This window comes from Schaalia suimastitidis DSM 15538 (genome assembly GCF_000429105.1).
Classification (GTDB): Bacteria; Actinomycetota; Actinomycetes; order Actinomycetales; family Actinomycetaceae; genus Pauljensenia; species Pauljensenia suimastitidis.
The window spans coordinates 173,014-230,684 of sequence record NZ_AUBF01000006.1; the positions used below are offsets into that span (position 1 = coordinate 173,014).

At 56.7% G+C, this 57,671-nt stretch carries 43 protein-coding genes and 6 tRNA genes (2 of these 49 only partly in view); 27 read left to right on the forward strand and 22 right to left on the reverse strand.

Going from position 1 to position 57,671, the window contains the following annotated elements:
- Window positions 1–854: the 5' portion of an alpha-L-fucosidase gene (locus G438_RS10130; protein WP_051259161.1), read on the reverse strand. Its footprint begins 481 nt before the window's first position; only the first 854 of its 1,335 coding nucleotides appear in the window; the start codon lies at window positions 852–854; its stop codon lies beyond the left edge, outside the window.
- A gap of 139 nt (window positions 855–993) precedes the next feature.
- On the opposite strand from G438_RS10130, the gene G438_RS10135 reads away from it, so the two are divergent.
- The 7 genes from G438_RS10135 to G438_RS0100880 all read left to right on the forward strand — a co-directional run bounded on the left by G438_RS10135 (window position 994) and on the right by G438_RS0100880 (window position 9,951).
- Window positions 994–1,692, forward strand: a complete 699-nt coding sequence (locus G438_RS10135) for a FadR/GntR family transcriptional regulator (RefSeq protein ID WP_051259162.1) — start codon at window positions 994–996, stop codon at window positions 1,690–1,692.
- A 68-nt stretch (window positions 1,693–1,760) separates the two neighbouring features.
- Window positions 1,761–1,849, forward strand: a tRNA-Ser gene (locus tag G438_RS0100855).
- 141 nt (window positions 1,850–1,990) lie between these two features.
- Window positions 1,991–3,139: an L-glyceraldehyde 3-phosphate reductase gene (mgrA, locus tag G438_RS0100860; protein ID WP_276200694.1), complete on the forward strand. Its 1,149-nt coding sequence runs from the start codon at window positions 1,991–1,993 to the stop codon at window positions 3,137–3,139.
- A 278-nt stretch (window positions 3,140–3,417) separates the two neighbouring features.
- A complete protein-coding gene (locus G438_RS0100865; protein ID WP_026459757.1) occupies window positions 3,418–6,405 on the forward strand; it encodes a DUF5979 domain-containing protein in 2,988 nt (995 codons plus the stop codon).
- A 264-nt stretch (window positions 6,406–6,669) separates the two neighbouring features.
- Window positions 6,670–6,742: transfer RNA gene (locus tag G438_RS0100870), tRNA-Arg, on the forward strand.
- A gap of 284 nt (window positions 6,743–7,026) precedes the next feature.
- Window positions 7,027–7,518 (forward strand): hypothetical protein, encoded by a 492-nt coding sequence (locus tag G438_RS0100875; protein ID WP_026459758.1) that lies wholly within the window; start codon window positions 7,027–7,029, stop codon window positions 7,516–7,518.
- Window positions 7,519–7,521: 3 nt separating this feature from the next.
- Window positions 7,522–9,951: a GDSL-type esterase/lipase family protein gene (locus tag G438_RS0100880; protein ID WP_026459759.1), complete on the forward strand. Its 2,430-nt coding sequence runs from the start codon at window positions 7,522–7,524 to the stop codon at window positions 9,949–9,951.
- Between the two features lie 153 nt (window positions 9,952–10,104).
- Here the strand turns inward: G438_RS0100880 and G438_RS0100885 are convergent, their stop codons facing one another.
- The 3 genes from G438_RS0100885 to G438_RS0100895 are packed head-to-tail and all read right to left on the reverse strand — an operon-like array spanning window position 10,105 to window position 11,756.
- Window positions 10,105–10,473 (reverse strand): hypothetical protein, encoded by a 369-nt coding sequence (locus G438_RS0100885; RefSeq protein WP_026459760.1) that lies wholly within the window; start codon window positions 10,471–10,473, stop codon window positions 10,105–10,107.
- Between the two features lie 12 nt (window positions 10,474–10,485).
- Window positions 10,486–11,448, reverse strand: coding sequence for a tRNA glutamyl-Q(34) synthetase GluQRS (gluQRS, locus tag G438_RS10140; RefSeq protein WP_051259163.1), 963 nt, complete (start codon window positions 11,446–11,448; stop codon window positions 10,486–10,488).
- A complete protein-coding gene (locus tag G438_RS0100895) occupies window positions 11,445–11,756 on the reverse strand; it encodes a thiamine-binding protein (protein ID WP_026459761.1) in 312 nt (103 codons plus the stop codon). The genes gluQRS and G438_RS0100895 overlap by 4 nt, the downstream gene beginning before the upstream one ends.
- 50 nt (window positions 11,757–11,806) lie before the next feature.
- On the opposite strand from G438_RS0100895, the gene G438_RS11800 reads away from it, so the two are divergent.
- From G438_RS11800 to G438_RS0100925, 6 genes are all read left to right on the forward strand, one after another.
- Window positions 11,807–12,340, forward strand: coding sequence for a fluoride efflux transporter FluC (locus tag G438_RS11800; protein ID WP_051259164.1), 534 nt, complete (start codon window positions 11,807–11,809; stop codon window positions 12,338–12,340).
- Window positions 12,337–12,729, forward strand: a complete 393-nt coding sequence (locus G438_RS10150) for a fluoride efflux transporter FluC (RefSeq protein WP_051259165.1) — start codon at window positions 12,337–12,339, stop codon at window positions 12,727–12,729. Before G438_RS11800 ends, G438_RS10150 begins: the two co-directional genes overlap by 4 nt.
- Before the next feature lie 126 nt (window positions 12,730–12,855).
- Window positions 12,856–13,848 (forward strand): methionine ABC transporter ATP-binding protein, encoded by a 993-nt coding sequence (locus G438_RS0100910; protein ID WP_026459762.1) that lies wholly within the window; start codon window positions 12,856–12,858, stop codon window positions 13,846–13,848.
- Window positions 13,845–14,627, forward strand: coding sequence for a methionine ABC transporter permease (locus G438_RS0100915; RefSeq protein WP_084402913.1), 783 nt, complete (start codon window positions 13,845–13,847; stop codon window positions 14,625–14,627). The genes G438_RS0100910 and G438_RS0100915 overlap by 4 nt, the downstream gene beginning before the upstream one ends.
- 248 nt (window positions 14,628–14,875) lie before the next feature.
- Entirely contained in the window at window positions 14,876–15,733 is an 858-nt protein-coding gene (locus G438_RS0100920) for a MetQ/NlpA family ABC transporter substrate-binding protein (RefSeq protein ID WP_026459764.1), read from the forward strand.
- Window positions 15,734–15,905: 172 nt separating this feature from the next.
- Window positions 15,906–16,967: a DUF4261 domain-containing protein gene (locus tag G438_RS0100925; RefSeq protein ID WP_026459765.1), complete on the forward strand. Its 1,062-nt coding sequence runs from the start codon at window positions 15,906–15,908 to the stop codon at window positions 16,965–16,967.
- Window positions 16,968–17,058: 91 nt separating this feature from the next.
- Here the strand turns inward: G438_RS0100925 and upp are convergent, their stop codons facing one another.
- Complete coding sequence (gene upp, locus G438_RS0100930; RefSeq protein WP_026459766.1) at window positions 17,059–17,697, reverse strand: uracil phosphoribosyltransferase; 639 nt, start codon at window positions 17,695–17,697, stop codon at window positions 17,059–17,061.
- Window positions 17,698–17,819: 122 nt separating this feature from the next.
- On the opposite strand from upp, the gene tadA reads away from it, so the two are divergent.
- Window positions 17,820–18,638, forward strand: coding sequence for a tRNA adenosine(34) deaminase TadA (gene tadA / locus G438_RS12145; RefSeq protein WP_084402914.1), 819 nt, complete (start codon window positions 17,820–17,822; stop codon window positions 18,636–18,638).
- Window positions 18,639–18,934: 296 nt separating this feature from the next.
- Here the strand turns inward: tadA and G438_RS0100940 are convergent, their stop codons facing one another.
- From G438_RS0100940 to G438_RS11805, 6 genes are all read right to left on the reverse strand, one after another.
- Window positions 18,935–19,540, reverse strand: a complete 606-nt coding sequence (locus G438_RS0100940; protein WP_026459767.1) for a biotin transporter BioY — start codon at window positions 19,538–19,540, stop codon at window positions 18,935–18,937.
- A 32-nt stretch (window positions 19,541–19,572) separates the two neighbouring features.
- Complete coding sequence (locus G438_RS0100945) at window positions 19,573–20,013, reverse strand: holo-ACP synthase (protein ID WP_034284553.1); 441 nt, start codon at window positions 20,011–20,013, stop codon at window positions 19,573–19,575.
- Window positions 20,014–20,117: 104 nt separating this feature from the next.
- On the reverse strand, window positions 20,118–29,267 hold the full coding sequence (locus tag G438_RS0100950; RefSeq protein ID WP_026459769.1) for a type I polyketide synthase: 9,150 nt from the start codon (window positions 29,265–29,267) through the stop codon (window positions 20,118–20,120).
- A 67-nt stretch (window positions 29,268–29,334) separates the two neighbouring features.
- Window positions 29,335–30,954, reverse strand: a complete 1,620-nt coding sequence (locus tag G438_RS0100955; RefSeq protein ID WP_084402915.1) for an acyl-CoA carboxylase subunit beta — start codon at window positions 30,952–30,954, stop codon at window positions 29,335–29,337.
- Window positions 30,955–30,968: 14 nt separating this feature from the next.
- A complete protein-coding gene (locus G438_RS0100960) occupies window positions 30,969–32,900 on the reverse strand; it encodes an ATP-binding protein (RefSeq protein WP_051259166.1) in 1,932 nt (643 codons plus the stop codon).
- The gene (locus G438_RS11805; protein ID WP_051259167.1) at window positions 32,897–33,700 is read right to left on the reverse strand and encodes a biotin--[acetyl-CoA-carboxylase] ligase; all 804 of its coding nucleotides are present in this window, start codon (window positions 33,698–33,700) and stop codon (window positions 32,897–32,899) included. The genes G438_RS0100960 and G438_RS11805 overlap by 4 nt, the downstream gene beginning before the upstream one ends.
- 346 nt (window positions 33,701–34,046) lie before the next feature.
- Here G438_RS11805 and G438_RS10165 point away from each other — a divergent pair, with 346 nt between their 5' ends.
- Complete coding sequence (locus G438_RS10165; protein WP_051259168.1) at window positions 34,047–35,669, forward strand: alpha/beta hydrolase; 1,623 nt, start codon at window positions 34,047–34,049, stop codon at window positions 35,667–35,669.
- A gap of 94 nt (window positions 35,670–35,763) precedes the next feature.
- Here G438_RS10165 and G438_RS10170 read toward each other — a convergent pair whose 3' ends face one another.
- The 5 genes from G438_RS10170 to G438_RS0101000 all read right to left on the reverse strand — a co-directional run bounded on the left by G438_RS10170 (window position 35,764) and on the right by G438_RS0101000 (window position 38,051).
- Window positions 35,764–36,522, reverse strand: a complete 759-nt coding sequence (locus tag G438_RS10170) for a TetR/AcrR family transcriptional regulator (protein WP_051259169.1) — start codon at window positions 36,520–36,522, stop codon at window positions 35,764–35,766.
- Window positions 36,523–36,757: 235 nt separating this feature from the next.
- Window positions 36,758–37,420 carry an Abi family protein gene (locus G438_RS10175; RefSeq protein ID WP_084402916.1) on the reverse strand — a complete coding sequence of 221 codons (663 nt, stop codon included), beginning with the start codon at window positions 37,418–37,420 and terminating at the stop codon, window positions 36,758–36,760.
- Between the two features lie 329 nt (window positions 37,421–37,749).
- Window positions 37,750–37,825 (reverse strand) — tRNA-Phe (locus tag G438_RS0100990).
- A 23-nt stretch (window positions 37,826–37,848) separates the two neighbouring features.
- Window positions 37,849–37,925 (reverse strand) — tRNA-Asp (locus tag G438_RS0100995).
- A 53-nt stretch (window positions 37,926–37,978) separates the two neighbouring features.
- Window positions 37,979–38,051, reverse strand: a tRNA-Glu gene (locus G438_RS0101000).
- A 153-nt stretch (window positions 38,052–38,204) separates the two neighbouring features.
- Between G438_RS0101000 and G438_RS10180 the strand changes: the two genes are divergently transcribed.
- The 3 genes from G438_RS10180 (at window position 38,205) to G438_RS0101015 (ending at window position 41,432) form a co-directional block, all read left to right on the forward strand.
- Entirely contained in the window at window positions 38,205–40,007 is a 1,803-nt protein-coding gene (locus tag G438_RS10180; protein ID WP_051259171.1) for a mechanosensitive ion channel family protein, read from the forward strand.
- A 109-nt stretch (window positions 40,008–40,116) separates the two neighbouring features.
- The gene (gene msrB, locus G438_RS0101010) at window positions 40,117–40,560 is read left to right on the forward strand and encodes a peptide-methionine (R)-S-oxide reductase MsrB (RefSeq protein WP_051259172.1); all 444 of its coding nucleotides are present in this window, start codon (window positions 40,117–40,119) and stop codon (window positions 40,558–40,560) included.
- The gene (locus tag G438_RS0101015; RefSeq protein ID WP_034284555.1) at window positions 40,557–41,432 is read left to right on the forward strand and encodes an EamA family transporter; all 876 of its coding nucleotides are present in this window, start codon (window positions 40,557–40,559) and stop codon (window positions 41,430–41,432) included. The genes msrB and G438_RS0101015 overlap by 4 nt, the downstream gene beginning before the upstream one ends.
- 82 nt (window positions 41,433–41,514) lie before the next feature.
- Here the strand turns inward: G438_RS0101015 and G438_RS0101020 are convergent, their stop codons facing one another.
- The 3 genes from G438_RS0101020 to G438_RS0101030 form a co-directional block, all read right to left on the reverse strand.
- Window positions 41,515–42,009: a hypothetical protein gene (locus tag G438_RS0101020; RefSeq protein WP_026459774.1), complete on the reverse strand. Its 495-nt coding sequence runs from the start codon at window positions 42,007–42,009 to the stop codon at window positions 41,515–41,517.
- 119 nt (window positions 42,010–42,128) lie between these two features.
- Window positions 42,129–43,379, reverse strand: coding sequence for a multidrug effflux MFS transporter (locus G438_RS0101025; RefSeq protein WP_026459775.1), 1,251 nt, complete (start codon window positions 43,377–43,379; stop codon window positions 42,129–42,131).
- A gap of 136 nt (window positions 43,380–43,515) precedes the next feature.
- Window positions 43,516–43,587, reverse strand: a tRNA-Lys gene (locus G438_RS0101030).
- A gap of 42 nt (window positions 43,588–43,629) precedes the next feature.
- Between G438_RS0101030 and G438_RS0101035 the strand changes: the two genes are divergently transcribed.
- The 7 genes from G438_RS0101035 (at window position 43,630) to pstB (ending at window position 52,272) form a co-directional block, all read left to right on the forward strand.
- A complete protein-coding gene (locus G438_RS0101035) occupies window positions 43,630–44,274 on the forward strand; it encodes a hypothetical protein (RefSeq protein ID WP_026459776.1) in 645 nt (214 codons plus the stop codon).
- 102 nt (window positions 44,275–44,376) lie between these two features.
- Window positions 44,377–46,695: an RNA degradosome polyphosphate kinase gene (locus G438_RS0101040; RefSeq protein WP_026459777.1), complete on the forward strand. Its 2,319-nt coding sequence runs from the start codon at window positions 44,377–44,379 to the stop codon at window positions 46,693–46,695.
- Window positions 46,696–46,822: 127 nt separating this feature from the next.
- A complete protein-coding gene (locus tag G438_RS0101045) occupies window positions 46,823–47,908 on the forward strand; it encodes an NUDIX hydrolase (protein WP_051259173.1) in 1,086 nt (361 codons plus the stop codon).
- Window positions 47,909–48,334: 426 nt separating this feature from the next.
- Window positions 48,335–49,438, forward strand: coding sequence for a phosphate ABC transporter substrate-binding protein PstS (gene pstS, locus G438_RS0101050; protein WP_026459779.1), 1,104 nt, complete (start codon window positions 48,335–48,337; stop codon window positions 49,436–49,438).
- Window positions 49,439–49,474: 36 nt separating this feature from the next.
- Entirely contained in the window at window positions 49,475–50,410 is a 936-nt protein-coding gene (gene pstC, locus G438_RS0101055; protein ID WP_026459780.1) for a phosphate ABC transporter permease subunit PstC, read from the forward strand.
- Window positions 50,410–51,387, forward strand: a complete 978-nt coding sequence (gene pstA, locus G438_RS0101060) for a phosphate ABC transporter permease PstA (RefSeq protein ID WP_026459781.1) — start codon at window positions 50,410–50,412, stop codon at window positions 51,385–51,387. Before pstC ends, pstA begins: the two co-directional genes overlap by 1 nt.
- Window positions 51,388–51,492: 105 nt before the next feature.
- The gene (gene pstB, locus G438_RS0101065; protein WP_026459782.1) at window positions 51,493–52,272 is read left to right on the forward strand and encodes a phosphate ABC transporter ATP-binding protein PstB; all 780 of its coding nucleotides are present in this window, start codon (window positions 51,493–51,495) and stop codon (window positions 52,270–52,272) included.
- A gap of 231 nt (window positions 52,273–52,503) precedes the next feature.
- Here pstB and G438_RS10185 read toward each other — a convergent pair whose 3' ends face one another.
- Genes G438_RS10185 through G438_RS0101080 form a run of 3 tightly spaced genes read right to left on the reverse strand, consistent with a single transcriptional unit; the run spans window position 52,504 to window position 54,661 of the window.
- Window positions 52,504–52,956: a septum formation family protein gene (locus tag G438_RS10185; RefSeq protein ID WP_051259174.1), complete on the reverse strand. Its 453-nt coding sequence runs from the start codon at window positions 52,954–52,956 to the stop codon at window positions 52,504–52,506.
- Window positions 52,957–52,965: 9 nt separating this feature from the next.
- The gene (locus G438_RS0101075; RefSeq protein ID WP_026459783.1) at window positions 52,966–54,027 is read right to left on the reverse strand and encodes an inorganic phosphate transporter; all 1,062 of its coding nucleotides are present in this window, start codon (window positions 54,025–54,027) and stop codon (window positions 52,966–52,968) included.
- A gap of 4 nt (window positions 54,028–54,031) precedes the next feature.
- Window positions 54,032–54,661 carry a DUF47 domain-containing protein gene (locus tag G438_RS0101080; protein WP_026459784.1) on the reverse strand — a complete coding sequence of 210 codons (630 nt, stop codon included), beginning with the start codon at window positions 54,659–54,661 and terminating at the stop codon, window positions 54,032–54,034.
- Window positions 54,662–54,898: 237 nt separating this feature from the next.
- Here G438_RS0101080 and G438_RS0101085 point away from each other — a divergent pair, with 237 nt between their 5' ends.
- Together G438_RS0101085 and G438_RS0101090 are read left to right on the forward strand one after the other, a co-directional pair.
- Window positions 54,899–56,734 carry a phosphoenolpyruvate carboxykinase (GTP) gene (locus G438_RS0101085; RefSeq protein WP_026459785.1) on the forward strand — a complete coding sequence of 612 codons (1,836 nt, stop codon included), beginning with the start codon at window positions 54,899–54,901 and terminating at the stop codon, window positions 56,732–56,734.
- Between the two features lie 325 nt (window positions 56,735–57,059).
- On the forward strand, window positions 57,060–57,671 hold the 5' portion of the coding sequence (locus G438_RS0101090; protein ID WP_084402917.1) for a COG1361 family protein. The gene runs 330 nt beyond the window's last position; the window shows 612 of its 942 coding nt (coding positions 1–612); its start codon is at window positions 57,060–57,062; its stop codon lies beyond the right edge, outside the window.

Sequence of the window (57,671 nt, forward strand, 5' to 3'; positions counted from 1 at the left end):
TCCTCCCATGGGTGGGTGGTGCCGTACCCTGCGACATCGGCATATTCAGTGGAGTAATAGTCGCCATGCGTGCCGGGCATACCTACGTGCATACGATCATTGACGACAACATCGGCGTGGTTAGGGGCGTGCGTGTAGAGCCACGTCAGCAGTTCACGGGTGCGGACGTAGTTTTCGTCAAGATCCCATTCACCGCCGTCGGTATAGATCACACTGGGTTGGTAGCGATTGTTGAGTTCACGCCACTGGGGGTGGAGGACTTCATTGACATAGCGATCGGGGGTGACTCCAAATTGGTGTGCATCATCTTCAGGGATGAAATAACCGCCATCGCATCGGTGACTGACATGGGTTTCCCACTCGGGGATCGAGTAATAAATCCCCATTTTCAGACCTGCGGCGCGCACGGCCGTAGTGAGTTCTCCCAGTAGGTCGCGATGGGCACCGATGTCGCCACTGTTCCATGCGGTTTTATGAGGGTTGTCTGTGTTCCACATACAGAAGCCATCGTGATGTTTTGATGTCATTACCACGTACCGCGCGCCGGCGTTTTTGAATAGTTCAGCCCATTGAACTGGGTTGAAGTGTTGCGCAGTCAGTAGCGAGGCGAAATCCCGGTAACGAAAGTCTGATCCCCATATCCGTTGGTGGTAGTCGCCGTCGATATTGCGGTAGTTGCCATACACCGAGGCGTAATACCACTCGGCGTAGCTGCCGAATTGTTCGTGAGAAATTGAACGCCATGCTGGAACCGAGAAGGGACCCCAGTGAATGAAGATCCCAAATTTAGCGTTTTGATACCACGAAGGTATGGGTCGGGAATCGAGTTCTTCCCACGATTGTGCGATAGTCACATAAACTCCTATCTAGTCCGTTGTGGGGAAAGGAATGTGCGGTCCATGAACGTCAGCGCTGACATTTGTTCTACATGTATGTCAAAAATAACACTATATATCGCTAAATGGAATAGGTTTGTTTAACAAAGGGGTTGCTGTGGTAAAAGCTGTTGAGGTCGCGCGGCGCGGTATTTGCCAGATGATTGCCTCAGGTGAACTTAAACCGGGTCAGCGTCTACCGGGAGAGGTTGAACTTTCGGTGCGTCTTGGTGTGTCGAGAGGCTCTTTACGGGAAGCGCAGCGGATGCTTGCCGTTGCTGGAGTACTGGACCCATCGGGACGGCCTCTAGTGTCAGACATGAGTGCCGCAAATCTGATGACGGGTTTGGCTATGGTTGTCCCATTATTGCCCTTGGAACGTCTTCTTGAGCTATTCCCGTTGCGTGAGGTATTAGAGGGACACCTGGCGGCGCAGGCAACTGCTCGAATGTCCGAACAGGATATTGACCTGCTCGAACAAATGGCAGATGAAGTGACTCAATGCGATCCCTCTGATCCGCGCACACTAGAACTGGACCATGCATTTCATTCCTACCTTATTGCTGCAGGTGGTGACACAATGATTGGTGCTCTATTAGAGACCATCCATCGCCGAGGCGGCGACTATTGCGTATTCAACGGTGTTGGTGCGCGCGAGTTTAAAATGGCCAGTGACCAAGGACATCGTCGTCTTGTCGCTGCAATGAGGGCACGGGATCCCGAGGGAGCGAAAGCGATCATGATCGAGCATATTCGCAATACACGCTATCGACTGGAGCAGATGTTCCTGGAGTCGAACTCGTCAGTGTGTCGTTGAATGTGGCAGGTACTACGCGGCGTGTGATTCGCATGATCGGCCAGAAACAGTTAGGCTTGTCATGCTCTGGAGACGTCGCATAGTCCGGTCGAGTGCGCCTCCCTGCTAAGGAGGTAGGGGTGCAAGCCCCTCGCGGGTTCAAATCCCGCCGTCTCCGCAGCTACCCCGGGTATCGTGTAGAGCCCGGGGTTTCCTTTATTACGCAGCAATACGGAATGCAAGATTCAGTACATGACGATGCGTGGCGCATTGATGTTTCGGCGACAATAGAGGTACTGCTGTAATCAAAGGAGATCCTGTGACCGTTCAACCTACGTCAGCAAATGAGCCTGCCCAGACAAAGGATCCCACCAGCCAAGGGAACTCCTCTGAGGAACGCAGTATCGCCTCGGTACATCTGCCTGAACCGATTGCGCCACAGCAATTTGATCCCGTGTGGGCGCCACATACGCGCCGTTACGAGGCGCCCGGAGCCGTTTACCGGCGATGTGGTCGCAGCGGGTTGGACCTGCCGACAATCTCCCTAGGCCTGTGGCATAACTTCGGTGACGACCATTCCATTGCCGACCAACGGAAAATTCTGCGCGCCGCCTTTGATATGGGGATCACTCATTTCGATCTGGCCAATAACTACGGAGTGCCCTACGGCAGTGCGGAAAGCAACTTTGGGCACCATATGGATCATGATTTCCGCCCTTACCGCGACGAACTTGTGATCAGCACGAAAGCAGGCTATGACATGTGGCCAGGTCCGTATGGAGCAGGCGGTTCGGGCCGTAAATACATGTTGGCCTCCTTGGATCAATCTCTGACACGCATGCGTGTGGACTACGTGGACATCTTCTACAGCCACCGCCACGATGCCACAACACCACTTGAAGAAACAATCGGGGCGCTTGAACAGGCTGTCCGTTCAGGAAAAGCCCTATACGCGGGGATCTCCTCATATGATCCGGCACAGACACGCCACGCCGTCGAATTAGCACGTGAAGTCCATTTGCCTCTTGTTGTTCACCAACCCCGTTACTCACTACTGGACCGGAGGATTGAAGCGGGGTTGTCTGCCACCTGTGATGAGCTTGGTCTTGGCATTGCGGTTTTTAGTCCCCTCGCACAAGGCCTGTTGACCTCGAAATATCTTGGTACAGATTCGATTCCGCAAGGCTCGCGTATGCGTGAACAACGCTACTTGACAACTGATGTCCTGACGAAGCCTCGCCTTGACGCACTTCGTAGCTTGTCTCAGCTTGCTGCCCAGCGCGGACAAAGCTTGGCTCAGATGGCACTGGCGTGGATTCTGCGCGATCGACGTATTACAACAGTTCTGGTTGGTGCATCCTCGGTCGCGCAGCTACGCGACAACGTTGCTGCCCTGAATAATCTCCACTTCGACCAGGAGGAACTTGAGGCGATCGACCATGCGACGCAGGCAGCTTTGTTGGTCTAGCCAAAATGGGCTATGCGTTCCAAGTCAGGCATGCGCAGTTGTATCAGATCCGCCGAAATCAGCCAGAACCTGGAAGTGTTCTGTAGTGATATCCGTGAGGGAAGAGACAATCTGTAATGTAACTTTCAAGTGTAAACTGAAGGACATCCAATAACGTCCTGCGACCGATGGTCTTTGCCAGCTCGATTGCGCGAAATATCCCGATCGGACGAAAGGACGTTTCTGCGTAGCACACAGCAGTATCGTCCGCTGCGCAGACTGAGTGAAGTGGAGAAGGCGTGAGGCTTAATAACACAACGCAATCCCGTCGGTTGGGAGTTGCTTCGGCTGTCGTTGGTATTTTTGCTCTGTTATTTGGTGTGCTGATGAGTCCGATTGCCAATGCAGCTCCCAATACGGGGATTGTCGTAACGGTCTCGGACTTTGTGCGTTCGGATGCCAATGGGAATGAGCAACAGGGTAGGCTCACCGTTGGTGACGTTGGCAAATTGAAGTTCTCTTGGGATGGTACACACACCACGCTGACGGATGGCGACACCTTCTCCATCGGTTTTGGTGAGTATTTTCGAGCCCGCGATGTGGGGGGAGCACCCATTGAATTGAAGGTGGCGCCTCAGGGACAAAGTGAGGTGACCATCGGCACGTGTGTGGTGACGACTGGTGCGCTCACCTGCACATTTAATGGCGAAGTGGATCGTCTTAAGCAACAAAACTTCACCGATTTCAAAGGTAACGGAAGTGTGCTGCTGTCTGCGACCAAAGCGACCACTGCGCTCACTGTGGATATGGATCTCAATGGAACCACCACGCCAATTACCTTGCCTGGAGGTGGCGGCATTAAAGAACGCCCCGTAGGTTCGTGGAATCAAGCGACCTTCTCCAAGGTTGCTACGCCGCTAGGTGCAGCCAGTACCGGCGTGGCATGGTCAATCTCCTTTAATATTGCGACCATTAACCAAGCGCGCCAAGCCGCTGGACTGGCTCCCATTCCCACCGATGGCACCATTTCAACAGTGACTATTAATGACGTCATAGGTGCAGGCCAGCAAATCCCTGACTTGTTGACGCTCAATGTTTCCGTGAAGCCAAACACCACGCAACAACTAGCTGATCGAACCAACGGTCCTTCGACGATTGCCAATCACGAAATCACGGTGAATACGGCCGACGATAAACGATCGGCAGCGATCAATGTCACTGCTCCATTTAATGCCGATACCAATTACACGATCGGTATGTACGCTCCCATTGTGGATGCTGAGGGTAATCGCCAGACGTCACCACTGCCAGGATTCCTCTACAAAAACACTGCCACCGTTGATGGAACCTCACTCAGTGCCTCATTTTCGCGGTACTACACGAAAGCTTTTGATGTCACCATCGAAATGAAAGATGGTTTCGGCGGTTTGCGCATTTCGAAATATATTGACGGTGATGGAGGGCTCTTTGTTCCAACGGGGACAGTTTTCCCGGTGACGGTGACCTATACCTTCCCCAACGGTCGGACCGCTTCGTCCTACACCGGATGGACAGCGCCGGGCACCCTTAATAACGCCGGAACAGGCGGCACCTTCACCTACAACGTCAAAGTTGGCGAACCTGCTGCATGGAACGGCACCCTTCCCCAAGGCACGGTTATCACCGTTGCTGAAGACCTGGGGGCTGTGACTAATGCTGATGGGACACCCTTTACCTCCACTCAAGTACAGTGGGGCACCCCGGTGTTCGCAATTGGAAATACCACCACTAGCACGGCCACCATTGGCAACAAGACGACCACCGCATTTAACCTGACAAATAATGCTCAGGCGCGGGCCACATTCACCGTTGCGAAGACAGTGTCGGGAGAAGACGGTCGAGGAGCCACGAAGGCTTATACCTTTACCTATACCTGTACACCACCTGCCTCAGCCACACCGAATAACCCCATTACGGGCACCGTTACGGCAACAGGAAACGGGCAAGCAGTTCCTGCTGGCGCCTCGTTCCCTGTGGGCACCGAATGTGTCATTGCCGAGGTGTCCGACAGTGCCGCTATTGACGGCTACACGCTGACCGCCCCTGGTGCGCAAACCGTTACTTTAGCCTCTGCGCAAACCCCTGCAGCTGCAACCTTCACCAATACCTACACGAAGAATGTCGGTTCGCTAAAGATCAGCAAGGCAGTCGTTGCTGATGCACAATTTACTGGCCCGACACACTACGAAATCAACTACGAATGCAGTATCGGTAATACCGTGGTGAAGGAAGATACTGTTGAGGTACCCGCCAATGGCTCGCTCACGGTCGACGGTCTCGATGCAGGTGCCACCTGTGTCATTGAAGAGGCACCCATCGGTGCTGTTCCTGGCTACGACTTGACCACGGCCTACAGTGCTAATCCTGTGACCATCGGCACCAATACGGTGACAGATGTGGTGGTGACCAATACGTTCACGCCGCGCACCGGTGATTTGACGATCACTAAAAATATTGCTGGCGATGCGAAAGCTGCCCTTGTTGGTAAAGAGGTGACCTTTACCTATAGCTGCCGTCCTGTTGCTGGGGATCCTCAGGAAGATCAATTCACTGTGACCCTGGAAGATGGCACCGCCACCCATACTGTGACAGGTCTACGTGAAGGCCTGTGCACCATCACTGAGGCCGATCCTGCTCAGTCGAATATGGATGTGGCGACAACCTACAGTGTCAACGGTGGCGCTGAAAATGACGGTGCAGAAGCGACCGTTCAAGTGGGGCCAAGCCCTGCAGGAGTACCAACGGTTGCCTTCACCAATACCTACACCTACCACCGTGGCACCCTGAGTATCGCCAAGACAGTTGATCTTGACGACGACAGCGCCGCCGCGGAAGGTAAGACCTTCGATTTCACCTACACCTGCAACGGGCCGCTGCCGGTTGAACCCGGCACTATTCGTGCGGTGCCTGGCGACGGTACAGTCATTCCCGTGGACGGTCTTTCGGTACCAGTGGGAAGCACCTGCACCATTACCGAAGTAGCTGACAGGGCGCAGATAGCCAATTACACGCTACAAACGGTAGCCCCCATCACGGTGTCGGTGACAGCGAAGGACCAGGTGGCGCATGCAGCCTTCACTAACGTCTACGTGAAGAATCCAACGCCTGCGACACCCGTTGAGGTCAAGCCTGCCGCGACCTCCAAACTGGCAAAAACGGGTACCGCCGCTCACACCATGATGATGTTTGGCATCATTGTCCTTGCAGGCGGTGCCACGTTACTTCTGGCACGACGCATGTACGCCTAACGTGACAGCTCGACGTAGGTACGTCACCGTGTTGCTTCTAATGGTTGCAACTCAGTGAATGCCGCCTTGTGGCCCCAACCGGTGTCGGTTGGGGCCACATTTTATGTGCGAAAGATGCCGACAGGTGAGTGAGTGCAGCGCCAGTGCTGCCCTGGGATCTTATCGGTTGGAGCACATCCACCTGTGGTGTGACGTATTGCCTATCTGCGAGTTTGGAGTTCAGCGGCGGGTACGCGTAAACTCTTTCTCAGCCAATACGGCTAAGCGCCCGTAGCTCAATGGATAGAGCATCTGACTACGGATCAGAAGGTTAGGGGTTCGAGTCCCTTCGGGCGCGCTGCGGCCCCCCTCGGTGCGATCCATCGGCGGGGGTTCTGCGTTTTTACGATCCATTGTTGACAACAATTGCTCTTGGGCTGTGTCTCCACCGAGGTGACACCTGGATACGCAAAGCTGCGACCGTCATATAGGGAAGTGTTGTGCTCGTAAGGTGTGCAGAATGGGGCCAGTCGTAGATGAGGCTTCCCAAAGGCATATTTCTCAGTCACACTTGAACGGCAGGGGTTTCGACTGCCTTAGCAACGACCGCCTCGGAAATAGTGAGGTGCCAACGGAGGAGTGATGGTAAGAAAACGCACCATCGGAGTTGTGGCAATTATTGCGACAGCTGCGCTTGTCCTTGGTGGTGGCGCAATTTGGGAGTGGGGACGAATCCGCAATCACTGGGGAACTTCCGACCAGATGGCTGCGCTGATGGCTCTTGAGATCGTGCACCCTCACGAAAATGGCCTTCGCATTGTTTTTCGTGAACGCAGCCCGTATGTGTCATTGCTGGGTAAAAGTATTCCTCAGAGCGTGACTTACGGTGTTGGCGCGCAAGAAGGCTCAGGTATGCCCAATACCTTCGAAGCGGTGTCAGCTGCGTTGCAAGAAGCGGCGCGCTCAGGTGGGTGGACGATTGACGAGGCGTGCAGCCCCGATTTTGCGTGGTGTGCCTCCGTTGTTGGCGAGGATGGCTTGACGATATTGGCCACGGTTCGCCCCACCGACGAAGCAGATGATTCAACTACCGAAAGTAGTTTGCCAGTAACTTTGAAGATGGAGCATGCTTAGACTATGGTTTCCCACCGCACAAAGATATACGCGACACTCCTCGCACTTGCACTCATCATGAGTCTTGGGCTGTCGGTGCCCTCCGCACAGGCAGACGACAATGGCAAATACCTCACCCTATCCCTTATGGGTGATTCCTATACCGCAGGCAACGGCGCCGGTTCCTACTACGGTCCAGCAGATTCCCTGCGATCCACCCGCAACTGGGGACATACCTACGCAAACTGGCTCAACCGCCAAGGTGTACACACCACAATCCATAACTATGCGCACTCGGGTGCCGTGATAAAACAGGTACGCGAATCACAACTACCTGCACTGAACCCCGAATCAGATGTCGTCATGCTCACCGTCGGCGGCAATGACATCAAATTTGAAGAAATCGTGAAAAATTGTTTCACTGCATGGCCAATTGGCAGTGCTAGCGGCTGTCGCAATGCAGTGACCTATGCAAAGACACAGTTCCCCAACACTGTGCAAGATACACGGGCACTCCTTGGAATGATTGAGAACAAAATCAGACCTGGAGCACATATCGTCCTAGTTGGGTACCCGCTGCTTTCCATTGACACCAACTACGTCCTTACTCAGTGGTTTGGGCCAGATTATGCTGCTGCCAAAGAAATCCGCGCTTTTGGACAGATGGCAACACAAACGCAGCAAAACCTCGTCAATGAATGGAACGCGGACCCAAGCCACACAGCGGGCCTCACCTACGTGCCCGTCGAGGTCCTCTTTGCTGGACATGAACCGGATCCCAATACCAATGCTCGTAACCCAATGCGGTGGCTCAACGAGTTCTTTGAAACTGAAGGTGTCCAGGAAGGGGACAAGGCAACGGTATCGAAAAGTACCGGTCTCACTGAAACCTCATACTGGTACCACCCCAATATCACCGGCCACGCAAAAATCGGTGAACTGCTGCAAACACAGGTAGGTATCCCCGCCTCGGTACGCACCACCCGTTCCTACACCCGTGACGTCGATGTGGTCTTCGCTTTGGAAGACTCCGCAGCGACGCGCAACAGTCTTGCCGATCTGAAAAAACATGTGAATCGCATATCAACTGACGTGGCAATTAAAGCCGCCGAGGGCCAAAAGACCGCTCGCTTCAGCCTGCTTACCTACCGCAATGACGCACAAGAAGCGGTGACCACTAACCTGGACTTCGTCAACAATGCGACCGACCTTAAAACTTCGGTAGGTGCCGTGGCATCGAAAGAGAGTACAGGAGGGACACAGGCGGTGTATGCCGCCCTTGACCGCGCACTTTCAAGCCAGTGGAGTGCAGGCGCCCGAAAAGTTGTCATTGTTCTAGGTGAAGGTGAGATCGAGGCCTCGCAAGGACTGGATTGGGACGCCCTGAGCAGGAAAGCCTACGCAGCCGATGTAGCTGAAGTTTTTGTGATTGACCCCAACGAGGTGACCGACGAAGCGCTGAGCACCTTGGCCCTCAACACCGGCGGTCACGTCACACGCACCAGCACCATTAAGCCACTGATCGTAGAAGCCCCAACAGCCAATATTTCTGATATCCCAGTGTCGGCAATCGGCGAAGATGTGCTCTTTGACGCCTCTGGGTCTTTTGGGGCGGAAGGACCCCTGGTGGCCTATGAATGGGACATCGATGGAGACGGTACCTTTGAGGTGGTGAGCCAAAGTGACGGCACTGTGGGAGCTAATCCCCTCCACACTGCCCGATTCGACAGCGCTGTTGACCGCTCTATCACACTGAGGGTGACAGATGAATACGGCAAACAAGCCACAACCCACGCGCAGTTGCAAGTGACGCGTGACGGCGATCTGGTAGCCGACGACATCGACAATTGCCCCGCCGTTCGCAATCCCGATCAAGCCGATACAGATGGTAACGGTCGAGGCGATGCCTGCGACGATGACTACCTGTACGGTCCGATTGACCCGAACCTTTCCCAGCCTCGAACTGTCACCGTTTCGGCAGCCACCACGCACCCAGGTGAACCCATCACCTTCACTGCAACTGGCTTCGCCATTGGACAAACAGTGACATTCACCGTCTACTCAGAGCCTCGTCTTGCGGGCACTGCAGTTGTTGACAGTTCCGGCAAAGCGACGCTCACCTGGAATGTCGACCCGACCCTTCCTCTTGGCACACATACTGTGATCGCCTCGATTGAAAATGGGCAGACGTCTGTTCCGCGCACCTTCGAAGTAGTCGGACGCCCAGTCCCAATTACGCCGACGCCGAACGATGATGCCTCTAACACGTCGGCCCGTGTTGTTCCTGCAGCGAAACCTGCTGCTGGCGACCGCGGTAAAGGGCTTGCCAGGACTGGGATAAATGCTCCAGTATTCGTGGCAGTCACCTGCCTACTGGCAGGTGTCGCTGCCGTGAGTACGCGCCGTCAACTCATGGCGACTAACCGCCGCGTGAGCACCGAAACACGACGGTAGCCAGCTGTCGTTCCCTATTCATATGCCCCATATCCAATTCTGCGGTGAAGCTGAACTACCACCGTTAACATCAGTGAATAATGTGGATTCACCGCAGAATTGGATTGTTTTCACGAGGCATGGAATGGGAACTGTTTCGGTGAGCTTTTGTGGCTAGATATTGAGCCGGAGATGCCAGCCGTCAACATCGCGACGTGCATAACAGCGCACAGCCGCCACTAACTGGCCCGCAGTCTTCAGATGTGCCTGCGCTCGTGCGGCGGTCGCATGGTCAAGAAGAGCAAGGAAACGGCCACCACCGTGCAACTCTACGCGGCTGTTGCCACCACCAGATGAAACGGACTGCATGACAAGAAGATGACACAGGTGCACGTCTTGACCCTCATCCCACTGCTCTTTTCTAGCACGCCGTTCCATCGCTGTGTCCACCGCCGCCGACTTGGGCAGGGATATCCAGTGGTCCGACTCAATGACGACCACACGAGGTTCTTGGCGACCAATCAACTGTGACCATAAGTCCACGCTGGGCTCCTATTAGCTCACGCTGCCGCTGGGGGCGCGCACTACCCAGGGGCTTTGATCCATGGCACGTAAAGCCTCAAGGTCCAAGGCTTCACGCAGGTCAGCAATGCTACGTGCAGACCTCACACCCACAGAAGTGCCAATCCAATGAATGATGTCACCGACGCTCCACCCTAAGGCTGACAAATCTTTAATCGTCACCGCACCATCACGTTTAGCTAAGCGTGCACCATCAGCATTGACCGCCAACGGCACATGCACATAGGTGGGCTGCTTGAGTCCAAGTGCGTATGCCAATGCAGCCTGCGCAGGAGCCTGGCTCAGCAGGTCATCGCCACGCACCACTTGATCGACGCCCTGAAAAGCGTCATCGAGCACTACAGCCAAGTTATACGCTGGAACACCATCGCTACGGCGAACCACGAAATGGTCAACGGTACCGGTAAACGCGCCATGTAACTCATCATGTACCGTCCACGTCGTGGCTGGAGCGCGTAAACGTAGCGCAGGTGAACGTCCCAAGGCTGCTAAGCGCTCGCGGTGAATATGACGCTGCTCCTCCGACAAGTCGCGGCAGGTTCCCGGATAGTGTCCTGGAGGAATATGTGGGGCTGATGCCGCCTCGCGAATATCTTTGCGTGAGCAGTAGCATTCGAAGACGTGTCCATCTGCCATCAGGCGATCCAGCGCAGCCATATGCGCCTCATGACGTGTGGTCTGAATGAGGACCTCCCCGTCCCAATCCAGCCCAATAGTGGCCAAATCGGCAAGTTGCCTATCAGCTGATCCAGAGCGCACCCGGTCAATATCTTCAATACGGACCAGGAAGCGGCGACCGCTTGCGCGCGCCCACAACCATGCCAGGATGGCGGTGCGAAGATTACCGAGGTGAAGGTCTCCTGTGGGGGAAGGAGCGAAACGCCCCGCGCCGACAACTGTGCCGACGGGTGCATCCTGCGCGAGCGTACCGTTCACTTGTCAAGCGACTCGATTGCAGCATTGAGGCGATCTACCTTGGCTGTGAGCTCACCAGTAGCTCCTGGGCGAAGGTCTGCTTTGAGGACAAGCTGAACGCGAGGGGAAATAGCGGCAACCGCGTCACAGGCGGCTTTGATGACGGGCATCACCTGGTCCCAGTCGCCTTCGATGGTGGTAAACATTGCTGTGGTTTCATGGGGCAACCCTGAGGCGCGTACCACCTGCACAGCGCGGGCAACAGCATCGGTGACTGCGCCGTCTACATGTTGTGACGTCATTGGAGCAACAGAGAAAGCAAAAAGCATGTATTAAGCCTAAAACGGGAACAGGCATCGTATGCCATTAGGCTGGGTGTGTGGGCATATTCAAAGGACGAGGCACAGGGGACACCGCGGATGATACTGCCGACCTGGGCACGCCAGTGGCCTCAGAACAGCAACAAATGTCAATTCACCTGTGGTTTTACGTCTTTGTTGGCGGCGCGCTGGGTACAGTGAGCAGAGCACTGATGAATAACTTAGCGACCGCTGTCCCTATCAAAGTGCTGTCATTTGAGTGGTCACTGATTGTCGTCAACCTCGCTGGAGCGTTGTTCCTCGGTCTCAGTTCCGCACTCATTGCCTCGTGGGCTGTGTCACGTCAACTGAAGACACGGCTGACGCTGCTACTCCATACAGGTTTCGTTGGTGCATTCACCACATATTCGGCTCTAACCTACGCGGTGAGTCACGAGTGGCTGCGTTATCTTCACGGCGGCCTTCTTCTTGGTGAAGCAATCAGGCATATTACGTGGGGACTTTTGGGGGCGACCCTGCTTCTTTTCGGGGGTGTCGTAGCTGCAGGGATGGGATGGCGCCTTGGGGAGCGTGTCGGGGGTGCAGCGATTTGAGTAGCGGCGTTTCATACCTACTTGTCGCCATTGCCGGTGGTTGCGGTGCACTGACGCGGTGGGTGTTCGACCAGGTATTGAGCCGACTCCTGTCTGGGCGCGGCGAGCGTGGTCACGGCATCGCGGCAGTTAATATTATTGGCTCATTCTTCATTGGTGTCCTTGCCGCAATCACCTACCCGAATAATGGGGCTGCACATGGTGTGTGGATACTTGGCAGTGTGGGTTTTCTTGGCGCCTTCACGACGTTTTCAACAGCGATGTTTGATGCGTATCGCGACTATGCCGAAGGGCAGTGGCGGCATGCCTTGGTATTAGTAATGATCACGTGGGTCAATGCGGTGCTAGGGTGTCTGCTGGGAATTGGGATGGGCTCCCTTCTTTCCTAGAAGAAAGCCCTCAACGTGCCGTGTTGCATACTCCCATCACGCGGTCGAGGTACCACTCGATGCCGCATAGCGCCTAGGGTTGAGATGTTCTCTGTGCCAGCTACGTATGACTAATTGGAGGATCGCATGATCGACTTGCGCGGGGTGCGGAAGGTATACCCCGTCAAAGGCGGCAATGAAGTAGTCGCATTAGACGATGTCACCTTGCACGTCGAACGAGGGTCAATCCACGGTATTGTCGGCCAGTCAGGCGCAGGCAAATCCACGCTCATTCGATGCTTGACAGCACTTGAGCGACCCACCGAAGGCACCATCACAGTTGACGGCGTTGACCTGTCAACATTGAAAGGCCGCGAGTTGCTCAACGCTCGACGTAATATCGGCATGGTGTTCCAATCGGCGAACCTGCTGGATTCACGTACGGCCGCCGCCAATATTGGCTATCCTCTCAAACTTGCGGGTGTGAAAAAGCAAGAGATTCACACGCAGGTTGAACGACTTCTTGACCTGGTTGGATTAAAAGGTCGAGGCGATTCTTACCCGTCGCAACTTTCAGGCGGTCAACGCCAGCGAGTCGGTATTGCCCGTGCGCTCGCAGACACCCCTGCCGTATTGCTGTGCGACGAACCCACCTCGGCGCTTGATTCGGAATCAACACGACAAATCCTTGACCTGATCAAACATGTCCGGGATGTGTCAGGGGTGACAGTTCTTGTCATCACTCACGAAATGGCAGTCGTGCGCGAAATATGTGATTCGGTGACGCTACTTGGACACGGCCGTGTCCTCCAAAGCGGCAGAGTCGACGATGTCATCCTCGACCCTGCCAGTCCACTCGCCCGTGAGTTAGTCCCTGTGCCCAGCGTTGATGGTGCTGAAATCCCTCCAGCAACAACCTTGCTTGATGTCATGTTTACATCGCATCCTGGTGTTCCTACCGGCGCCAATGTCTTGCGCCTCGCGGCCTCAATGGGTGCTGATGTGACAGCAGGAACCTTCGAATCACTGGGTTCTTCCCAGGTGGGGCGCCTTGCATTGGCGGTGCCAACAATCCACAAAGAGCAAATTATCGCTCAACTGAAAGCCAATAACGTTCACGCACAGGAGCGCACCGCATGACCGCCCTCGCTTCCCTTTCCCCCGCCCTTGCCTCGTCGATCTCCGAGGCAGGTGCGGCCTTGGTCGATGGACTGCGTAATGCGCTGGGAGTGCTCCCAGCCGGTCCAAATGATCCGACATGGTTGGATAATCCAGCATTGACGAAGCAATTCCTGCCTGCCATCGGCGAAACCCTTTTGATGACAGGTTTCGCCACCTTCTTCACAGTGCTCTTCGGTGTGCCACTGGGTGTTTTCCTAGTGACGACAAGTAAAACGGGGTTGGCACCGAACCGGGCCATTCAACAGACGGTTGGTTTTGCTGTCAATATTGTCCGCTCCTACCCCTTCATTATTCTCATCATCGCGTTGATTCCATTTACGCGCCTTGTTGTGGGCACATCGCTGGGATGGAAGGCCACCGTGGTGCCGCTGGTGATTGGCGCAACACCGTTTTTTTCTCGTCTTGTAGAGACGAATATTCGTGCTGTGGATGCAGGAAAAATTGAGGCTGCCCAGATGATGGGGGCCACACGCTTCCAAATTGAGTGGGGTGTGCAAGTGCGTGAGGCCCTGCCAGAGATTGTTCAGTCAATTACGGTGTTGGCCATTACGATGATCGGTTACTCGGCTCTCGCCGGCGTTGTTGGTGGTGGCGGCCTTGGTCAGATGGCCATTAACTATGGCTATAACCGTTTCCAAACCGATGTGATGATTGCAACTGTCGTGGCGATTCTTGTGATTGTGCAAGTCGTTCAAGTCATTGGCGATTGGATTGCTCGAAAGGTTGATCATCGCTAAACGAATGCAGTATTCACTGCCTGTGAGGGCCGGATTCACGCGAATCTGGCCCTCATTTCAGTCCCTCTTCACCTGTGGTGCACAAAGGCATCACGTATCCGCATCCTGTGTTTCTTTGGAGGACAAACTCAACGTGTCACATTGGCCCGTTGTGCGGACCAATGCAGCGAATTCAAGCTCATACACGCACAATCGTAGACAGAACCCGGAACGTCCGGGTAGACATCGACACTAGGAGAGAACCTCCCATGCGTGCCCTTCGTTCCGCCGCTGCCGTAGCCGCGGCCGCAGCCCTTGTTCTTGCAGGCTGCTCGTCTTCTAGCTCTACTGAGACCTCGACACAGGCCTCGACCGATACGACCGCAACAACTGAGCTGGTCACCCTGAAAGTGGGCGCTTCGCCGTCACCCCACGCCAAGATTCTTCAATTCATTCAGGACAACCTGGCAGCTGACGCAGGTCTGAACCTCGAAATCGTCGAATACTCCGACTACATTCAACCCAATGTTGCACTCAACACCGGTGAACTGGACGCTAACTTCTTCCAGACCGTGCCTTACCTTAACGACCAGGCTGCAGAATACGGCTATGACTTCGTTCCTGGTGAAGGTGTCCACCTAGAACCACTCGCTATTTACTCTGAGAAGATCACCGATCTTGCACAATTCCCAGACGGTGGCACCGTCGGTATTATCGCTGACGTGACCAACCAGGCTCGCGCACTGAAGTTGCTCGAGGCAGAAGGTTTCATCAAAATCACCAACCCTGATGCGTCAAATGCTGACATCAATATCAACACCGTGGAGAAGTTGAAGAACTTCGAATTCAAAGAAGTTGAAGGCGCTCAGCTGGTTCGTTCACTTGCCGACGTCGACATTGCCGTGATCAACGGCAACTTCGCTCAGGAAGGTGGCCTGTCTCAAGCGAACGATGGATTGGCCATTGAACCGACCGAAAATAATCCCGCAGCGAATCTTCTGGTCTGGCCAAAGGATCCCGAAAAGGCTGATGCCATTGCCAAACTTGAAGAACTGCTCCACACCGACGCTGTTCGTGAGTACATCACCTCAACCTGGACTGATGGCTCCGTAATTCCAACCTTCTGAGGACAACGGATCAACTCCAACTAATGCCTCCTTTCAAGGAAGCACCTCTGAGGTGTGCGGCCTCGCCCAGCTACCTGCCGGTAGAGGGCGAGGCCGCTGCCATATCCGCCTGAACATCTGGCAGACTGAATACACAAGGGTACGTGTCGGTTGCAGACAAGGAAGGTCGACGATGTGGAATATTTTTCGTAAGAAAAAGACGATGGAAAAGACCATACGCGACAATCCGCACCTTAATGACACAGTAGAGCCAGATAGTATCGTCACCGCCTTCGTGTTGTTTTCATCGTTGCCTGCGCGAGGCGACCTTCTGGCTGCCCTTGCCGCATCCCCTTCACTGGGCCAGGTCCGCATCGATTCTGGTGGGGCGCGTGTCGAGGCCAGCGCCGACTCAGGCGCGGAATCGTACTCGCACTCGCGTGCGGACTTAGGTACCAAGGAAGATGCCGCCGACGAAGATCACGACGGTCCGCTATGTGTCGAGATGGGCGATACCCACGTGTATATCATGCCGATCGATGCGCCCGTACCGGACGGCGAAGCAGAAAACAATGCTCATCCGCTGCTATTCCCAGAAGGTTTCAAAGGCCACCAGAGCGCACATGCCATTGTGAGTGCGATGACGATAGAGGACAGGGGCGTCGCTGCTGTTGGTGGCACTAGTGGGACTGCCGATGGCCGGGATTCTGCTAGCGAAAACGATTCTGCTGACGGCGCGCTGATGACGCCAGAACGCGATGACGCTTCTCACACGCCCGCCCATGGGTGCTCGGCTGCGAAGGAAGATACGCCTCGGCAAGCCCAGTACCGTAGACTCCAGGCTCACGGACGTGTCTTAGCTGCACTTGCTGCCCTACCGGAATGTATTGGTGTCTACGTCGGCCAGGCAGGCACAACATTACCGGCCTCTTTTGTGGCAGATATGCTTGGCGCCGAGCCACATTACAGCAGCGTCTATACGCCAATTTGGGTATGGCAATCCGAGACAGGTGCCGTGAATGCCTACAGCTACGGCCTGCGTGCCCTTGGACATGTGGAGATTCAGGTCAGGGACCTCAAACAACCTCTTGACCAAGCTTTCCCATATCTGCTGGATATCGCTGAATATCTGATCCAAGGCGCGACGATCCGCGCAGGAGAAACCTTGGGTACAACTGCCGATGACAAACGCGCAACACGTTACGAGCCGTGGATGGCGGATGCGTCAGTGACGGCTCTGCAAATCGACATGTAAATCATGTCGGCCTCTGTCCGGTGCACAGATTATCACTGCGTGGCAGTAGTGTCCTTTAGGCGGTAGCGGTGTTCCGTTACCGCCGGGCACATCAGTCAACGACTCCATAGAGGCGGTCGCCAGCGTCACCAAGGCCCGGCACGATATACGACTTCTCATTGAGCTTTTCATCCACCGCTGCCACAACGACGGTGACATCGGCGCGGTCACCAACGAATTCTTCCAGCGTCGCAAGGCCTTCAGGGGCAGCCAGGAGACACACGCAGGTAATATCCTTAGCGCCTCGTTCGAAAAGGTAGTTCACGGCGGCAACCATGGAGTGGCCGGTGGCGAGCATTGGGTCAAGGACGAAACACTGGCGGCCCGAAAGGTCGTCAGGAAGACGGTTCGCGTAGGTTTCAATCTGCAGCGTATCTTCGTCACGTTTCATGCCGAGGAAGCCGACTTCAGCGGTTGGCACCAGACGGGTCATACCCTCAAGCATGCCCAGACCTGCACGCAGCACTGGCACAACGATGGGGCGTGGCTCAGATAGTTTACGGCCAACGGTTGGTGCAACAGGTGTATTGATAGCGGTTTCGGTTACCGCCACGTGGCGGGTTGCCTCGTAAGCCAAGAGGGTCACTAGCTCGTCGACGAGTTGGCGGAATGTGGCCGACGGCGTTTGGCGGTCGCGAAGGATGGTGAGTTTATGGTCAATCAACGGATGGTCAGCAACATGAAGGCGCATGGAATAAGGGTAGCGCCTTTGCGTAATCCTGCGCAGGCTCGTGCGAATAATCGGTGCGAAGGCGCACGTCGGGAAAGCTCCCATTGCGGCCTATGGGAAGCTACCCTTATAGGGTGACGACGATGCAACGCTACCGTGAGGCCATGAGCCGTGCTCTTTTGTATGCCACTAAGGCTCGAGACACAGGTGATGTGCCTGTAGGTGCGCTTGTTATTGACTCTGTTGGTCGTGTTGTGGGACGGGGTTGGAATTGCCGCGAGTCCACTCATGACCCGGCTGGTCACGCCGAAATTATGGCCCTGCGAGAGGCAGGTCGGCGCTTAGGTAGGTGGAACCTCGTTGGGTGCACCCTTGTGGTCACCCTTGAACCGTGCACGATGTGTGCCGGTGCTGCAGTTGCAGCACGCGTTGATCGCGTGGTTTTTGGTGCGTGGGAACCGAAGACAGGCGCAGCGGGTTCGTTGCGTGATGTTTTGCGTGACTCGCGGATGAATCACCAGGTTGAGGTGATCCCTGGTGTGTTGGCAAAAGAAGTGGCTGTGCAGCTCAAGGCGTTTTTTGAAAGTAAACGGCAAGAAAGCCCCGCCTCGGCAACTGCCCCTGAACCGGAGATTGAGCAATTCGCGGATTGGGGGGAGGGCTCGGCACGTGCAGGCGATCAGTGGTCCGATAGGCGAGGCGGCGCTGACGGCGGCACAGCTGACAGCACACACAGGGGTTCACTTGTCGACGACGAGGCGCAGCGGCGTACCGCTGAAGTGCCGGTGGCAGCCCAGGTGGCAGGAGTTCACTCAGGTGCCGCTCAGCGAGAGAATCGTCAACGTAGCGACGGGGCCCAAGAGGTGCATCAGCGTGTACGAGGCGTTGGTGGGGATACTGCTGAAAAGCGGATCGCGGGAATACCTGTGCGTCGTCGATCAAGCGGAGGAAACTCCCGGTAGTTCTTCCGCAGACGCGCACTGGTGACGCTTCTGATTGACCAGGGGGCGTAGGTTCAGATGTCGGCGGGAACTGCGGGGTGAAAATGCTGACGAGTTGCGCCTAGTGAAGGCTTTATCCGTGTAGTCGTTCAAAAGGAAGAGTGTTGGCTTGACGCCTACCTCAATTTCTCCCAGATGCGACGATGCCTCCACGCTTAGCGCTGGCCAGTGTTGATACGCAATAAAGTCGGGTGTGGAAAGTATTCACTTTCCACACCCGACTTCGAGTATCCGTTAAGGTCGCACGATACCTTTTCCTACAGGGACGTGCGTTTGCCCATGAGGCGCCATGCTCCGTTGAGGATTGCGGCGGCAAGTATCCACTTAATAATGCCGCCCGGAATAAAGGGGATCAGGCCCGCATTAAGGGTCGCCCACAGGCCAAGGGTCGTGTCCATAGTGAAATGGAGTATGGCCCACATCCACGGCACACCGACCACGAAAGGAATGAGTGAGGCCAAACCGAAGGCAACGAGTGACGCCGCAGGTTTACGGTCCCAGCGGCGCTCAGACAGATACCCAACCACCCATGCGGTAACAATGAAGCCAAGGATAAAACCAAAAGATGGCTTCAAAATATAGGCTGGTCCACCACCGAAATCAGCAAACCATGGTACGCCAGCTAAACCTAAAGCCGCGTAGGTGATCATTGCGGCTGCGCCTCGTGAGGCCCCGAGGGTGGCACCAACGACCATCACGGCCAACGTTTGCCCGGTGATGGACACGGGCCACATAGGGATACTTACCTGAGCGAGCAAACCAACAACAGCCGCTGATGACAGGACCAGTAGGGCATCCTTAGCGCGGCTTCGTGCACCGATAAATGTATCGACAAGGACCGGTGCAGTCAGGGTGTGGGACATGGGGAGTCCTTTCAAAATATGCGGGATGGGAATCACGTCAATGTCAGTGCCAGCACCTGAACGTAAGCAATGGCCATGTCGCCGTCATGGGACAGGCTCACATTCCACTGCAGGCTGGCACCGAGACGTCTTTCAAGGGCAGTTAATTCTTGGGCAACACGACCATGAAAACGCAGATAAGGGCGTTGCCACTGATCGTGCGCAACCTCAATATTGGACCAATCAAGGTCAGACGGGTCAATCATTGGACCGTGGCCAAGTATCAGCGTCGACCACGCTTTTACCATTGCCTCTTTTGCCGCCCACCGCACAGCAAAGCAATCCGATGAACGGTGTTGGCAATAGGCCCATTCGCGGTCGGTGAAGACACGTGAAAAAACAGTGCCTTCCTGTTCAAGCTGCTCGACAAAAGAGGGAATATGAACAAGGTCCACGCCCACGCCTGATGCACGTAGATGGTGGCCTGCATCCATCACCGACTCCTTTCTTCACAGCACAGCAGGGATAAGGGCAGTGCGAAATATCGTGCGCTGCGGGTGAGGTCGGCACAGAGTCGGCCTCACCCGCAGTCTTGCCCTCAGTAGGTGCCGTTATCGCCGAGGCGAGCGTTGGGATCCAGAAGCATCTGGGCTTCAACATCATGCGTGCCATGTGACGGCAAACGACGACCCTCAACCGGCTCATATAGGCTTGCGCGGCCAATCATTGCCTGCTCCAGGTGAGCGCGCCCAGCCGACAAACGCTGCGATGCTGTCTCACGCCACACCGCGGCACTGGCCTCACCACGTTCGCTCTCCAAAGCCACCTCGAAAGCCGTCGGATGGGCAAGAACCACCAGGGCAGATACGTGACCAAAGCCCAGCGATGTCAACACACCGGCACGCACTGGAGTGGCCGACATATCCAACGGACGGCGCAGCCACAGCAGTGGCATCCACGGCTTCATGGCAGGATCCAAACAGTCGAGTGCGCGGTTACCAGGTATCTGCTGCTCGCGGAAGACCTCAACCAAACCGGCGGTTTGGAAGAGTGCCGCCCCACCCTTCGCGTGGCCGGTCACCGTCTTTTGGCTAATGACATGCAGCGGGTTACCGGGAGTGCGACCCAAGGCTGCAGCCAGCGTCGAATGTAGTTCCGCCTCGTTAGGATCATTCGCGCGGGTCGACGTGTCATGCTTGGAGACCACAGCGATATCGTCAGCACTCATACCCAAAGCTGCCAAGGCTTCGGCAAGCTGGGAGGATGCTTTGCCGCGACCAGCAGCCATCGCTCCGATACCAGGGGCCGGAATTGACGTGTGCGCGCCATCAGCGAAGGACCGCACGTAGGCCACGACACCCAGGACCGGCAAACCAAGGTCGGCTGCAACTGAACCACGTGCCAGCAGAACGGTGCCACCACCTTCAGCTTCCAGGAAGCCCGCACGGCGACGATCACCGGCACGCGAGAAGTGACGGTAGGAAATACCGCGTTCGTACAGTGCTGCGGACTCAGCGGTGGCATTCATATCACCAAAGCCCGTGAGAGATTCGACCGCGATATCGTCAATGCCGCCAGCCACAACGAAGTCAGACTTGCCCAACAGGATCTTGTCGACGCCCTCCTCAATGGAGATTGCCGCAGTGGCACATGCGCCCACCGGGTGGATCATCTGACCGTAGCCACCAACATAGGCCTGCATCGTATGAGCAGCCACGACGTTAGGCAAGGCTTCCTGCAGGATATCCTGCGGACGTTCCTCACCAAGGAATCGATCAAGGAAGACCTTCCGCAAGGATTCCATGCCGCCGATGCCGGTGCCTTGCGTTGAAGACACATCAGCAGGGTGCACAGCGCGCAGCAATTCGGCGGGGCTGAACCCTGAGGCGATGAAAGCGTCGACGGCGGTCACGAGGTTCCATACGGCGATACGATCCAATGCCTCGATCATTGTGGCGGGAATACCCCACTTGGCTGGATCGAAGTCGTCAGGAATCTGACCGCCAACACTGCGGGTCAACGTGGCACGGCGAGGCACACGCACAGCTGAGCCAGCTGCCTTACGGACCATCCATTCACCGCGAACCGTATCGAACCAGATTGAGGTGCGTGCCGGGTCTGCTGCAACATAGGCGCGGGCATCTACTTCGCTCGTTGCCGCAAACTCTTGATCGGAGTTGAGGTAGACGGTAGCGACGTCATCTGAACCACCATCAACAATCGTCGAATCGTCAACGAGTGGACGGATACCGGCACGAGCCACAACTTCGTCGCGGAAACGACCATAAATGTCAGCCTCGTCAACCGCGTTGCCGTCCTTGTCATACCAGCCAGCAGCAGGTGAATCAGCCCAGTGCACCAAGCCTGTCATCCACGCCAATTCCAAAACACCGGCAGCAGTGAGGTCAATAGTGGAGTCAGCATGTTCAGCTTGGAAGCGGGTACGTCCCGACCCCCACGCGGACACTTCACCCACGCCCACAATGACCACCTGGTCCGCAAGCGCTGTACGCACCTGGCCCCACGGCAACTTCTGAGCTAAGCCAGTGCGAACAATATTGGGCAGGGCGCCAATGGTGGTGACCTGTTTGTCATTTGCCGAGGCGCCAGCACCGTCACGTGCCTTTCGACGTTCCGCAGCGGCAAGTGCGGGCAGGTCGAGGCCAGCGTCAGCTAGTCCACCTGTCAGGTCTGCATCCAGCGGAGCAACAAGTGCCTGTTCCCGTGCCTGTCGTGTTGCCAAAGCAATCAAACCGTCGGTGATTTCCTCAGGGGTATACACGTGGACGCCAGCAGCTTCGGCGGCAGGCACCAACAGGTCGTTACCGCCCATCAGGGAGGTGCCTTTCACCCAGCCGATACGTGGGTGAGCCAAAGTGACGCGGCTTGGCCAGCCTCGTTCGGTTCCCCACTTATTGACGATAGTGTCAAAGGAGGCCTTGGCTTCGGCATATGCACCGTCACCGCCGAAGATACCGCGGTTGGGTGACCCGGGCAGGACCACGTGAACACGGTGCCCCACCGCAGTTGACGTATCAAGTGAAGCAAGTTGGTGGATGGACCGCTCGACACTCCACAGCAGCAGACGTTCTTGTGCCATTGCGGCGTGAGGATCAGATCCAAGGGTGCCCCGGACTGGAGGAGCCGCAAAGGGGAAGAACAGAGTGGGGAGCAACGCAGGTTTCACCACTGTGGTGGTTGCGCCAGCCGTTTCGGTTTGCTGCGTACCAATCCAATTCACCAGGCTGTCGACATCGCGTAGGCTCGCCATATTGGCCGGGACGAGCCACAAGGTGGCGCCCATTGCGGCGTGGCGACGGTACAGGTCTTTGGCAAATGTCAGACGCGCATCGTCGACACGTGACGAGGTCATCACCACCGTGGCGCCACCTTCAAGGAGGCGTGCCACAACGGCGGCGGCAATGGAGCGCGGTGCGGCACCCGTGACAAGTGCAACGTCGTCAGCAAATGCGCCGTCAGCAGTTTCAAGGGCAATGTCTGCCACACGGTTGAAGAAGTCCTTACGTTCATCGTCGACGAAACGCGTGTACCACTGGGCAAGTTCTGCCAAGGATTGACCGGCACCACGCAAGCCGTCGACGTACACCTCGGCTGCATTCAGCTGCCCGGAGGCAACGCGAGCCAAGTCTTCGCGGGCCGATGCCCACCGGTCGTCCAGGAGAACCGCGCGGCTGGGAGTAAAGGCAGGCTTGACAGAGTCAACCCAGCCTGCACCAAGCTCAGCTTCAACCGCTTCAGCCAAGGCAGCCAATTCGCTATCGACACCGTCTGTAGCTGTGGCACGTAGATCCACACCGAGTTCAGCGAGTAGACTCCGCGCTTGTTTCGCCAAAAGGCCATCCGCACCCAGCATCTTTTCGGTTAATGCATTCAAGGCAGCTGAATCAACGACACCACCACCGGCGTCACCGCCCGCACCGGGCATTGCCACTGCCACACCGGCAGCGGCAGCCACGGCTTCGACGGCTGCGTCAATCAGCGCATCCGCGTCAGATGCTGAGGTAACGGAAGTGGGTAGCGACGTGAGTGCGCCACCGCGGACTGAATCGCCGTCGCGGGTACCTAGAAGGATTTCGGCGGACACACGGTCAGCCCATCCCTGGCCGAGTTGCCAGGTGCCTGTTACGCGGCTCGCCACATGGGTTGGCGCCAAACCTGCACCACCGAAAAGTTTGCGCAGACGGGAAGTGATGGCCTCGCCAAGTACCGGGCCAAAGGGACGATAGGCACCTGCAGCACCATCAACCGTGGGCAGCAGTGCAGATATCGTCGCTTCTGCTGCACCGTCAATGGTGGGAACTGACAGTTCAGCAGCCATATCCATCAGCAGCTGGTTGCGCTTTGAGGACACGCCATTGGTCAGTGTGTCCACCGTGTCGGCAGCATCAATCTGCTCCACGCGCAGCTTATTGGCGTAAGCCAGAAGGATACGCACCGCCTCGGATGCCTTCAGCGGCAAATCTGCAACAGCAGCGCCACTCGGTGCCGAGGCACTAGCAGCGGGGGCAGGTGCCGCCGACGGGGCCGGTGTGGCAGCTGGGGTAGGCGCTGAAGGTGCGGGCGCCTCGTTCGCGGGGGCCTCTTCAGCTGTGGGAGCGTCATCGGAAGGTGCACGCACCACGTCGGTGGCCAGCAGTCGCGCATTGTCGCGTTCAGAGTTAAAGACCTCAACACTGCGACCACGGTGACGTGGCAGAGCAAGCGTACGTTCTGCAAGGTTTGCCAAGGTGGGCGCCGAACCAAGTCCCACCTCGACGAGGCGTTCGACACCAAGGCCACCTTCGGAAAGTGGCGTAAATAGCAGATCCTGGGTTTCAATCCAACGTACAGGCGAAGCAAATTGCCATGCGAGGAGCTCAATAAGGATTGTGCGTGCCGTAGCCACAGGCGTTTCCATCGCCTTATCCCAACCATCAGCCAGGAGGGCTTCAACAGCTTGGGATGGAACGACCTCGACAATGGAACGAGCAAAATCTTCCGTTAGTTCGAAGGGACGCGCCACCAGGTTCGGGATGTAGCGACCAATGAGGACCGACACGTTGAGATCGTGCGGCACCATAGCCTCAAGCTTATCGCGGAAGGGGGCAACCCCAGCGTGAAGACGAGACGAGTGGAAGGGTACGTCAATGCCAGGAATGAGCATAAAGGGACGCTTACCGCCCACCTCATCAGCCTTACGTTGAGCATCAGCTGCCAGGGCTTCAAGGCCCGCCACTGTGCCAGCAACAGCGTACTGGGTGCCAGCCAGGTTGAAGTTCACGATCTGCAGGAACTCGCCGGTGGCCTCGGCAATGGACGCCACATAGGACTGCACGTCATCTTCACTTACGCCAATCTGGTTGGGACGCAGCGCGCCAAGACGGTAGTTGGACTGACCGTATTCGTCACGCTCCACCAGGTGATGCATGGCGGTGCCACGCTGGTACACAATCTCCAGGACCTGCTCAAAGGGGAAGATCTGTGCGCAGGCTGACAGCGCATTGTATTCACCCAGCGAATGGCCCGCGTATACCGCGTCCTCAACAAATGTGCCTGAAGCACGCAGATCCTGTGTTTGCGCGTACGCAAGGGTAGCCAGGGCTACCTGCGTGAACTGGGTGAGGTTCAGAACGCCATCAGGGTGACGCAGAACCTCGTCGCCGATACGCAGCTGCGTGGGGTTGTCACGCACGATCGCCTCGATAGAGAAACCGAGGCGCGTGCGCGTATGCTCGTCGGCACGTTTCCAGACATCGCGTACGACAGGCGACATATTATCCATACCCATACGTGCCCGCTGAATGCCCTGACCAGGGAAAACGTAGGCACTGCGTGGCGCAGCAAGCAGAGCACGTCCAATGGAGACGACCTCGCCGTGGATACGGCACGTTGCTTCAACAGCTATTTGACCGCCGACGCGGCCCACACGCTCAACGGTGATTTCAACGTCGTCGCGCAGGTTCACCATGCCGTGCATCTGGTAAGACCAACCGACAATCGTGGCCTTGGGTGCTCGTTGGCCACGGATCACCCCAGTAGCAGGCGCTGCGTCCGTGCCCGAGATCCCCTCAGCTTCAATGACATGCTGAGCGGTCGCCGACAGCCACATGCCGTGAACAAGCGGCGCATGAAGGCCAGACAAACCAGCTGCAGCGGCCGAGGTGTGAATCGGATTGAAGTCGCCCGACACATTCGCAAAGGCAGTCATATCAGCGGGCGCACTCACAACAGCGCGACGGATAAAGGAACGTGCAGTGTCTTCCACAGTCACACCGGGAGCAAATGACGGCCCAGCCGAGGGGGGTTGAGTCGATGCCACACGACCACGGATAGCGAAACGCTCGGTCAAACGCGCAAAAAGTGTGCCGTGAGCAAAAAGTTCCAATTCGACGCGGACCACACGGCCAGCGCTGGACTCGGAAAGTTCTGCGCAAGTGGAAGTCACATCAATACGTGTCCCAGCCTCGGGCCATGCGGACTCAAGGACCACCGTGTGATCAAGGTGAACAGCATTGACAAGGCCTTCAATAACAGGCACGCCATCTTTGATCGCACTACCCAATGCCGTGTAAATCGCCGGCCAGCACGGGCCAACAAGGGCATCAGGCACAATCTCAGTCAACTGCGCGCGCAGCGCAGCACCGGTCACACCACTGTGGGCGCGGCCCAACTCTTTGGACAGCGTGAAGGAATCGTGGACGATACCAAAACCGTCATCAGGCGTGACGGCAGGCATTGCCTCAATGACATCACCATTGACAGTTGTGGTGCCCACGCCAGCAGCGCCAGCAAGCAGATCGTAGGCTGACACCGACAGGCGAGCCATATCAACCACGGGGAAAGCACCCGTGGAAACGCCAACAGGTAGCGTCAATGGGATGAGGATTTCACGCACTGCATGAGGTGCGTCCTCGCCTAGGCCATCCCACGGGGTCTCGCAGTGAACAAGTACGCCCCACTGTCCGTCCTCTTCCACGATCGACGTAGACTGAGGCATTGCGAAAGCAGGGTTGGCCACAAGATTACCGGCCCACTGGATCGTCGGTACGCGACGCAGATACTCCTCAACGGTTCGAGCATTGCCGAAACGAGAGAAAACATCCTGCGTTTGAGCACCCAGCTCAGCTGCAGCCTCGACAATTGCCGCCTCGAAACGAGCGAAAAGCTCGCCTACAGGTTCATCGATACGATCGATACCAGCAACTGACCGCGGACCCGGAATAATACGTACCGAATCGGCATCAAAACGGGCATCGTGTGATTGCCACAGGGTGTCGGTGCCCCACCAACGAGCAAGTTCGCCATCAAGGACGGGCACAAACGGCATGGGCTTGTGGTGTTTGCGGCACAGTGTGGGGAACCATGCGGCATCGGAGGGCGCCACCTTCGTGGTTGCCGCCTGCGGGTACGCGTCCAGCAATGCAGCCAGGGCAGCAGGCCCGTCCTCGATGGCCGAGGCGTCGGCAAAGAGAGTGGGTACCTGACCGTGGTCGGCATCATTGAGGCGTGCCTCAATGCGGTGGAAGAGGTCTAAAGTGCGGTCCTGCCATGTCCAATCCGCCCATGGGTAGGACAGTTCCACTACGCGGCTGGCCCACTGAGCGTAGGTCATCTCTTCAACGTCGCCAAAGTAGGGCTTCGCCGTGCGCGCAAGGGCGTCGATAATGTCATTGCGACGCTCACGGATCAGGTCAAGGTCGCCACCAAGATCATGGATGAGCCGCGACGCGCGAGACGACGAATTCTCAATCTCATGCATATCAGCACCCAAGTGGGAGAAGCCGGAGGTGATGCCGCCACGGCTTTCGCCTCGGCCAACCCAACCGTCGCCATCTGCACCGGGGGTTTCCATGAGAAGTTTCTTCACCTGCGGTGACGTACGGGCCTCCAGTGTGGCCATGGCGGCGGTACCGACAAGGACCGCGTCAACGGGCATAAGAGGACGGTCGTATTCCAATGCCCAGCGGCCAGTCACGTAGCGTGCCGCATCAACAGGTCGGCCAATGCCACCACCCACGGCCAGAACCACGGATGGGGTATTGCGGATACGCGCATATGTGGCCAAAAGAAGGTGATCGAGGTCTTCCCACGAGTGGTGGCCACCAGAGTGTCCGTCTTCTACTTGAACGATCAACGGGAAATCCGGGTGAGCGTCAGCAATATCAAGCACCTGGTTGATTTGCTCAACCGTGCCGGGCTTGAGGCAAACAAAACTAAAACCATCAGCTTTTAGTTGAGTGAGCAGTTCACCAGCTTCATCCAGTTCAGGGATACCAGCGGCAATGGTCACCATGTCGATGGGGGCGCCAGCACGGCGCGCCTTGGGAACAATGCGGTTGACACCAAATTGCAGGTTCCACATGAAACGGTCGAAGAACATCGTGTTAAAGCCAGCCGTGCGGCCCGGCTCAAGGAGTTCCTGCAGGGCCAGGCGGTTCTCAGTGAACACTTCCTCTGAGTACTGTCCGCCACCCGCCATCTCAGCCCAGTTGCCCGCATTTGCCGCAGCTGCAACAATTTCGGGCCACACAGTGGTGGGGGTCATGCCGGGAAGGACCACCGGTGATTTGCCGGTCAGGCGTGTAAAGGCAGTATCGACCACTGTGCGACCATCAGGGAGGCGCACGAGGCGAGGGAGGAATTTCTCCCACGATGTCGGTTCAGGTACCTCAAATCCCGGCAGATCCAAGGAGGTGCGCGCCGAGCGGGTCGAGGCGTCAACAACTGCGCTGCCTGTTCCCTCAAGAAGTGGCGCAGTGAGGCGACCAACCATTGGCGTGGGGCCAAGGTCAAGGAAGTATTTCACGTCGGCATCACGGGCAGAACGAACCTGAGCAACCCAGTCGCATGGCTCGGTGAGGATCGCAGCAGCCAACTCGCGGGCCAGGTCGCTATCAAAGGTGCGGCCAGCGGCATTGAGACGGTCCACCCATTGAAGGACCTGAAGGCGCGCTGTCTCCATGAGCGGGTTGTGGAAGGGAGCGTCCACGCGCAGCACATCAAAAGAGGCATTCAGCGGGGAGCCACCTTGGGTATGCGCATCAAGGGCAGCATTGTGCGCGTCTACTGCCGCGCTAATGGCATGTCGTGCCGCCTCCAAATCAGCGGGCAAGCCCGATAAGACTTGACCATCCACGCCGTTATTAACAGCCATCACCACAGAGGAGGAAAGAGTCGTCACAACTGTGCCAATGAGAGCAGTTGGCACACCGGAAACAGAAAGCATGGGGGTCATGCCTGCGAGGCTTGTGGCACCACGTGTATGGGTGGCGTGTGCGGCGGCAGCACCTACCAGCACAGACAGGGCGATGACGCGGTGAAGCGCGGCCTCATCACCTGCCATGTAGGCGCGAGCGAGGGCAACACCGAGGATCCCCTGCGAGTGGCCCAGCAGCGTGGTGGGGGAGGTGGCATGCAGGTCCAGGCCGGTGCCTTCCAAATCAAGAAGGGCCGCGTACTGCGCCAAAACGATACCTGGGCCTGATACAGCAGGATTTGTGTCGAGCACATCGTCAGTACTGTCCCCAGCAAGGATCGTGTCGAGGCGGTCGGATGCACCAGGTGCCTTGGTGAGGACATCAAGTGCCACCGGAGCGAGAAGGCTGCGCGCTGCCGCGAGGGCTGCCCGCACGCGTTCACCCTGTTTGGGCAGGGACACGCTGGCATCAAGGGCTGCACGCCACTTGCTGCCTTGTCCGCCAAATACGAGTGCGAAGTCGGTGCTGAGATTACCTAGGAACGTCGTCATCTATCTTCCATTTCACTGGGGGTCATTTGAAAAGTCTGGTCGTGATCGGCAGTGCCGACGTAGATGCTTACATGGGGGCGTTGTCGTGGACACGTGGCGAATAGGTTGTGCGATCCTTGCTGGCCAAGGACACAAGCGAACGGCAAATTGCTTCACGCGTTCTTCCTGGTTCGATCAGGCCATCCAGCTGACCGTTACGCAACGACAGGTTGGGATTGACAGAATGCTTGTCATACATCGCCTGGTAGTGAGCGCGTTGCTGAGCAACATCGCGACCTTCTTTACCGGCCTCGGCAAGTTGGCGACGGAAAACAATGTCAACCGCACCCTCGGAGCCCATAACGGCGATCTGCGACGATGGCCACGAGAAATTCACGTCAGCACCAAGCGACTTGGAGCCCATGACGATGTAAGCGCCACCGAAAGCCTTACGCAAAATAATCGTGATCAGGGGGACAGTAGCAGTGGCATAGGCGGTGATGAGTTTGGCACCTCGACGAATAATGCCGGCGCGTTCCTGTTCAGAGCCGGGCCGATACCCCGGCACGTCCACCAAGGTGACAATCGGAATACCGAAGGCGTCACAGAATTGGACAAAACGTGCCGCCTTTTCTGAAGCATCAACATCGAGTGTGCCAGCATCATTGAGTGGCTGTGATGCGACGATACCCGCTGGGCGCCCCTCAAAGGAGGCAAAACCGATCAGAACCGATGGCGCAAAGAGTGGCTGCACCTCAAGGAACTCTTCGTTATCAGCCAGCGCCTCGATCACCTCGACCATGTCGTAGGCCTGTTTGGGTGATTCTGGCACCAAATCGCCAACAAGATGAGCATTTGGTGGTGCACACACGGCGGGGTCGAAGGCGAATACGGGAGGCTTTTCTTGACAGTGTGACGGCAGGTATGACAACAGGGTGCGTGCATAGTCAAGAGCCTCAGCCTCGTCGTCAGCTAGGAAGTGGGCAACACCGGAGATCGTATTATGCAGGTCACCGCCACCAAGATCTTCCGAAGAGATGTCTTCGCCGGTTGCTGCTTTAACGACGGAAGGCCCAGTGACGAACATGTATGACGACTTGCGGGTCATAATGATGAAGTCAGTCAAAGCTGGACCGTAGACCGCGCCACCAGCACATGGTCCAAGGATGATAGAAATCTGAGGCACAACGCCAGAACACTGGGTGGATTTGCGGAAAATACGGCCATATTGGGCCAAGGCCGTCACGCCTTCTTGGATACGTGCACCACCTGAATCCAACATCGCAATAATGGGGATACGGAGAGTGAGAGCCCGGTCCATGAGTTGAAGGATTTTGTCGCCTTCAACCTGACCCAAGGTGCCGCCCATGATGGAGAAATCCTGGGAATACACGGCTACTTGGCGTCCATCAATAGTGCCAACGCCTGTGATCACCGCTGAGCCAATGGAACCGCTTTCAATATCTCCACCTGCAAAGCGGTTGAGTTCGAAGAATGACCCTTCGTCCAGGAGTGCCACAAGCCGTTCTCGGGCTGTTTGGCGACCGTGCGGATGTTGGCGGGCACGTGCCCGAGCCTCTGCGGCCTCAACGACCTGACGGTTACGTTCAACGAAGTTCTCGCGTGACACAACTTCGTCAGTGTCGCCAGCAGCATTCACCTCAAGGGTGGCGGCTCGTACCGCCTGAGTAGTGGCGTCGATCGTCATGGGATCTCCTTGCCTCAGTTATCCTGTGCTGCGTCAATGGTGACCAGCAGATCGCCGGCTTTAACAGTGTCCGCAGCAGCAATATGCACTGCTTTCACTGTGCCTGCCGCATGTGCGTATATAGGCTTTTCCATCTTCATGGACTCCAAGACGACGACAAGGTCGCCTTCAGCGAGGTCTTGACCTACCTCGGCAACAACGCGCACGACGGTTGCCTGGATAGGTGCATGGATGGAAGGGCCTTGTGTTCCGGAACCTGCAGCACCCGCACCTCGGGACTTGCCGCGACCACGCAAAGCCTGCGGCCGCATCGCAGCCGTGCCTACAGGAGCAGATGTTGTGCGTGTCAACATTTCGACTGGTAAGCGCAATTTGGCACGTTTGCCGTCGATTTCGATGACGAAGGTGTCCATTGCGCTTGGCGCGGTTGGCGCAGCTGAAACGGCAGGTTGTGAAGCAGATGCTGGTGTCGAGGTGGATGCGGCTGCTTGCGCGCCAAGGAGGGTTTCTTTGACCTGAGCAAGTAGGCCCAGGTCTTCCATCCACTTGGTGTAGACCGCGAAGTCGCCCGCTTGACGTGGCCAAGTGGCAGCGAAACGGGTGGCTGCGGCCTCGTCAAGGCCAGCAGCGGGTGAATCAGGGCCGCAAAAATCGCTGTGGGTAAGGATATGGGTGAGTAGCGGCGCACAGGTTGGAAGGCCTTCAACAGTGAATTCGGCGATGGCGCCGACCAGACGACTGAGTGCCTGACTGCGGGTTGGCGCGGTCACAATAAGTTTCGCAATGAGGGAGTCGTAATCCGAACCAATGGCATCGCCTGGGCGAATAAAGGAGTCAATGCGCACACCAGGGCCGCCCGGCCAGTTAATCTGCGTGAGGGTGCCTGTGGCGGGCATCAGGTCATCAGCCGGATTCTCCGAGGTGATACGCACTTCGAAGCTATGGCCTCGTACGGGCGGCACTTCAGCGAGGGTTTCGCCGCGTGCAATGCGGATCTGTTCACGCACAAGGTCAAGACCTGTGACCTCTTCCGAGACGGTGTGTTCCACCTGCAGGCGAGGATTAACTTCAAGGAAGTACACGCGACCTTCGCGGGTGACGAGGTATTCACATGTGCCCACCCCTACATAGTCCACTGCTTCAAAGAGGGCACGTGAGGACTGGGTGAGGACTGCCTCGACCTCTTCACTTAAATGAGGGGCAGGGGCCTCTTCGACGACCTTTTGGTTGCGACGCTGAACAGAGCAATCGCGGGTCGTTACGACAGCGAAATTGCCGTGGGCGTCACGCATACACTGTGTTTCCACGTGGCGGGCAAAGGTCACCATCTTTTCGACGAAACAGCCACGTAGCGCATGGACGTCCGGTAACTCAGCCAGGAAGCGTCGCACTTGTTCATCAGTGTCAAAACGAGTGATGCCGCGACCACCGCCAGCATCGGCGCGTTTGACCAGGACCGGATAGCCGTGGGATGCGCCAATGGCAAGGATTTGCGCTTCGGCGGCGGCAAGGTCAGCGGTGAGTTCTTCACCGGGGATCACCGGCACGTTGACACTCGTGGCAATTTCCCGGGCTGAAATCTTATCGCCAAGGGCACGGATCGCCTCGGCACTGGGACCAAGCCAGGTAATCCCGGCGTCGCGTACGGCGGCAGCAAAGGCAGCGTCCTCGGAAAGGAAACCGTAGCCGGGGTGGATCGCATCGGCCTCGGCGCGACGTGCAGCATCGAGAAGAGCGTCGGTGGACAGGTAGGTGGCTGCTGGGGCGGTGCCACCAAGCGCGTAGGCTTCATCAGCGAGGTCACATGCTGCCGAGTGCATGTCCTGGTCGGAATACACCGCGACGGAGCCAATACCCATACTTCGTGCTGTCCGAATCACTCTCACCGCGATTTCTCCACGGTTAGCGATAAGAATTTTGCGGATTGGCCGCGCAATATGCGTCATGCGCCTAGTCCTTCCTGCGCGTGGTGTGTTGTGAGGGAGGGGACGTACTGAGGTAAATCAACGTCACCTGCTGTAATCGTGATCTGCGTACCATCGTTGGTAGTGGCAAGGAGGGCGCCGCGGTGGTCAACATCGGTAGCGGTGACATGTAAGAGGCCGCCGTCAGGCAGGCGAACGGTGCTTTCTTGGCCGAGGTGAGACAGGGCGTTGCGGTAAAGGCGGCGCCATACCTGTGGCTCGGCAAGGTCAATAAGACGGTCAAGATGACGTAAGAAGGAGGCTAGAAGCAGCTCTTTGAGGGCAGTGGCTGAAGTATTAGCAGGTATGGGCAGTGCGCCAGCGAGCGGCCCTGCCTCGGTGGGAACGGTGCCAAGGTTAAGTCCTAGACCCACTGCGACAGCGTGAAGGCGCGTACGAGGTGAAGTCTGGTGAGTGGTCAGATGTTCGCAGAGGATACCGGCAATTTTTTTTCCGCCAAGGAGAACGTCGTTGGGCCATTTCAGGTGGGCTTTGACGTCGATATCTGCCAATGAGCTAAGGGTTGCGAGGCCTGCTAAGGGAGTGACCCATGATAGGTAGACCTCGGGGATACGTACGAGGGTGGCGCAAAGAAGTGCGCTGCCTGCGTCGTTGAGCCAGACGCGTCCACTACGGCCTCGTCCCGCGTGTTGGTGTGAGGCAATAACGGTGGAAAGGTCGGGCAGCGTGGGGGTCTGCGCGAGCCTTTGGGCGAGGACCTGGAGGGTTGAATCAACCACCCCTAGGCGCACGATTTCGACGGTACGTCCATTGATCTCCATTGGTACCAACTGTTGCCCAGTTGGGTGACGGGCACAAATACAGTGCTGTATATTCGGTGCATTTTCAATGAAAAGTCATGGTGATCTTTGAGGTTTTTGGCGTCAGTTGTGTTGTGTGTCGCCTCAAAAAAGGTCGTGAAAATATGTCGGAGGGATACGTGAGCGAAGGCGTAAAGCAAGCATTCGTGAATCATTCAGAGATTATTCAGGAATCAATGCCACACTAGTTACTCGAAAAGGTTCGGAGTGGCTATCGGCACTCAGGGATGGGAAGTGGCACTCGCCCGCGAGCGTCACACACTGTCCTGTAGACCCTTCGTTCATCCCAACAAGGAGGAAATACTTCGTGTCCCGAACGACCATCGGAAAAAGTTATCACCGTCGCGGACTCATCGTTGCTACGTCCAGTGCAATCGCAGCGGCCTTCGTTCTTAGTGCATGCACTGCGCCCGTCAATACCGCCACGCTCGCCCAATCAGGTCTAGCCTCAGATACGTCACTTGATGCAGATTGGCAGAAAAAGACGTATTCGAGTTTCTATTCTCAAAACATTAGCTGGAGACCGTGTACACAAGACGACGGACTCACCCCCGAAGCACTTGAAGGGGCAAAAAAGAACGGAATTGACGAAAGTAGAGTCGAGTGTGCGCGGGTTGAAGCACCAATGAACTGGGCAGACCCGGAAGATAAACGGACAACAGAACTTGCTGTCATGCGTATTCGATCCACTGGAGACAAAGAATCCAAACCGCTATTTATTAATCCCGGTGGCCCAGGGCTAACCGCTTCTTCCCTAGCTTTCAACCTCGTCAAAGAACCTAGTTTCAATGGCGTCCTAGATGCCTACGATGTGTACGGTGTAGATCCTCGAGGTGTGGGAGCTTCCAGCCCCCTGTCATGTAAATCGTCGTCAACCATCCCGGTTGTGCGCCTCAATGAGTGCATCGAGAAGAACCCTCTGACCCATTACATGGGCACATCGCAAGTTGCTCGCGACATGGAAATGATGCGTAACCTCACTGGTTCAGATCGATTCCACTACCTTGGTTTCTCGTATGGCACTGTTCTTGGCGCCACCTACGCCACTCTTTTCCCCGAAAAAGCGGGAAGAATGGTGCTTGACTCGGCCCTGACCGCAAAATGGGCCAGCTTGACAACAACATTTGAGCAACAGGCAAGTGTTGCTACAGAGATCAACGAGATGGTTGCCTCATGTACTGAAGCAACGTGTCCCTTCACCAACGAGGACGGAGTGCTGGCATTGCGAGACGAACTCACTGCCAACCCGTTGAAAGGGAGTGACGGCGCCGAAATGTCTGGTGCGCCCATGTTCCAATTCCTTGTTGACACCTTGTATAAAACCCCTAAGGAACGTGCCGAACGACTCGCGCTACTCAAACGAGCCAAGGATGGTGACCAAACTGCCATTGATGAACTTCTCGTTGTGGCAGGCCTGAGCAGCCCACCGGGAGAGCAGCCCGCCGCAGATACGGCCGAAAGTGCTCAACCAGGGCCCCTTTTCGACGCCACCGGCGAAGTCATCAACTGCCACTCTTTCCCGAAAGTTCCCGATATCACCTCGATGATTGAAACCGCCAAGAAGAACGGTGTTTCCCGCTACTTCGACGGCCCCGAGGTGAATGACGCAACGCTACGCGACTACACAGAACTTCGATGCTCGGTACTTGCCGAGGCGGGGGATGAGTTCACGGAATCCTTCCACGCTCCCACCACGGAAACACCCATTCTCGTTGTCGGAACGACGGGAGACCACGCGACGCCCTATAAGTACTCACAAGAGCTAGTGGAGCAACTTGGCAACGCTACGCTGCTGACGTTCAAAGCCCACGGGCATGGACTGTCCTTCGCAGGCCGCTCTGGCTGCCTCGACAAGAAGGTTACAGACTACCTGGTGAACGGGGAAGTTCCACAAGCCGGTGCACAATGCGCTGACGAAGCAACAAGCTAAGTGCGCTTGACCGTGGGCCGCCAGTCGTCATCGATTGGCGGCCCTTTGCTTTATGCTTTCCCCACCTGTGGTAGATGCGCAGCTATTTTCAGGGCTATTGCCCAGGTGATACGATCGGGGGTTTGCCTTGTCCGGAGGCTCTTTCGCCTCGTGGTTCAGATGAGGCGTAAAGGATCAACAGGATCACTTCCAGAAGTTCGGAGGCAGCAGAGTTGCGGACCGAAGTGCGCTGTTGCGAATCAGCTGTGCCCTCCATGCGTTGAGCATCTTGAGGGTAGGTGGCCGCTGATGCGTGGTGTAGCCGCATTGTTGTTTCACGCCACGCGGCCACTCCGGCAGCACGCATAACGATACCGATCACCGAGTGGGTCATTGCTCGCAGCGGCTTGGTGAGGTGGCGCCCAGAAGCCTCAAGGATCCATTCCAAGACTCGCCCAAGTTCGTCGGCAAATTGGACGTTGATATCGAGCAGACGCGCCCCCCATTCAGGGTCACGGATTGACCGTAGTAGCAGTTCAGAGTGAAGGACGTAGAGTGCTTTGTCGACGCAGATAGCGTCCAAGGCCTCGAAAAGAAGATTTTCAATAAGGGGACCGTCACCTTGGTCGAGGACAGGACGTGTTGCCCACTCTTCGACGGTGGTACGTAGACGTTCAATGAGTGCGATGTACTCGTCCTCTGCTAGGGCTGCCAACAGGGAGTCTTTAGAGGAAAAATTTGAGTAGAAAGCGCCACGGGAAAATCCTGCAACCTTGCAGATATGTTCCAGTGAGGTAGCCTCAACGCCCTCATCAATAATGATTTGGCGCGTGGCGGCGATAAGTTTGTCTTGGGTGTCGAAGCGGTTTCCCAACGGAGCTCCCTTCCCAAGAGGTGTCACGAATGCGACTTAGTGTAGGACTCAGAGTAACGGAGAAGACGCCTGTGTGGAAAGTGGATGCGGATGTCCGGTGGTCTACCTAATGAGCGCTGCGATGGCGTCGACGGTTGTATAAGAATTGTTGCCGAGGTTGCTGATGTTGAGGTTGGTATGTGCTAGAGATGAATGATTGGCGCGCACGGGAAGGCTACTGAGGATGTCTTTTTTATTAGGGAATAAGTAGCGTTTGGTCCATGTCGCCAAAGTGTGCAGGCTGTGCAATACCTGCCGCAAGGAGCGGATTGTCGTTAAGGATGGGTTCAATCTTTGTGCTCAGCCAGGCATCGGCAATGCCGCCATTTCTGGCGATAAGATCAAGAGCGACAAGTATCCGGTAGATCGAATGGTTGCTAAATGAGCGATAGGTGCGTTTTGCTCGGTTGGCAATTGTTGACGAGAGACCTGGGTTGTCAAGTACGGAATGATTCCACAATTTTGCGCAGTGCGCTACGCGATTTCGCAGATAAACAAATGAACGCACTTGACTGGGGAGCGTTTTTCTAGACACTTTCAGTGATTCAGCTAGGTCCTCGAGAACGCCGGTTGGTTCCACACGATGGGCGTAGTGGTGTGCAAACTGCGTGCGGAGCAAGACTTCAATGGGGTGGAGGACTTCATCGAGCAGCATAATTAAGGTCTGCTCGTCGTTGTATAGGTTCTGGATCGTGCTAAAGGAAGAGCCAGGAATGAAGCGGTTATCGCCGCGACCCGGGTTGATCTGCCAGTGCCGGAAGTAGCCTGAGAGTCGGTAGTAACTTACACGGGAAAGAAAGCCGCTTGCCTCATTGAAATCGTCAATGTGTAGGCCGCGCTCACTAAGCAGCGTTAACAAGTCGTCGTAACTGTGTCAATTTTTCAACGCTAAAGCTCCCGCAAAAGAAAGGCCCCGGTCACTTGCGCATTGTTCAACCGAACTAGAGGCCTGACCGGGGATCTATCACCATTCACACTACACTGAGGCTTCGCGCAACGCCAGCAGATATCGCTTGAGTGACAGCATAGGGGGGATCGCGAGGCAGGCTTCCACATATTGCAGTAAGGATGCGCCGTTTTTGTGCTAGGCGATAGCTGACTGTGCGCGGGATTGAGTTATTGGAGACGTGAGCGGTGTTTCATCCGACTAACAAGAAGGCCCCAGGATCAGTAATCCTGGGGCCTTGCTGGTGGCTCCGACCGGCGTCGATCCGGTGACCTTTCGATTTTCAGTCGAACGCTCTACCAACTGAGCTACAGAGCCAAAAACCGGACCGAATGGTCTGGTGGCGACCCCGACGGGGCTCGAACCCGCGACCTCCGCCGTGACAGGGCGGCGCGCTAACCGACTGCGCTACGGGGCCTTACAACAGGTGTAAGACCTATTGAGTTATTTCCACGTCAGCGACGAGGAGTGTACCCCCAACGGGATTTGAACCCGTGTCGCCGCCGTGAAAGGGCGGTGTCCTAGGCCGCTAGACGATGGGGGCTTATCGGCCCGGACTTGCGTCCGAGGACGAAGAGAATCATAGGCAGATTTATTGCCGATTAGCAAAACGGATCAATGTGAGGCCAGTCACTAGGGAATGTTTTTCCTTGTATGCTCACAGGAAAGTTAAAGCCCGAAGCCCTAGGCTTGCCACATGATGCCCATTGCGACGCCTCATTTCGTCATGGAATTGCTGACGCCACTGCGCAGTGCACAAGCTGCGACGACTACCACCACTGAAACCGTGGAAGCCACTATTGATGTGATGTTTCTCCTAGGGGCAAGTGTTGGTGGACTTGTCATCGCACTGGTTATCGCTGTGCTTGTTGCTGCCGTTGGTCGCACTCTTACACGTACCTCGCCGATTATGGCGGCACTGGTCAAACGTGTGCGTATCCCCGCCTATTTCGCCTTGGCTGTGTGGGGCGCATGGGCAGGCCTTCAATTTGCTCTCCTTGATGCTGACTTGGCCACATGGTCGGGCGGCACACTGGTGCGTATTACTTCCCATGTACTCCTCATTGCCGCCATACTGGCAATTACGTGGATTTTTTACGCTGCCGCTTGGATCTTTGAAGACGCCGCACGGCTACGTCAAAGTAGCGATCATGGGCGCGCAAGACGCTTTGAAACACAAGCACAGATCCTCCGTCGCCTTACCCAGGTCATCGTCGTCATCCTCGGCATCGTCATCGCATTACTCACCTTTGAGGCGGCCCGTGCCGCCATGACGACCATCTTGGCCTCAGCAGGTCTGTTATCCGTTGTCGCTGGCCTTGCCGCGCAGCAGACCTTGGGCAATGTTTTTGCAGGTCTTCAACTGGCTTTCACTGATGCGATCCGCGTAGGAGATATCGTCGTTGCGGAAAAAGGTAGCGACTCGGGCGCAGTCGAGGAAATCACCCTTGGCTATGTTGTTGTGCGCATATGGGATGAAAGGCGCCTCATCGTACCGTCGACGTACTTCACTTCAAATATTTTTGAAAACTGGACCCGGCGTACGGCGACGCGCCTTGGGACCGTAGAACTCCAAGTGGACTGGGCTGCGCCTATGGCGTTGATCCGATCGAAAGTGGAACAGATCCTCCTGGCAACGGACCTATGGGATGGTCGTTCGTGGGCTGTACAGATGACCGCCAACGATATGACAACGGTGACGGTGCGCGTACTGGTATCAGCACAAGATTCCGGAAAATTGTGGGACCTGAGGTGTCATGTGCGCGAACAACTCATCCAATGGATTAATACTGAGGCGCCATGGGTGCGGCCAGTCCAACGTATCCAACCGCAGGAAATCGTTGCGGTCCCTCACGATACCTCCCGTGAAGAAGTGGCGCGCTTGGCCAAAGAGCTTTCCGATATTGCTGCTGACGAAACGGTAGCGCCGGGGCGCGACGGTCTGCGCACAGATGACCATACGCGCCTCGACAGTCCAACGGCGCTCGACCCAGTTCACGCAGCCCGCCTGAAAGCCGCCAGGCAACGCTCTAAGAAACTCCGCAGGCGTGCACTGGCCAAGCGCCAGCGTGATCTTGCCGAGGGGCGCACGGCCAGCGACGAGGCGATCGCAGGTAGCGTTGACGGGTACATTGCAGAGGTGGAAGCCCACACTGACCCTGATGGCACCCAGGTTCTCAGTGCCACCGCAGTGATGAATATCGTCCAAGCAAGCCATGCAACGCGCTTAGTTGGTGCCGAGCCGACACCGGAGGCTAGTGGGCAACCCGCAGATCATGGTGACGCCGATACTCAACACACAGGCCACCAGCATCCGCAGGGTGAACACACCAAAGGCGAGCGCCTCTATTCGGGTTCGCCTGATGCCGATGAGCGAGCGACAATTTGGCAGGGGCCTGGTGAGGAAGCCTTGGCAGAACGCGAAGAAGTGGCGCGCCGCCGCGATACGCGCGAAAAAACTGCGCTCACAGAAACAGTCGAGCAGCCAAAAGTAGATTAACGAGGCGTAGCGACCCAGGCGGGATAGGGGCAGTAGGTCCAGCGGACCGGCCAACGTGTCGCAACGATCCCAAAGTGCACAAGATCCATTGCAAGCAGACAATAGACCTATGACTGATACCGAACCACTTCATATCCCCTCGCTCGCAAGTGCCGCAGAACGCACGGACGCTCAGTGGCGGAAAATACTGAGCCCAGTGGAGTATCACATTCTGCGCGAAGCTGGTACAGAGCGTCCCTTTACGGGGACGCTCCTCGACGAAAATCGTGAAGGTACCTTCTCCTGCCGAGGTTGCGGTTCACAGCTCTTCGATTCGTCAACGAAATTCGATTCGCACTGCGGGTGGCCAAGCTTTAATCAGGCCATTAAAGGGTCGGTGCGATACCTCGAAGACACCAGTCACGGCATGGTTCGTACAGAGGTGCGGTGTGCTACGTGCGACAGCCACCTTGGCCATATCTTCGACGATGCGCCTGACCAGCCCACCGGCCAACGCTACTGCATGAACTCCATATCCCTCACCTTCACGCCTGCCGACTCTGGCACGCCGTGACAGCCAGACCGCCTGCGCCGCAGCGCCGCATTGACGCAATCCCGGCCCCTGCACTTATTGTCGGCTCGGCTCTGAGCCAATACGTTGGCGCAGCATTTGCGGTAATGCTCTTTGAGGTGATGCCCGCAGGATCTGTGGCATGGTGGCGTGTCGCCGCATCGGCCATCTTGTTAATCCTTTGGCGTCGGCCATGGCGTTCAGGCTTAAGCGTTCACGATCTGTGGAAATCAGCTCTTTTCGGCATTGTCCTGGTGACAATGAATATTGCTTTTTACCACGCCATCGTCACCTTAGATCTGGGTGTTGCAGTATCCCTGGAGTTCCTCGGTCCTGTGGCGGTGGCAGCCATCGGCGGACGAGGTCTCTTCCCGCGCTTGGCTGCCCTGCTGGCGTGCATCGGTGTGTTCTTCATCGGAGGTATGGGGATCGACATTACTGACCCGGATATCCGCATTGGTTTGGCATGGATTGCGCTTTCGGGCGCCGCGTGGGCTGGATATATCGTCCTGGGACGGCGCATAGCTGCGACACGTTCAGCGCTCACAAATCTTGCGATTGGATGCGCTGCGGGGGCACTGTTCTACGCGCCCACAATGGTGCCGGGCGCACTTGTCGCCCTGTCAGATGCGCGATTACTGTTCACCGTTCTTGTGATGGCGGTCTTATCGACTGCTCTGCCATTTAGTTTGGAAGCTATCGCCATGTCGCGTGTAAATGCGCCAATGGTGGCGCTACTTATGGCTTTGGAACCAGCAACGTCCGCAGTTGTCGGCGCCCTACTCCTTCACCAATTCCCCAGTTTCGGTGAAAGTGCAGGTTTGCTGTGCATCTCGATGGCCGTGTGGCTTGCCTCAAAATCAATGAGCCGGTAGCCAAAGCGACTGACGGGGGCTACCGACTCATTGAAATGGTGCGTTCCTGGCGCGTCGGAAACGATGCCCCAGGAACGACGTGCTAGTTGTCGTCTTTCTTTTGATCGATGACGGCAGTGTCCGTCACTGGTCCTGGCGCCGTTTCAGGCGAAGCAACGGCGGATGCGCCGGTGTTAGTGCTCGCACCACTATCAGCGGTGCCACTGGGGGGCCATACTGCTGTTGATGCCGATGTCGGCACGCTAACAGCAGGAGCGGCAGCGACCACTCCAGTGCCTTCAAGGGCACTCTTCAGGCGCGTGTAGGTTGCCAGGTCAATCTCACCATTAGCGAGGCGCTGGTCAAGGAGTGCCCGGGGGCTGCGGCCAGCGAAGTAGCGACGCACCACCCACACGCCGACAATGATCAATGCAATGACGGCTGCGATGCCAACGAATGCCCACACCACATCCAGAATGTTTTCAAGGACTGAGTCGTCACCAGCATACCCAGGAGGCATCCGGTCAAAACTGAAGACATCCGTCGAATTCATCGTGCCGTTGGCTGTGGAATCGGGCGGGGTTTGATTCTGATCCACGTTTGTTGTTCTCCAATCATCGTGTTGCTGTCAACACCATGAATAGTGCCGTTAATAGTTAAGGCGAAGCGATGAGGAAGCTGTGGATTTCTTATGAAAGACGTGACGCAGTGTCACCGTCAGGCGGCGGCATGCGCCTCGTCAGTGGGGATAGGGCCGGTGAAAAGGAAAGCAAGCCACGCAACGCTAATACCTGCCAGCATGACGATGACCATGGGACGGGCATCGGTCGATTCACCCATCGTTGCCAAAGGCGCCGACACGGCAGCAGCCAGAGCCTGCACAAGGCCTTGAAGGGCAGAGGCAGTGCCTGCCCAACGGCGTACCGTCCCCAAAGCCATTGCAGCAGCATTACCGTAAATCAATGATTGTGCACCCATGAGGACGGCAAAACCCGCGCAGGTGAGGATGACGGGTGTGCCTAACGCAAAGACAGCGGTGGTCAGTATGGCGACGCCGAGCGACGCGATGCCAAGTCCAACTGTGATGAGTCGATGTGGGCCAAAACGGCTAACGATACGCGCATTAAGCAGAGCCCCCAGGGTGGATAGCAGGGCATTGGCCGCGAATACGTAGGAAAAGACGCGGGCTGACATGCCCATTGCCTCTTGCATAATGTACGAGGCATTCGCCACGTATGCGAAAAGACAGAAGAAACTTGCGGCGCTGGTCATCATCAGCATGGCGAAGGGACGTACGCGTAAAACCTTCGAAGCGGTCACCAACAGGGCACGCGGACCTGAGTCGGTGCGCCGTTTGGATGCGGGAAGTGACTCAATTGCCCACAGCCACGCGGCGATGACCATGAGCGACGCGAAGCCGGTAAGTGTCCAAAAGATTGCGCGCCATGGCGCATACGACAAGATGGTGGCACCAACAACGGGGGCAATCATGGGAGCAAGTCCACCCACAGCCTGCAGAATAGACATTGCTCGGGCTAGCGCATTGCCGCGTGCCACATCGACCAGGAGTGCGCGACCCACAGCGGCAGCGGCACCTCCACCAAAGCCTTGTAGGAAACGTCCAAGGAACATGACCCACACATTGGGCGAAAGTGCGCAGATTACGGAGCCGACAATGCAGATCATGCCACCGGCAAGCATCGGAAGGCGCCTGCCGTAGGTATCTGACAGGCTGCCGACGATTACCTGTCCAGAGCCAAAGCCCACAAAGAACATGGTTAGTGTCAGTCCAATAAGGGACGAGGTGGTGGCAAAGTCGGCGGTGACCTGCGGGAAGGCAGGGGTATACATGTCGGTGGCGAAAGGGCCTACCGCATTTTGTAGGGCCAATGTCACTAAAAGTGTGACCGCAATGGGGCCGTGATGTCGTTGGTTTGCTCCGCCGGCGGGAGTGTGAAGTGAAGGCATTGGCGTCTCCTACCACGAGTATCGACAGCGCACATGGGGCGGTTTATTGTGTCTGGCGCGTCGCCAGCGCGTGGCGCGTCCTGCGACTGTCACGGGGTAAAGACGCAGGTGGCAGGGGTAGGATTACGCAAAAAAGTGGGTCCACGGGGACTCGAACCCCGAACCTACGGATTAAAAGTCCGCTGCTCTACCATTGAGCTATAGACCCAAGTCGGAAACCGACCGACAACTATTGTAAGGGGGAAAAGCGATGCAAGCGAATAAACGTCCACGACGGCCCGCGATGCTATCGGCCACACAGGCAGAAAACCTCGTTGGTGACACCGATCCGGCAGAGGATTCCGCTATTGCACATACCAGTGCATGGGCTCTTTTCGCGGTGGGTGACGATGACTTCGACAGCAACGCTGTGCGTCGCTTGGTGGAGGCGATCAGGGTCGAAGGCATTGATGTGGTCGCCCACATGTGGTCACGTAGCCCCGAATTCACCCTGCCGGGGGCACTGTGGCGTCTCTACCTCTTAGCGCAGTGGTGCGCCCGAGAGGGTGATCACGTGCAGGCATTATGGGAGGCTGGACGCAGGGTCCTTAACGACAATGCATCAATGGCAGCACGACTCATTGGTGAGGAGTTGTGGGATGTGGAGACCCTGCTGAGCCACACCGCCAGCGTATTTAACGGCCAAAGTACTGACGACGATATTCCCAATGTTCTTGGAGGTGCTTCCCGCTTCATGTACATCCTTGTCGCAGGGGCAAGTCCCCAGCACCGTTGGATTAGCGAGGCATCGGATCCACTTGCTCACCCGGTGACGACACGGACAGCGGCGATGCTTCGCACAGCCGAAGAACTGGGTGCTGCAGCGCGGCGCGCAGCCCTAGGGACGTTGGACTAAGCACGAAACGGCGCACACGATGTGACATCGCTCGCGCGGCGCGTATAAAGATGGGACTATTGGGGCACAGCTATCCACGTTGCCTCACACGAGGAGCCACCGATGAGTGACGATGACGTCTTCTCTGCCCCCGATGCCTCATGGCCTGGTCCTATTTCACCGATTGATGAGGTCCTTTTCGGTTTCGATAGTCACGGCGAGGTCAATGACGAGGTAGAGCCTGCGCGGGCAGACGAACTCTTCGTTGCCTCTCTGGACGATGGTGAGGACCTGCTGTCTGACACGCAGCTGCCAAAAAAGCGCTACGCCGACCGTGAACTGTCCTGGGTATCCTTCAACCAACGGGTCCTTGAGCAATCAGAAGACGATACGTTGCCGCTACTGGAACGCGCATGGTTTAGTGCCATCTTCAGTTCCAACTTGGACGAGTTTTACATGGTCCGCGTCGCAGGATTAAAACGGCGTTTAGAAGCAGGAGTGAAACGTGTTGGCGCCTCGGGTTTGAAACCAGCAAAAGTCCTTGAACGCGTCCAAGAACGCATACGGGAACTAGCCACACGGCAAGCCCAGGCTTTTCACCAGCAGATCCTTCCTGAATTGGCACAGCGCGGTATCACCCTGAAAACATGGGATGACCTCGACTTCACTGAACGTTCGTACCTCACACGGTTCTTCCGACATCGCATTTTCCCGGTGCTTACCCCACTGGCTGTGGATCCTACGCATCCTTTCCCGTATATTTCTGGCCTGTCGCTCAACCTGGCTGTCGTTGTCCATAATCCTGCTACCGGCAAGAAACACTTCGCGCGTGTGAAAGTCCCGCAGTCTCTGCCTCGTTTAGTCAATATCGACGAGGTGAGTGCGCAGATGAGCGCTGAGCGTGCAGCGGCAGCAGGCGTTGAAACTGAGGCGGCCTCTGCGGTCAAGCGTCCGCGTTTCATCACCCTTGAAAATGTTATCCGCGCCCACCTTGCCTATCTTTTCCCTGGCGTTGACATTGTTGAGTCGTGTGCTTTTCGTATCACACGTGACGAAGACCTTGCGCTGGATGAGGACGATGCCGACAATCTGCTGGCAGCGATGGAAGCCGAGCTCCGTCGCCGCAAATTTGGTCCGGTAGTGCGTCTTGAGGTGGAAAACACCGTGTCGCGGTCTATCTTGAAATTGCTTGTAGAAAAACTGGAAATCACCCGCGACGATGTGATGGCTCTGCCAGCCCCATTGGACCTTACCCTGTGCAATGAACTCCACGAGCTTGACCGGCCAAAACTCAAATTTGAGCCGTACTGGCCAGTTAGCGCCCCAGGACTGGACAACCTGGATCCCTTGAATGCTGAGGATTTCTTTGCGCGTATCCGCGAAGGCGATATCCTGCTGCACCACCCCTATGATTCCTTCGCCACCTCCGTGCAGGCCTTCATCACGCACGCAGCCCACGACCCGCAGGTCCTTGCCATTAAACAGACCTTGTACCGCACGTCAGGGGATTCTCCCATTGTCAAAGCGTTGATTGAGGCCGCCCAGGCAGGTAAGCAGGTGGTGGCCATTGTCGAAATCAAAGCGCGTTTTGATGAGGAGGCCAATATTGAATGGGCCCGCAAGTTAGAGCGTGCAGGTGCCCACGTTGTTTACGGCATGGTTGGGTTGAAAACGCATTGCAAACTTGCGTTGGTGGTACGGCAAGAGGCTGACGGGATGCGCCGCTATTGTCATGTGGGTACTGGTAACTATCACCCGAAAACGGCCCGAGGCTATGAAGATCTCGGGTTATTGACCGTTGACCGTCAGGTCGCTCAAGACCTGTCGCGCCTGTTCAATCAGCTGTCCGGTTACGCTCCGAGTGCTACGTTCTACCGCCTGCTGGTTGCTCCACTGTCAATCCGTGATGGTCTGCTTGAACGTATTGAAGGACAGATTGCCCGGCGCGAAGAAGGTAAAGACGCGTGGATTGGCATAAAAGTCAATTCCATCGTTGATGAGCGCATTATCGATGCCCTTTACCGGGCGTCAAGCGCAGGTGTCCACGTTGATGTCCTTGTGCGCGGTATCTGCGCCATACGCGCTGGTATTGCTGGACTGTCAGAAAATATTCGCGTGCGGTCCATCCTGGGTCGATACCTTGAGCACTCCCGGATATATGCCTTTGGTCCACCCGGTGAAGAAGAAGTGTGGATCGGTTCGGCTGATTTAATGCACCGTAACCTTGATCGCCGGGTTGAGGCGCTGATTCGTATCGTTGACGGGGACCAGGTGTGTTTCCTTAGTTCGTTGATTAGGCGTGGTGTGAGTGACACGGTGGCGTCGTGGTCACTGGAGGCAGATGGCACGTGGATGCGTCGCGCCACCGGTGAGGACGGGCAGCGTTTGATGGACCTTCAAGTGGAATTGATGGACGAGGCGATAGCGCGGTCAGGTCGTTAAGAAACCGTTACGGCGCAATGTTTTGCTGCCATCGAGGTTGCGTACAGTTTGAAGATTGATCCTGCGCACTATTCCACCACCGGCCAGGCATCATGCGTCGGCGTGCACTGGCCGGTACCCTTGGAGGGTGCCACGTCCTCGTCCAGCTCCCGTGCCTTCCCGCCTCGTGCGGTCTGCAGGTGCACTCGTGTGGCGTTTTCGCGACAAGGGCAGGCCTTTGCGTGTGGGTGAAATAATTCACCCTGACGACATTGAGGTACTCATCGTCCATCGCCCTCAGTACCGTGACTGGTCGTGGCCTAAAGGTAAGGCTGAACCCTATGAGCCTCTTGTTCAAGCGGCTGTTCGGGAAGTGGAGGAAGAAACCGGCCACGCCGTACGCTTGTGGGCGCCACTGACCACGCAACGTTATCGTCTGGGTTCAGGACAAACCAAAGAAGTGCGCTACTGGATCGGTACGGTTCTCAATGAGGACGCGGAAGGGGTCCAGGGGGACGAGGCCTCGGCGCTGAGGTCGCGAAAACCTGTGCAGCGCGCTTCTACGCGGGAAATTGACCAGACACGGTGGGTGAGTCCTGCGCGTGCCGACGCGCTCCTGACGCGGCGAGGCGATAGGCGGCTACTCAAGGAATTGCTATCCCGAGCAAAAAACGGTCATTTAGTGACGGCAGCTGTTGTTATCCTCCGCCACGCCAAAGCAGTGTCGCGTTCGACGTGGAGAGGGACCGAAGGGGAACGACCGTTGACTCGCATTGGCGGTATGCAGGCATTGGATGTGGTGCCAATCCTGTCTGCCCTTGGTGTCGGCGAGGCACTGACATCGCCGTGGCACCGGTGTGCGGCCACGCTTGGCCCGTGGGCCAGTGTTGCTGGGGCGCGTATTGAAAGTGTGCCCGAATGGACCGAAGATGCGATGGCCACTGCGCCGCAGCGCGGCCAACAGCTCATACGTGATGTGCTCCAAGGGGCACAGGCACGCACTATTGCCATCTGTGTCCACCGACCCACGTTGCCCCTATTTTTCGACGTGCTCAGACCGATGATGCCGCCTGCTTTGCATGCATGTCTGCCTGAGGAATCACCGTGGCTGTCCACAGCGGAAATGTTGGTGATTCACATTGGGCATACTGTCGACGAAACGGGGGAAGCGGTCGGTGAAGTGACCGCTGTTGATCGGCATATGACGCGCACAAAATCTGTGTGCCCACTGTAAATATGCTGCTGCTACAGGCGCATGTTTCGCAGCTGCCATGTGTGGGCTGGTCGGTATCTCCGTTGCAGTCGAAGCCTCCGGGTTTACCGGATCGGTAGGAGACTCGATGCCAAGATCGCTGAACTTGAGAACGAAGCCGTGAACTTAAGAACGAAACTGCGTAATGCATGACCCAGGCTGAAGCCCATTCAGTGGACAATCAGAGAACGGCCCGATGGGGTCATCAGGTAAATAGCCTTTCTTTGGCTTCGAACGAGTAGTACCCCACGCCTGGGGCATCAATATGACGCGCCTCATAGAGGCGTTTACTTTCTGTTAACCATGCGCCGACTTATCCGTCACTTCACGCCTCTAGCGTTGCGGCTGGTTGACATTTGTCGACCGTGACAATGCGCCGTCCGAGGTGGGCGGCAGATTGGAAGAACCATGACACTCCGTACCTCCCTGACACGCGCAAGCGCAGTAGTCGCAGCAGGTGCCCTCACCGTAAGCCTTGCCGCATGTGGCTCAAATAGCACCGATAGCACTGACAGTTCAACTGACACGACCACCACCGCGCTCAGCGGTGACCTTGCCGGTGCCGGCGCCTCCTCCCAAGAATCAGCCATGGAAGCATGGAAAGCGGGATACGCCGATGTCGCCCCCAACGTTACCGTCTCCTACGATGCGGTCGGCTCGGGTGCGGGTATCACCCAATTCGCTGACGGGCAGGTATCGTGGGCTGGCTCAGATGCTCCTCTTGAAGGCGACGAGATCGCCGCAGCCGAAGCGCGTTGCGGCGCACCCGCCTGGGCATTACCCGTGTATATCTCGCCCGTTGCCGTGATTTTCAACCTTGACGGCGTCGACAGTCTCAACCTTGATGCCGCTACCCTGGCAAAGATCTTCCGCGGAGAGATCACTACATGGAATGACCCCGCCATCGCCTCGGCAAACCCGGATGTCACCTTGCCGGATCTCGCAATTACCGCCGTACACCGCTCCGACAAATCCGGCACCACCGAAAACTTCACCGAATACCTCCACGCAGCAGCTCCAGAGGTGTGGACCGAAGGCGCAAGCAAAGAATGGCCGCTACCTGGCGGCGAATCTGGCGACAAAACCTCCGGCCTCGTGCAAGCCGTAACTGCAGCCCAGGGTGCGATTGGCTACGCGGATGCCTCCAAAGCCGGAGACCTGGGTACCGTGGCACTGGCCGCCCAGGATGGTACCTACGTCGCACTGTCAAATGAAACTGCCGCTGCAGCTGCCGACACAGCAACGCAAATGGAAGGCCGTGAAGCGAACGACCTGGCCCTGTCCATTAACCGCGTGCCGGACACTAATGACGCTTACCCGCTGGTGCTGATTTCCTACTCCATCGTCTGCTCCACCTACGCTGATGCCACAGAACGTGACCTAGTGAAATCCTTCATCAGCTACCAGGTATCCGAAGACGGGCAGGCCTACGCTGCAGAATACGCTGGTGCAGCACCACTCAGCGCCGACCTTTCTGCGAAGGTACAAGCCGCAATCGACGCAATCAACTGACGGTGGCCGGCACCACCCTCACCACAAGGAATACCTATGAAAAGCGCAAAGACCGGCAAAACGGGTAACCTCGTCTTCAAGACGCTCGCTACCCTGGCTGCCGTGACCATCCTGGCGACACTTGCTGCCGTCGCAGTGTTCCTCTTGGTGAGGGCATGGCCCGCCATCTCTGACCCGTCGGCAACATTTAGGACAGTCGGCTCATCCTCCCAGGTCAGCATTTGGGCGCTCACCGCACCGCAGATCTTCGGCACCGTCCTTGCAGCCATTATGGCCATGGCGATTGCTGTGCCTATCTCCGTAGGTATCGCCCTGTTCATCAGCCACTACGCGCCCAGGCGTCTGGCGCACATCCTGGGCTACATGGTTGACCTCCTTGCCGCCATCCCATCAGTCGTTTACGGCCTGTGGGGCGCAATTTGGCTCATCCCACTGCTCACCCCCGTCTACCTGTGGCTTGGTGACAACCTCGGATGGATCCCGCTTTTTGGTGGCCAGGTATCAAGTACCGGTCGCGTGATCGCTTCTGCTTCACTCATCTTGGCCGTGATGATCCTGCCGATCATCACATCAGTCAGCCGCGAAGTTTTCCTACAAACGCCCAGCCTCCACGAAGAAGCTGCCTTAGCTCTGGGAGCAACTCGATGGGAAATGGTCCGCATGGCGGTGCTCCCATTCGGACGCTCAGGCATTATCAGCGCTTCGATGCTGGGTCTGGGTCGTGCGCTTGGTGAAACCATGGCGGTGGTCATGGTTCTATCCGTTGGCTCCGGTTTTTCCTGGCATATCCTGGAAGCAGGAAATCACTCAACTATTGCGGCAAATATTGCCCTCCAATTCCCCGAATCCACCGGCATCGACTCGTCAGCACTCATCGCCACAGGTTTGGCGCTATTTGCCATCACACTGCTGGTCAATTCCATTGCCCGCTGGATCGTATCTCGTCGCGCCGAGTTCTCAGGAGCTAACTAATGTCCGCACCTACCGCACTGGGCCGCAAAGCTAAGGCCGCCTCGGCAAGAGGCGGACACCTTGTATCTGCAGATCCCGCGTGGGACCGCCGCCGCGCAGTGAAAAACCACGTGGCAACCGTAGCGGTCACCATTGCCTTCGCGTTGGCCATGATTCCTCTGATCAGCCTGATTTGGACCGTGATTGACAACGGATATCTGCGTTTGACGTGGGAGTTCCTCACCGACGATATGGCTGGAATGATTGGTGGCAAAGTCGGAGGCGGTATCGTCCACGCCATTATTGGCACACTCCTCATCACCCTGTGGGCCACCCTCATTTCAGCGCCGATCGGAGTATTTACCGCGATATACCTGGTGGAATACGGGCAGGGAAAGAAGCTTGCCAAAGCCACCACATTCTTTGTCGATGTGATGACCGGTATTCCCTCAATCGTAGCTGGCCTCTTTGCTGCAGCACTGTTTTCCCTCACCGTCGATTCCGCCTACAGGGCTGGCATTATGGGCGCGGTAGCACTGTCAGTACTCATGATTCCGACAGTGGTGCGTTCCTCTGAGGAAATGCTGCGCCTTGTGCCCAATGAACTGCGCGAAGCTTCCTACGCCCTTGGTGTACCCAAATGGCGCACCATCGTCAAAGTGGTTCTGCGCACTTCAGCGGCCGGGTTGACTACCTCGGTAATGCTGGCCATAGCCCGCGTCATCGGTGAAACAGCGCCGCTACTGATCACCGTTGGCTTCATCGAAAAGGTCAACACCGATATCTTCGACGGGCGCATGACCACTCTGCCTGTTTACGTGTATCGCATGTACTCCCAAGGCGAGGCAACCTGCCGCACGGTATCAGATATGTGCTCCACCACCATCAACTACGAACGCGCATGGTCAGCTGCGTTGGTGCTTATCGTGCTCGTCATGTTGATGAACCTTGTCGCCAGGATAATTGCCAGAATCTTTGCCCCCAAAGCGCGCGCCTAAAGTCTTGGAGCACAGAAGCTACGCGCCACATCTCACCAGCGCCGATACCGATGGTGTATTGGCTACCGCCCACACTTCGCAACCGCCCACACTGAGGAAAACCGAATGAAAACCCTAATTGATGTCCGCAACGAGAATATCTACTACGGTAATTTCCTTGCCGTACAAGATGTCAACGTGCAGATTCCGGCGCAGGCCATTACTGCGCTGATCGGCCCGTCAGGATGTGGGAAATCTACCTTCCTCCGTACGCTCAACAGGATGCACGAGGCGATCCCAGGGGCACGCGTGGAAGGACAAGTGTTGCTGGACGGCGACGATATTTATGCGCGCGATGTGGATCCGGTCCAGGTGCGTCGCCGTGTGGGTATGGTCTTCCAACGACCTAATCCATTCCCCACCATGTCCATACGGGACAATGTGCTGGCAGGGGTAAAACTCAATGCGCGCCGTATGGCAAAAGCAGATGCTGACGAACTGGTCGAAGAGTCGCTGCGTGGCGCAAACTTGTGGAATGAAGTGAAGGATCGTTTGGATCGGCCAGGTTCTTCACTGTCAGGTGGCCAACAGCAGCGTCTTTGTATCGCTCGGGCGGTTGCTGTGCGTCCTGAGGTGATTTTGATGGATGAGCCGTGTTCGGCGCTTGACCCTATCTCGACGCTGGCCATTGAAGATCTCATGACTGAACTGAAAGACGACTACACGATCGTCATTGTCACGCATAATATGCAGCAGGCTGCACGTGTGTCTGACAAAACGGGGTTCTTCAACCTTGAAGGGGCCGGTAAGCCTGGTGGGCTTGTCGAATTCGACGACACAGAAAAGATTTTCTCTCGCCCTGCTGTGAAGGCCACCGAAGACTATATTTCTGGACGTTTCGGATAAGACAGTGTGGCGGCGCAATGGCGCGCCGCCACACTTTACGAGGCTGTGGCTGGGCGCCGTGGCTGAACAGGGCTGCCGTGGCTGAGCATCCGAGCAGTTGCGCGGAAATGCTGTGGCTGCACCCCGGGCTGTGCACGAGGCTGCTAAGCATGCAGTAGCACGGGCGCGGCAAGCGTAAATATGGTGGCCCGAGGCCGCTAAGCATGCAGGTAGCGCGACTCTAACGGGGCCTCACATACCCGAATCACGTATCGAGGCCGTCAGATCCGTCCCGTCACTGCGCTGCGCCAAACAGGTGATGGTGTGATCGCCCGCCTCCCACGAGTCCACCGACGGTCGTAGCCAAAATATTGACAGGGCGGAGTCTTCTTGTGGGATGCCGACGTAGCTTTCGAAAGCTGCCGTACATTCACTGGTCGCGCGGGTATCCAGTTCAGATACCGGCGGCAGCGTATCGGTAGGAATATCCAATACTGCGACAACTTCAGCTTGGTGTGGAGCAGTGCAATCCACGCGACTGACCGAGGCTGTGGCCTCTTGCGCAGGCACGCTCACACATTGACCTACTTCTAGGTTCATCGCTGACGTCGTTGAGCATCCGGCCAAGGTGACACTAAGGACAGACAAGCACACCGTCGCAGCACCCCAACGGGCGCTGCGACGGTGATCGCGTGAAGACATCATGTGGTGACTCTAGACGCCAAGGAGGGCATGTACCAACCAGAACATGATGGCTGCTACGCCAGCGGCTGCTGGCAAGGTGAGGAACCACGCCACAACGATATTTCCAGCAACACCCCAACGAACCGCAGAGAAACGGCGCGTCGCGCCAACGCCAAGGATGGCTGAGGTGATGGTATGCGTGGTGGAAATCGGTGCGTGCAGGACAAATGCCGAGGCGTAAAGCACGCCCGCAGATACCGTTTCTGCGACGAAACCACGAGCAGGATCTAGGTCGATGATCTTGCGTCCAAGGGTACGCATAATGCGCCATCCACCTGCGTAGGTGCCAGCAGAAATCGCCAGTGCCGCTGCGAGTTTCACCCAGAACGGGACGGTCATTTCGCCGGTGACAGGGTCGAGGATATTGTGGTGTTCAGCGTATCCACCAGCGACCAGCGCCATCACGATCACACCCATGGTCTTTTGCGCATCCTGCAAACCATGTCCCAGTGCCATGGCGGCAGCTGAAATTGTCTGAAGAACGCGGAATTGTCGCATGGTGCGGTGGTAGGGGAGATTCCTCAGAGCCACCATGAGGATCCGCATGAGGATGTAGCCGATGAGGAAGCCAACCAATGGCGAAGCGAACATGGGGATAATGACGTGGCTGAGAATGCCGCTCCATTGAACCGTGATAGATGCGGCAAGGCCGGCACCAACAAGGCCACCAATGAGTGCGTGGGACGACGAGGACGGTAAGCCGTACCACCAGGTGATCATATTCCAGGTAATAGCGCCCAGAAGTGCTGCTAGGACAATAATCAGCCCTTCGCGTTGCATGGCAAGGTCAGGCGAGTCCATGTACTGCGAAATGTCAATAATGCCCTTGCCTATGGTTTTTGCCACTTCGGTTCCCAGCATTGCGCCGACGACATTCATGACCGCGGCCATGAGCAGCGCGACACGCGGCGTCAATGCACGCGTCGACACGGAGGTGGCGATGGCGTTGGCTGCATCATGGAAACCGTTGGTGTAGTCGAAACCAAGGGCAATGACGATAACCACGACCACCAGGATCAGGTTGAGGTCCACGAGCTCAGGACTCCTTCACCGCAATGGTTTCAATAGAGTTCGCCAGATCTTCAAAGGCGTCAGAGCACTTTTCGAGGACTTCAATAATGTCCTTGAGTTTGATGATGGTCACAGGGTCAAGACCAGAATCGAAGAGTGTGGTGAGCGTGCGGCGGTAGGCGATATCACCCTCATTTTCGAGGCGGTTAATTTCGATCCAGAAATCACGCAGGCCCAGCGGGTTTTGCAGTTTCGGCAGTGACTGGGAGGTCTGCTCTGAACAGCGGGCAATAACGTTGACCTGGTCTGTCAGAAGCACCATGATTTCCTCAGGTACATCGTGAATGCCGTATAGAACGAAGAGGTCGCCAGCCTCGTCCATCAGATCCATGCAGTCGTCGAGTGCTGCAGCAAGCGCCCCAAGATCTTCCCGGTCAAAAGGCGTAACGAAAGACTGGTTGAGGCGCTGGACGATTTGGTGGTTAATTTCGTCGGCAGCATGTTCCACTTCGTGAAGCTGGTCGCGCAGTGCAACCTGTTCCTGAGGAGAAGAGCCAAGGATAGAAGCCAGGAGACCGACACCTTTGACGAGCAGGTCAGCTTGGTTACTCAGCATGTCGAAGAACGACGGTCCTTCGGTCTTACGGATACCCACGAGTGTCCTCCGATTGGGTGTTGAGGGTACAGCGGACAGGAACAGGGTATTCCATATTTCGTCACCGTGGGTACACCCTGCCGTTAACCGATATTCACCATGAGGTCTACGTCCCAATTCCCTGTCCGTATTGCGGGACTAACTGCCCACGCATTTCGCCCAGGAATCCGTCATCATTGAAGGGTGACAACGGGCGTTACCTGCGCCCAGACAACACCGAGTGCCCCAGGAGGCAAAATGTCCGTGACCGAACAGGACGTGCGCGCAGCCGCTCCGGCGAATGCACCTGAAGACGTAATCACGTGGGTTTCGCAAATCGCAGCTCTGACTACCCCTGATGCCGTTGAATTCGCTGATGGCTCTGACGAAGAATGGGATCGCCTGACCTCCCTCATGGTTGAGACTGGCGTTTTCACCCGACTCAACGAAGAAAAGCGCCCCAACTCATTCCTCGCACGCTCCCTGCCGTCCGACGTTGCGCGCGTTGAATCCCGCACCTTCATCTGCTCCGAAAAGGAAGAAGATGCAGGTCCCACTAACCACTGGGCCGACCCTGCTGAAATGAAAGCCATCCTCAAGGAGAAGTTCACGGGCGCCATGAAGGGCCGCACCATGTACGTGATCCCCTTCTCCATGGGTCCTCTTGGTGGTCCTATTTCTCAGCTGGGTATTGAAATCTCTGACTCGCCCTACGTTGTGTGCAATATGCGCATTATGACCCGTATGGGCGCTGCTGCGATGGACCTCATTGCTGAAGGTAAGCCGTGGGTTCCTGCTGTCCACTCTGTGGGTGTGCCTTTGGAAGAAGGCCAGGCTGACACCACATGGCCATGCAATGAAGAGAAGTACATCACACACTTCCCTGAGACCAACGAAATCTGGTCCTTCGGTTCGGGCTACGGCGGCAACGCCCTGCTTGGCAAGAAGTGCTTCGCGCTGCGTATCGCCTCGACAATGGCCCGCCGCGACGGCTGGATGGCAGAGCACATGCTCATCCTTCGCCTCACCCGCGAAACCACCGGCCAGCAGTTCCATGTGACTGCAGCATTCCCCTCAGCATGTGGCAAGACCAACCTCGCCATGCTTGAGCCCACCATCCCCGGCTACAAGGTTGAGACCATTGGTGACGACATTGCCTGGATGCGCCCCGGCCCCGACGGTCGCCTGTACGCCATCAACCCCGAAGCAGGCTTCTTCGGTGTGGCACCGGGTACTTCTTACGACACCAACCCCATGGCCATGGAAACCATGAAGGCCAACTCCATCTTCACCAACGTTGCTCTGACCGACGATGGTGACGTGTGGTGGGAAGGTATCGACGGAGACGTTCCGGCACACCTGATTGACTGGCACGGCAACGACTGGACCCCCGAGTCCGGCGAAAAGGCGGCACACCCGAACAGCCGCTTCACGGTGCCTGCTGCTCAGTGCCCCATCATCTGCCCCGACTGGGAAGCGCCTCAGGGTGTTGCCGTGGACGCCATCCTCTTCGGTGGCCGTCGCGCATCCAACGTTCCGCTGGTTGCCGAGCAGTACGAGGCCGCCCACGGTGTCTTCATCGGCGCATCTGTCGCCTCCGAGGTCACCGCCGCCGCGACCGACGTCAAGGCCGGCTCGCTGCGCCACGACCCATTCGCCATGCTGCCCTTCTGCGGTTACAACATGGCTGACTACTGGGGCCACTGGCTCGAAATGCAAGCCAAGCTGGGCGATAAATTCCCCAAGGTCTACCAGGTCAACTGGTTCCGCAAGGACGAGGACGGCTCCTGGCTGTGGCCGGGCTACGGTGATAACTCGCGCGTCCTGGACTGGATCGTTCGCCGCGCCGCCGGCGAGGTCGAGGCCGTGGACGGTGTGACCGGCCGCTACCCGAAGTTCGAGGACTTCAACCTTGATGGTCTCGATATTGACGAGGCGCACTGGGCCAAGCTCTTCGCCATTGATCCTGATGCATGGGCAGCCGAAATGGACGATACCGAAGAGTACTTTGCTCAATTCGGTGACAAGGTTCCTGCTGCAATTAAGGAACAGCTTGCGAAGTTCCGTGAGCGTATCGCTGCTGCGAAGGCCTGATCCTTTGACGCATTGCGCTGCTTAATGGTGGCGCGCCGGAGCCCGCTGCGACCATACGGTCGCAGCGGGCTCTTGTATGCGGTGGGAGTCTTTGGGTGTCACCTGTAAGTCTTCAACAAGCCTTTGCTATTCACACACAATGAATAGTTAGGTGTTTCACTTGTCATACCCGCGTATTTCCTTCATTTTTTAGCTATAAATTGCATGAAAATAAGAATCGCAGGCGATTTTAGGTGAAGTGATGACTGGGCAATCGGCCAAGAGGTTGCGAAAATTCGCAGCGCTCTTTGTCATATGAGCGGTCATAAGCAGTGTGTGTCTGGTAATGACGCCACCGTCAATGGCAAGTGCGACAGTGGACCTTGTCGTCGAAGTCGATGTGCCAACTGCATCGGCAGCCGGTGCGCCGTTTTCAGGGACCGCTCGGATACGCAATAACAGTATGGAAGACGCTGGTGGCTCTACCTTCAGCCTGGTATTCGACAGTGGTACCACAGGTATTGCGATCACCGCACAGGTGCCTACAGATGGCGCCTATGAGGCAACAAATATCACTGTGACTGGCTCAACCCTGTCAGGTACACTGCCTATCCTGCCAGGTGGAGGTGTATTGGCGCTGACCTTTAGTGCTACCGCACCGCTGGCGAACTCTGTCACCGTGACTCTGAATGCCACTCCACAATCTGGGGCAACCGATGCGGATCCTTCGTCCAATAAAGTGCGCCAAAATATTGCCCTCACAGCCTTCGCCAACCTATCTGCGACTAAGAAGCAGGACACGGTAACCGTAGCTTCTGGTGCTACGCGCACCTACACGCTTACCTACGAAAATAGTGGTCCGGCAACGCTGCGAGACATCACCATCAATGACGTGTATTCCTACGTATCGGCCACAAGTACAGTGACCGCAACGGTGGTATGCGATCCAAGTTCAACG

Excerpts from the sequence above, each read along its gene's own strand:
- G438_RS0100875 (WP_026459758.1), top strand. The coding sequence starts at position 7,027 with ATGGTAAGAAAACGCACCATCGGAGTTGTGGCAATTATTGCGACAGCT.
- G438_RS0100880 (WP_026459759.1), top strand. The coding sequence starts at position 7,522 with ATGGTTTCCCACCGCACAAAGATATACGCGACACTCCTCGCACTTGCA.
- G438_RS0100895 (WP_026459761.1), bottom strand. The coding sequence starts at position 11,756 with ATGCTTTTTGCTTTCTCTGTTGCTCCAATGACGTCACAACATGTAGAC.
- G438_RS0100910 (WP_026459762.1), top strand. The coding sequence starts at position 12,856 with ATGATCGACTTGCGCGGGGTGCGGAAGGTATACCCCGTCAAAGGCGGC.
- G438_RS0100915 (WP_084402913.1), top strand. The coding sequence starts at position 13,845 with ATGACCGCCCTCGCTTCCCTTTCCCCCGCCCTTGCCTCGTCGATCTCC.
- G438_RS0100920 (WP_026459764.1), top strand. The coding sequence starts at position 14,876 with ATGCGTGCCCTTCGTTCCGCCGCTGCCGTAGCCGCGGCCGCAGCCCTT.
- G438_RS0100925 (WP_026459765.1), top strand. The coding sequence starts at position 15,906 with ATGTGGAATATTTTTCGTAAGAAAAAGACGATGGAAAAGACCATACGC.
- upp (WP_026459766.1), bottom strand. The coding sequence starts at position 17,697 with ATGCGCCTTCATGTTGCTGACCATCCGTTGATTGACCATAAACTCACC.
- tadA (WP_084402914.1), top strand. The coding sequence starts at position 17,820 with ATGCAACGCTACCGTGAGGCCATGAGCCGTGCTCTTTTGTATGCCACT.
- G438_RS0100940 (WP_026459767.1), bottom strand. The coding sequence starts at position 19,540 with ATGTCCCACACCCTGACTGCACCGGTCCTTGTCGATACATTTATCGGT.
- G438_RS0100945 (WP_034284553.1), bottom strand. The coding sequence starts at position 20,013 with ATGGATGCAGGCCACCATCTACGTGCATCAGGCGTGGGCGTGGACCTT.
- G438_RS0100950 (WP_026459769.1), bottom strand. The coding sequence starts at position 29,267 with ATGACGACGTTCCTAGGTAATCTCAGCACCGACTTCGCACTCGTATTT.
- G438_RS0100955 (WP_084402915.1), bottom strand. The coding sequence starts at position 30,954 with ATGACGATCGACGCCACTACTCAGGCGGTACGAGCCGCCACCCTTGAG.
- G438_RS0100960 (WP_051259166.1), bottom strand. The coding sequence starts at position 32,900 with ATGACGCATATTGCGCGGCCAATCCGCAAAATTCTTATCGCTAACCGT.
- G438_RS11805 (WP_051259167.1), bottom strand. The coding sequence starts at position 33,700 with ATGGAGATCAATGGACGTACCGTCGAAATCGTGCGCCTAGGGGTGGTT.
- G438_RS10180 (WP_051259171.1), top strand. The coding sequence starts at position 38,205 with ATGATGCCCATTGCGACGCCTCATTTCGTCATGGAATTGCTGACGCCA.
- msrB (WP_051259172.1), top strand. The coding sequence starts at position 40,117 with ATGACTGATACCGAACCACTTCATATCCCCTCGCTCGCAAGTGCCGCA.
- G438_RS0101025 (WP_026459775.1), bottom strand. The coding sequence starts at position 43,379 with ATGCCTTCACTTCACACTCCCGCCGGCGGAGCAAACCAACGACATCAC.
- G438_RS0101035 (WP_026459776.1), top strand. The coding sequence starts at position 43,630 with ATGCAAGCGAATAAACGTCCACGACGGCCCGCGATGCTATCGGCCACA.
- G438_RS0101040 (WP_026459777.1), top strand. The coding sequence starts at position 44,377 with ATGAGTGACGATGACGTCTTCTCTGCCCCCGATGCCTCATGGCCTGGT.
- pstS (WP_026459779.1), top strand. The coding sequence starts at position 48,335 with ATGACACTCCGTACCTCCCTGACACGCGCAAGCGCAGTAGTCGCAGCA.
- pstC (WP_026459780.1), top strand. The coding sequence starts at position 49,475 with ATGAAAAGCGCAAAGACCGGCAAAACGGGTAACCTCGTCTTCAAGACG.
- pstA (WP_026459781.1), top strand. The coding sequence starts at position 50,410 with ATGTCCGCACCTACCGCACTGGGCCGCAAAGCTAAGGCCGCCTCGGCA.
- pstB (WP_026459782.1), top strand. The coding sequence starts at position 51,493 with ATGAAAACCCTAATTGATGTCCGCAACGAGAATATCTACTACGGTAAT.
- G438_RS10185 (WP_051259174.1), bottom strand. The coding sequence starts at position 52,956 with ATGATGTCTTCACGCGATCACCGTCGCAGCGCCCGTTGGGGTGCTGCG.
- G438_RS0101085 (WP_026459785.1), top strand. The coding sequence starts at position 54,899 with ATGTCCGTGACCGAACAGGACGTGCGCGCAGCCGCTCCGGCGAATGCA.